Origin of the sequence: Geothrix sp. 21YS21S-2 (assembly GCF_030846775.1) — a bacterium.
Lineage (GTDB): Bacteria > Acidobacteriota > Holophagae > Holophagales > Holophagaceae > Mesoterricola.
Genome location: NZ_CP132910.1, coordinates 726,992 through 784,662, shown reverse-complemented (window position 1 = coordinate 784,662; position 57,671 = coordinate 726,992). Strand labels below are relative to the sequence as shown.

Here is a 57,671-nt window from a genome sequence, read left to right as displayed (position 1 = left end):
CCGCCCTGGATCCGTTTCCTCAGGAACCTGGAGGACATCGTCCCCGGCGAATCCACCGGCCTCACCGCCGCCTCGCTGCCCACCACGGCCCAGGAACTGGCCCGGGCCACCGCGCAGGCCCCTTCGGTCACGCTGCGGACCCAGGGTAAACGCTAGTTTCGGCCTTTGACGTAGGTCTCCAGCCACTGGTCCTGCTCCCAGAGCATGTGCAGGACGTTCTCCCGGGCGGCGTAGCTGTGCGACTCCAGGGGCAGCAGCACCAGCCGCGCCCTGCCGCCCAGGCCCTTGATGGCCTGGAAGAGGCGTTCGCTCTGCAGGGTGAACGTGCCCGGATTGTTGTCGGCGTCGCCGTGGATGAGGAGGATGGGCGCCTTGATCTGCCCGGCCGCGTCGAAGGGCGACATGGCGTGGTAGACCCCCGGAGCCTGCCAGTAGGTGCGCTCCTCGGCCTGGAAGCCGAAGGGCGTGAGCGTGCGGTTGTAGGCGCCGCTGCGGGCGATGCCGGCGGCGAAGAGATCGGAGTGGGCCAGGAGGTTGGCCACCATGAAGGCGCCGTACGAATGCCCCATGCAGGCCACGCGCCTGCGGTCGCCCACCCCCAGGCGGTCCAGCTCGTCGATGGCCGCCTTGGCGTTGGCCACCAGCTGCTCGATGTAGGTGTCGTTGGGTTCCGCGGCGCCCTGGCCGACGATGGGAAACCTGGCGTTCTCGAGCACCGCGTAGCCGCGCAGGGTCCAGTAGAGCGGCATGGACCAGCGGGGGGCGGAGAAGAGGTTGGGGGATTCCTTCACCTGGCCGGCGTTGGCGGCGTCCTTGAACTCGGTGGGGTAGGCCTCCATGAGCACGGGAAGGCGCCCGTCCCGCGCGGGATCGTAGCCGGCGGGCAGGTGCAGGACGGCGCTGAGGTCCACGCCGTCGGCGCGCTTGTAGTGGAGCGTCGTGCGGGAGACGCCCGCCAGGGCCTTGTAGGGATTCTCGGTGTGCGTGAGGGGCTGCAGGGAGGGCTTCTTCCCGAGGGTGCGCAGGTTCAGGTCGGGGAAGCGCGCGGGTCCCTGGATCTGCGTGAGGAGCCGGGAGGGGTCCAGCACGCGCACGATGTGCTCGTACGTGGTGGCGCCGTCGGCCTGCCAGAGCCGCTCCGCCTTGCCCGTGGCCGGGTCGTAGGCGTCCAGGAAGGGGCGGTTGCCCTTGGGTCCGCAGCCCTCGCCCTCGAGGAAGAGGCGCTTGCGGTCCTGGCTGAAGAGCAGCGTCATGCGGTTGAAGGCGTTGCGGGCGGTGACGAAGTCGCCGGGGTCCCCGTAGGCGTCCTCGGAGGAGCGCTCGAAGAGCAGCCGCCCCGGGCCGCCCCGGGACGGGTCCACCAGGCTCGTGCGGGCGCGGCGGGTCTTCCACCAGCTCTCCACGGCGATGGCGGTGTGATCGTCGCCCCACACGATTTCGTGGAGGCGGTACTTCGCCTGGAAGACCAGGGCGGGCGCGCCCGTGAAGGGCTCGCGGAGCTGGTACGCGTGGTCGCGGAGGGGCACGTCCCGGGAAGGCGCGCCGCCGTCCTGGGCCTCGGTCCACGCCACGGTGGCGGCCTCGTCCTCGCGCCACTGGAACCGCCGGCGCCCCGCCTCGCAGGCGTCGAAGTCCACGGGGATCCGGTCCTGGAGACCCCGTTGCGCCAGGGTGGCCACCGGCGCTCCGGAGGCCGTGACGATGCGCACGGTGGCGGGGAAGCGGCTTTCGGGGAACAGATAGGAGAAGGGCCGCAAGAGCTCGGTCACCAGGAGGAAGGCGCCGCCGGGGGCGGGCAGGATGCCGCGGTAGAGGGCCGGAGGCAGCACGCCGGAGGTCCTGCCCTCCAGGTCCACGCGCTGGATGCGGGTGGTGGCGTAGTAGGCGAAGCGGGCCTCGTCCGCGGGGGAGTGGAGCAGGTCCTGGTAGGTGCGCGAAGGCGCGCGCACGCCGGTGGCCTCCTGGACGGCGGGGCCCAGGGGCAGGGCGGAGCCTTCGGGGCAGGGGTCCAGGGTCGGCCGCACGCGGACGTAGAGCCCCGCGCCGTCCGGGCTCCACGCGAAGGGCGCACCCAGCACCGCGCTCAGCACGGGTTCCGTGAGGCGCCGGGCCCGGCCCGTCGTGGTGTCCACGGTCCAGAGCGCCAGGCCCGCGGCCTGGACCTCCACCAGGGCCAGGTGGGCGCCGGTGGGGGAGAACGCGGGATGCTCGAAGCGCAGGTCCGCCGGCAGGCCCGTGACGGGAATGGCCCTGCCCGTGGCCACCTCGCGCAGCTCCAGGCCGCGCAGGGTCCTTGTGCGCGACAGGTTGTGGGTGCGGGGATTGATGCGGAGTCCCGCCAGTCGCAGTTCGGGCTGGGCGAGGTCCTCGAGAGTCAGCAGGGCGGGGCGCTTGACCAGGGCCAGCACCCGGGCCCGGGGATCCACCAGGGCCGAGGGCGGCGTCTCCACGTCCACCAGATCCTGGATCACCTTGGGGGGCGTGCGGAAGGCGAGGGGAGCCTGGGCCGAGGCGGGAAGGAGGGCCGCCAGGGCCAGGACGAGCCGGATCGAGGTCATGGGTGCTCCGGGGGCAAGGCTCCACTGTCCCATCGGCGGCCCTGGAAAGCCAGCACCCGCTGCTCCTGCGGCGAACCCATGCCCTTGATGAGGAAACCCGGTTTCCCCCGCACCCCGGTCAGGGCAGATCCCCCTCCACCCGCCAGATGGGCAGCTCCGCACCCTGGGCCGGGACGGGAATGAGGCCGTTCTCCACCGCGCCGTCGTCGCTCCCGGGCTCGCACAGGTAGACCGCGATGGCGCCCATGGGCTGGTCCGTGCGCACCAGGACGGAGCCGGCCGGGGCGATGCGGGCGGTCCGGCGCCAGGACACGGACAGCTCGCCCACCTTGGCGGCCTCCAGGATGGCCCGGCCGGTCTGGGCGCCCAGGCCCTCCACGGTGGGCACGTCCACGTCGTAGGTGCCCGAGGGCGTCTCCACGGCGAGACCGTGGCCCTTGAGCGCCTCGCCCACGCCGGCGGGCACCAGGTAGGCCCGGGGCCGCGGCACCACGAGGCTGCCCACGAAGCGGGACAGGTGGGGCAGGACGATGGAGCTGGGCTCGCCCTCCAGGGTGCGGGGGGTGCGGGTGAGGATGGTGACGGGGGCCTTGGCGCGTTCGAGGCGGTAGCGCACGGCGATGCGGTCCCTGGGGGCGCGGCAGGAGGCCACGGTCTGCACCACGTCGTCCCGGTGGGCGGCCACGAAGCGCAGGGTCTCGAGCATGAAGGCGTAGGCGGTGCGCACCCGCTCCTCGAAGGTGATGTAGGAGTAGCACTCCAGCAGGAGGTCCATGCGGCTGGTGAGGCCCCGGTAGTTGCTGCCGAAGCGGGGGTGGTGGGGGTAGGTCATCCAGCCTTCGCGCACCGGGGAGCGCGGATCGGCGTCGCCGTCGGCGTCCAGCACCCGCTCGTCCTCCACGAAGTTGCCGTACCAGCCCGCGTCCAGGCCGTGGTTGGCCTTGAGGGCGGCGGTGACCGGGGGCAGGAGGACCTCGCGCATGTAGTCGATGGGTTCGGCGCGGCCGCTCTCGATGGTGTGGGGGATGTCGTAGGTCATGGAGAAGCGGTGCACGGACCCGTTGGTGGCGTGGTTGTCGATGGTGAGGTCCGGTTCCCATTCCTGGCACACCCGGGTCTGGAGCAGGCGCATCTCCAGGGTCTCCTGGCGCATGTAGTCGCGGTTGAGGTTGATGCCCGAGCCGTTCACCCGGGTGCCCACGCCGTTGTCGGGGCCCAGCTGCCCGGTGAGCTTGGGGAGGTGCAGCCTGCGGTTCCCCGGCTCGATGGCGTCGTTGCCGTCGGGGTTGAAGAGCGGCGCCACGACGAGCGTGACTTCCGCCAGCAGGTCTCCGCCGTGCGTTCCGTCCAGCAGGTCCCGGACCAGCATCAGGCAGCCCTCCTTGCCCTCCACCTCGCCCGCGTGGATCCCGCTGATCACAAGCACCACCGGCAGCCCCAGGGCCCGGGCCTCCATGGGCGTCGTGACGGCGTGGGACGAGAGCACCAGCAGCGGCAGCTCGCGCCCCTGGGGGCTGGCCCCGAAGGAGGTCACGTGAAGCCGCCGGTCCCCCCGGGCCGAGAGCCCCGCGATGAAGGCCATGACGTCGGCGTGGCGGGAGGTCTCCTCGTAGCGGGTTGCTTCGGCGCGGGTGAGCAGCGGCATGGGTGACTCCGGAGGGTGTGGCATTGTCCTCCGCCCGGAGGCCCCTGTCCATATGGGGAATCATGAGGAAAAAACAGCCTTCAGCCTCCCCCCCTGTCCAGCCAGGCCACGGCCCTCCACGCCAGCCAGCTCCCCATCGCCCGCCCCGAGCTCGACGCCAGCTTCTGCACCGCGACCCGGGGAAAGATGGCCCTGGGAAACGCGCAGGCATAGAACCGGATCGTGGACGCCATGTAGGACAGCGCCGAGGTCAGGCCCAGGCCCGCCAGCAGGGTCAGGCACGCGCCCGGTCCGCAGCGGGGGAAGGCCACCAGGAGTCCCAGGAGCGCGACGCTCCCCCCCAGGCCCACGGCGTACGAGCTCCGGTCCCCCAGCGGTCCAAGGCCGTTCCTGAACGCGAGGGTGCCGAAGGCGTGGGCGTAGGCCTCGACGGCCAGCAGCACCCCGATCCACTCCTTGGGCAGGGAGCACGCCTGGGAAAGGCGGTAGGGGATCAGGGCGTTGGCCAGGTTGATCACCGTGAAATTGAGGGCGATCAGGCCCATGCCGGCCAGGGCGGCCAGGGGGGGCCCCTCCTCCAGGGGCGCCGCGGGGTCGGGGGGATCCGGGTCTGCCCAGGCCAGGGCGATGGCCGCGGACAGGGCGACGATGGCCACGCCGGCCAGGGCCACCAGCACCCGCGCGGGCACCGCCGCCCGGGGGGTGCCCGCCACGGCCCCCCCCACCAGGAAGCCCGAACCCACGCCCAGGGCCTTGGTGAAGCTGAACCAGGAGATCCGGCTGCGCAGCTCGGGGGGATGGCTGGACCGCACCGCCATGCGCATGGCGGCCACCTCGGTGCCGGCCATGCCCACGCCCAGGGCCAGGGCGAAGGCCCCGTAGACCCAGGGCGGGGCCGCCAGGCGCAGGCCGAAGAGGCCGAGCAGGAGGACCCCGCACAGGGCGTCCGACACCCAGGCCAGCGTGAGGACCTTGGGCACGGCCGCGGGCCGGTAGATCACCCAGGCCACCACCAGGATCGCGCCCAGCCCCAGCAGGGGGGTGCTCTTCAGGATGGCGGCGTTGCGGTGCCAGAGGAGCGGGGCGGTGGCCACGAAGAAGATGTTCGCGAACCGCAGGAGCAGGGTTAGGACGTTGACGGAGGGCATGGCGGCACGATTCAGGCTCGAGCCTCACCGATGGCACCGGGGGCCCCAAGGTTCCCCTGGGGTAGAATCGGGGCATGTGCGGCCGCTACGCCCTCTCCTCCCCCATCGAGTCCCTGGAAGCCCAGTTCGAGGCCGAGGCCCAGGCGCTGCTCCAGCCGCGGTACAACATCGCCCCCACCACGCCGGTGCCGGTGGTGCGCAACGGCGCCGCGGGCCGGGTCATCGTCCTGCAGCAGTGGGGGCTGATCCCCGCCTGGTCGAAAGACCCCTCCATGGGCGCGCGCATGGCCAACGCCCGGGCCGAGACCGTGGCGGACAAGCCCAGCTTCCGCGCGCCCTTCAAGCGCAGCCGCTGCATCGTCCCCGCCGACGCCTTCTACGAGTGGCGCGCCGGAACCCCCAGGCAGCCCTTCGCCATCCGCGCCGCCGGGGGCGGCCTGCTGGCCTTCGCGGGCCTGTGGGACCGCTGGGAAGGGCCGTCGGGGGTCCTGGAGACCTGCACCATCATCACCACCACCGCCAACGGGGCCATGGCCCCCATCCACGACCGCATGCCGGTGATCCTGGCGCGGGAGGACTACGGCCGGTGGCTGGACGAGGGGGGGACGGCGCTGCTGCGCCCGTGCCCCGACGCCTGGCTCGAGGTGCGCCCCGTGGGGCCCCGGGTGGGCAACGTGCGCAACGACGACCCCTCCCTCCTGGAGCCCCTGGATGCCTAGCCACCCGCGCGAATGGATCTACATCGGCCTCATCGTGGCCGCCCTCTTCGGCCTCCACGGGATCCGCCGGATCTTCTGGGTGTTTTCGCTGCTGGTGCTGCCGGGGACCTTCGCCCACGAGGCCCTCCACTACGTCTTCGGCATCCTCCTCAACGGCGGGCCGGTGGGCTTCAACCTCCTGCCCCGGCGGGAGGGGACGGGATGGGCCATGGGCTCGGTGAGCTTCACCCACATAAGGTGGTACAACGCCTTCTTCATCGGCATGGCCCCGCTGCTCCTGCTGCCTGCGGCCTACGCCCTGGTGGTCTGGCGGCTGCGGGGCGTGCCGGTGTTCGGGTGGCGGGAGGCGCTGGCCGTGTACGTCATCGCAAACCTCATCTATGCGGCGCTGCCGTCCTGGCAGGACGTGCGGATCGCGGCGCGGTCCCCCATCGGCTGGCTCCTGCTGGCGGCGGGGCTCGGCTGGGGCTGGCACGCGCTGCAGGTGGGGGCGCCGCCGGTCCAGGCCCAGGCCAGATAGCGGAACCGCGAGAGCGGACGGCGCATCCATGGAATCCCGCGCCCGCGGGCCTTTCCTTGGATTCACCATGAAAGACCTTCAAATGTGGAACCTGGTGGAGTCGACCCTCGGCATGTCCTCCGTGCCGGGCTGGGAGGTGCTCCAGGAGCAGGACCTCCTGCTCCTGAAGTCCCCGGCGCGCAGGCCCCTCCTCAACCTCGCCTGGGGCCCGGTGACGGCGCGGTCCCTCGAGGTGTGCGAGGCCTTCTTCGCGGGCCGGCCCTGGAGCTGGATGCTCAAGGAGGGCCAGGAGCCGGCCCGGCTCCTGGAGGCGGGCTTCCACGCCACGGAACCCTCCAGGGAGATGGTGCTGGACCTGTCCAGCGCCGGCTTCGACGCCCCGGCCCCCTCCATCCGGGTGCAGCCCGTGGCCTCGGCCCGCGCCATGCGTGCCTGGACGGAGATCCTGGGGGAGGCCTTCGACACGCCCCCGGCCGACCTGGAGGAATTCTTCGGGCCCCTGGTGAAGACCCCCGGCCACGTCCCCTTCCTGGCCACCTGGCGGGGCCTGCCCGCGGCCACGGCCGGCGTCTTCCTGGGGGCCACGGGCGCGGGGATCTACGCCGTGGCCACCCGGCCTCCCTTCCGCCGCAAGGGCCTGGGCAGGGCCCTGGTGCATGCCTGCCTGCGCGAGGCGCGCCGGGCGGAACTGCGCAGGGCGGTGCTGTACGCCTCGGTGATGGGGCTGGGGCTCTACGAGAAGGCCGGGTTCCGGACGGAGCAGGCCTTCAGCGAATACTGCACGCCGGGGTATCCCCATTGACGGATGTCTCCCGAAAGGCATCCTTGTCCTACCGCGGTAATGGCTTACCATCCAGTGCGCCGCGGCGGACGGCTGCCAGCGGAACGGCGGCGCCTTGTGGGTTCCGCAGGTCGTCCTCGTGGAGACCGTGTGGGTCCTGTCCACGTCCTGCCGCCGCACCCGCAAGGAGATCCTGGGCGTCCTCGAGGCGCTCCTGGGCAACGCCGACCTCCACCTCCAGGACGAGGCCATCGTCAGCGCCGCGGTGGCGTCGTTCAAGGCCTCCAAGGCGGACTTCTCCGACTGCCTCGCGCTGGAGACCGCCAGGGCAAACGGCCACGTGCCATGGGCGGCCTTCGACGGGAACCTCCTGAAACTGCCGGACACGACCCAGCCGAAGGCTCCCGCGCACTGACACGTGTAGCATTTCAGTCCAGTGCCGACCCGTACCGTTCCCCTCATCCGGGAGGAGGTGCGTTCACTCCGGGCGGGAGCCTCACTTTGTTTATCATTTCTCGGCGATCCTAGGCTTCTCGGCGCCTCGGCGAAAGGCTTTTTGCTGAATCTGCCTCAAGGATTGGGCCATGAGTGAACAGTCCAGCAAGGTGTGGAAAAGGACTTATCGCCGAGGCGCCGAGGAGCCGAGGATCGCCGAGAAAAGCAAAAGCAGGATCGCCCCACATCAGGTAATCAGAACCCCGGCGAGGGACGGAATTGTGAAAGATCTTTCTGACGGCCTACGGTCAGTGATCCATCACCACAGGCTTCTTCCCCGCCATGGTCCTGCGCATCAGGAAGATCAGCGGCAGCAGCGCGAAGCACAGGATCCCCATGATCCAGAACGCGTCCGAGAACGCCATCATCGCCGCCTGCCGCTGGAGCAGGCCGTAGGCCATGCCCTGCGCCTGGTGCGCGGCGTCGGGGCCCGAGGAACCCTTGGCCACCAGCACGTGGCTGGCGCTGTTCAGGAAGCCCTGGTAGGCCAGGCTGGCGGGGTGGAGGTTGGCCACGAGGCTGGCCTGGTGCACCTGGCTGCGCCGCGAGAGGATCGTGCTCACCAGGGCGATGCCCGTGGACCCGCCGATGTTGCGCACGAGGTTCATCATGCCGGTGGCGTAGCTGGTCTTTTCCAGGGGGACGTTCTGGAAGGCGGTGACGTTCATGGGCACGAAGAGGAACGCCAGGCCGAAGCTCTGGAGGCACCGGGAATACATGGCGGTGTCGAAGGGCACCTGCAGGTTGAACCGCGACATCCACAGGAGCCCGGCGCCGCAGGTGGTGAAGCCCGCGGCGATGAGGATCCGGGTGTCGAACTTGCGCAGCAGCATGGCCACCACCGGCATCATCAGGAGGATCACCACCCCGCCGGGGCTGAGGATCCAGCCGCTGAGGCTGGCGGTGTAGCCCAAAAGGGTCTGCAGGAAGATGGGCAGGAGCGCCAGGCTGCCGTAGAGCACGAAGCCCAGCACGAAGAGCATCACGGTGGACACCGCGAAGTTGCGGTCCTTGAGCAGGCGCAGGTCCAGGATGGGGTGGTCCTTCCTGAGAAGGTAGAACACGACGCCCACCAGGCACACCACGGCCAGCACGGCGCAGACGAGGATGAGGTTCGAGGCGAACCAGTCCCGCCGCTGGCCTTCGTCCAGGACGATCTCCAGCGCCGCCAGGCCCAGGGTGAGGATGCCGATGCCCAGGTAGTCGACCTTGAAGCCTTCCTTGATCGACATGCGCTTGAGGGTCGGGGGATCGTGCACCATCCGGTAGGTGAGGAACAGCGACAGGATGCCCACCGGGATGTTGATGAGAAAGATCCAGTGCCAGCTGTAGTTGTCGGTGATCCATCCGCCCAGCACGGGTCCGACGATGGGGGCCAGCACCACGCCCATGCCGTACAGGGCCATGGCCGCGCCCCGCTTCTCGTGGGGGAAGCTCTCCACCAGGATGGCCTGGGACGTGGGCTGCAGGGCGCCGCCGCCCAGGCCCTGCATGATGCGGAAAAAGATCAGCCAGGGCAGGCTGGGCGCGAGGCCGCAGAGCATGCTGGAGACCGTGAAGATCCCCACGCAGGTCATGTAGAAGCGCTTGCGCCCGAAGAGCCCGCCCAGGTAGCCGCCCAGGGGCAGCACCACGGCGTTGGCCACCAGGTACGAGGTGAGCACCCAGGTGGCCTCGTCCACCGTGGCCGAGAGGTTGCCCGCGATGTGGGGCAGGGCCACGTTGGCCACGGAGGTGTCCAGCACTTCCATGAAGGTGGCGATCATCACCACGAGGGCGATGAGCCACGGGTTTACGGCCCGGTGCCGCGTTTCCGTCGTCATGTGCGGGGCCTCAGCGGGTGAGGATGGTGGCGTCGACGTTCATGCCGGGGCGCAGCGTGACGTTGGCGGCGTCCTTGGCGTCCAGCTTGATCTTCACGGGGATGCGCTGGACGACCTTGACGAAGTTGCCCACGGCGTTCTCGGGGGGCAGCAGGGACAGGCGGGATCCCGTGGAGGCGGCGATGGAATCCACGGTCCCGTGGAGGACGATGCCGTTCATGTCCACCGTGACCTCGGCCTCCATGCCGGCGCGGACCTTGCGCAGCTGGGTCTCCTTGAAGTTGGCGGTGATCCAGGTCTGGTGCAGCGGCACGAGGGTGAGCAGCCCCTGGCCGGGCTGGATGATCTGGCCCAGCTCCACGGACTTGCGGGTGACCACGCCGTCCACGGGGGCGGTGATGCGGGTGTAGGAGAGCTGGAGCTCCAGGGCTTCCAGGTTCGCCTTGGCGGCGAGGATGCCGGCCTTGGCCTGGACGGTCCTGGCCTCCTGGGCGCCCAGCCCGGCGCGGCGGATGTCGGACTCCTGGCGGACGCTGGCGAGGCGGCGCTCCGCGGCCTTGTACTGGCTGTCGGCCACCTCGAAGCGGTTCCTGTAGGCGTCGAAGGCCTGGGCGGAGATCTCCTGGCGCTCGGCCAGGGGACGGGTGCGCTCCAGGTCGGCCTTGGCCGTGGCCAGGGTGGAACGGCTCGCCTCCAGGTTGGCCTCGGCCACCTGCAGGTCCGAGCTGCGGGCCTGGTCGTACGAACTGCGCGCCTTGTCGGTGTCGGCGTGGGACGAGACCACCTGGGCCTCGGCCTGGGCGAGGGCGGCCCGGGCCTGGTCCACGCGGGCCTGCAGGTCCCGGGCGTCCAGCTGCACCAGGACGTCCCCGGCCTTCACGGCCTGGTTGTCCTCCACCAGGACCTTCTCCACGCTGCCGTTGACCTTGCAGGAGACGGGCACGAGGTGGCCGTCGACCTGGGCGTCGTCGGTGGAGACGCGGTCCCGGTAGTGCCACCCCATGCCGCCGGCCACCAGCACGGCGAGGACGCCGGCGGTCATGAGCGCCATGCGGGTGCGGTCCTTCTTGGGGGTCTGTTCGGTCGTCTCGCTCATTATCGGCTCCGTTTTCCGGCGAAGAGGGGTTCCAGCTGGCCCATGGCCTTGGCCAGGTCCGCGCGGGACTGGTTCAGGCGCCAAAGGGCGTTGATGCGGTTGTCTTCCGCCCGGGCCAGCTCGTCCTGGGCGTTGATGACCTCGATGTTGTTGCTCACGCCGGCTTCGAAGCGGTGGCGGGACTGGACCAGGGCCTCCTGGGCCAGGCCCACGGCCTGGGTGGCGACGTCCACCTCGCTGCGGGCCGAGTCCATCTCGGCCTGGGCCACCTGGACCTCGAGGCCGACCTGGGCCCGGATCTCCTTGCGCTCCTCGGCGACCCGGTCCAGCTCGAGCTTGGCCTTGGCGGTCTGGGCGGAGATCCTGCCGCCGGTGAACAGCGGCACCTTGACCCCCAGGCCCACGGTGTAGGTGGGCACCCAGGGCTGGCTGGGGGACAGGCCCATGGACGCGTAGGACCCCGTGACCACCAGGGAGGGCAGGCGCAGGCTGCGGGCCGAATCGCGAAGGCTCATGGCGGCCTGCTCCCGGGCGTCCAGGGCCGCCACCTCGGGCCGCTGGGCGAGGCCCTGGCCGTAGGCCTCCTGGAAGGTGAAGGCCGCGGCTTCGGGAGCCGTGAGGGGATCCGTGAGCACGATGTTCGTGGAGGGCTCCAGGTCCAGGAGCTTGACCAGCCCGAACTGGGCGGTGCGGACCTGGGTCTGGGCCTGGATGAGCCGCTGGCGCTCGTTCTGCACCTGCACCTGGGCCCGGAGGGTGTCCAGCTTCGTGCCCAGCCCGTTCTTCTGCTGGTCCTCGGCGAGCTTCTCCAGGGCGCCGGCCAGCTCCACCCGGCTCCGGGCGGCCTTCACGGATTCCGCGGCCCGCTGGGTGCGCAGGTACTGGCCCACCACCAGGGCGGCGATGCCCTCCCGCGCCACCCGGGACTGGGCCTTCGCGGAGGCCTCGCCGTGGCGGCTGGCCGTCCAGCGCTGGTAGAGGCTCAGGTCGAACAGCGGGGCCTCGGCGCGGATGCCCACCTGGCCCGCGTTGAAGGGCCCCACCACGTCGGGTCCGCCCGGGCTGGGGATGCCCAGGAAGGAGTCCAGGTTCTGCTTGGTGCGGCTGTAGGCCGCCACCCCTTCGACGGAAGGCATCAGGGCCGACGCCGCCAGGCGCCGGTCGTCCTGGCTCTGGGCGATGTTGAGGAGCGACTTGTGGATCTCGGGGTTGCGGGTGAGGGCCTGGTCCAGGGCCTGGGCCAGGCTCAGGGGCACGGCGGGCTCGGCGGCGGCCAGGGCCCCGGCGGCGGCCAGCCCCAGCAGGGGCAGCCACAGGAAGCGCACGCCCGCGGCGCCCAGTTCCCCGCCGTTCAGGATGGACTGGATGATGGGGCCCACGTAGCAGCCCGAGCCCACCAGCCCGGCGCCTTCGCCGTGGATGCGGGCCAGCAGCTCGCGGCCGGCCTCGTCGATGAAGGCCACGCCCTGCATGTCCAGCACCGCCCTGGCGGGATCGGTGCGCCCCTGCCAGCTGCTCCAGGCCTGGGCCAGTTCGGCCACCCATGGGCCGGCCAACTTGCCTTCCAGAACCAGGGTGAGTCCGGTGTCCTGGTCCCTGGGTGTGATTCGAAGCATGGAAACCTCCGTCCGTTCAGACGGTTGCCGGATTTATGCCGAAAGGTAACATTCAAATATATCAATAAAAAGATTCCACCTGCCGACGAAGTGCCGAAAATAAGTGCCGATATATCGGCACACTGCCCATATATCGGCACTCTTCAGATGCCCAGCTTGCGCATGCGGCTCTGCAGGGTGGTGCGCTTCATGCCCAGGCGCGCCGCGGCGCCGTCCGGGCCTCCCACCTTGCCGTGGCAGGCCTCGAGGATCTTGAGGATGTGGGCGCGGTCGGCCTCCTCCAGCGTCGCGGCCGGGGCCGGGGCCGGCCGGGCCGTCTCCAGCTCGGAGAAGGGGATCTCCAGCTCCCTGCCGCGGCTGAGGATGACGGAGCGCTCGATGAAGTTCTCCAGCTCCCGGATGTTGCCGGGCCAGTCCCAGGCCACCAGCTTCTCCAGGGCCCGGGTGGGGATGGACTCGATGGGGCGGTGCATGCGCTGGGCGAACTTCTGGGTGAAGTACCGCACCAGGGTGGGGATGTCCTCCTTGCGCTCGCGCAGGGGCGGGACGCGGATGGGGAAGACGTTGAGGCGGTAGAAGAGGTCCGCGCGGAATTCCCGGGACTCCACCATGGCCGTCAGGTCGCGGTTGGTGGCCGCGATGAGGCGCAGGTCCACCTTGCGGGGCCGGGTTCCCCCCACCCGCTCGAACTCGCGCTCCTGGAGGGCCCGGAGCAGCTTGGGCTGGAGCTCCAGGGGGAGGTCGCCGATCTCGTCCAGGAAGAGCGTGCCCTGGTGGGCCAGCTCCAGGCGCCCGGTCTTCTGCGCGATGGCGCCGGTGAAGGCCCCCTTCTCGTGGCCGAACAGCTCGCTCTCCACCAGGCCCGCCGGGATGGACGCGCAGTTGATCTGCACGAAGCCCCGCTCGGCCCGCGGACTCAGGGAGTGGATGGCCCGGGCCATGAGCTCCTTGCCCGTGCCCGTCTCGCCCAGCAGCAGCACCGTGGCGTCCGACGGGGCCACCGTCTCCACCTGGCGCAGCACCTTCTGGAGGGAGGGGCTGCGTCCCACGATCTCCATGCCGAAGTCCTTGTCCATCTCCTCCTGCAGGTAGAGGTTCTCCTGGGCCAGCTGGTCCCGGAGGGTCTGGATCTCCTCGTAGGCGAAGGCGTTGTCCAGGGCGACGGCCACCTGGGCCGTCACCCGGCCCAGCAGGTCCACCGTGGCCTCCGGGAAGGCGTCCCCCCTGCGGCTCAGGAAGGAGAGCACGCCCATCACCCGGCTGCGGGACACCAGCGGGATGCAGCACATGGTGGCCAGGCCCTCGCCCTTCACCAGCACCTGGGGGATGGGCCCCTCGAAGGCGTCCAGCTCGGCCCGGGTGAACACCAGCGCCCGGCGCAGGTCCATGGCCCGCTGGCTGGGCCCGTTCCTGACGGTGAAGACCTGGTTCTCCTGCATGTGGCCGCGGTTGGTGGGGTAGTCCAGGAACCGGAGGAGGGGTTCGGCCTCGTGCTGGACGAGCACCAGCGCGATGCCGTCGAAGGAGAAGCGCTCGCGCAGGCTCCTGGAGATGGCCTGGAAGAGGTCCCGGGGATCGCGGTGCTCCACCAGCTCGTTGGTGATCTGGAGCAGGATGCGCTGCTGGTCGCGCTCCAGCGTGAGGCTCGCGTTGAGCTCGTCCATCTGGCGCAGGCGCAGGATCTTCACCGTGAAGGAGGCCACGAACTTCGCGAGGTGGACCAGGTAGGCCGGCCCCGCCTCCCGGAACGCGGCCGGCGCGCGGCTGGACAGGGCCAGGCCCCCCACGAGCTGCTCCGGAGTGCGCAGCGGCAGGAGGACGAAGGACCTGAAGCCGCGGTCCCGCAGGGCCTTCCCCGATCCGCCTCCGGTCCCGTCCGGATCCCAGAGATCCGTCTGGAGGTTGCGCGTGAGTTCCACCAGGTCGGGCATCGGCTCCACCCGGGCGAGGAAGCCGTCCTGTCCCAGCTCCGCCGCCCAGGCGGTCTCGGGCCGGTCCTCCCCGGGGTCCCCCAGCCACAGCGCCATGCGGTGGACGGGCAGGGACTTCTGCAGCACCCGGAACAGGGCCGGCCCCAGCGTGCCCAGGTCCCTGCACGGACCCAGTTCCGCGGCCGCGTCCAGGAGCTGGGCGAGCCTCGGGGGATCCATGTCCCGGAAGGTCCGGGCGGGGGCGTTCACGTTCACCCGAGGATCATACCAGCCCGCCGGGAGCGGCACCGGAACCCCGCGGCGGGTCCCGGCACACCTGCTCTGTGGCCGGACCCGAGCCCGGGAGGCCGCGAACGCAACCTTTGCCGTGGAGACACCATGTCGCTCCGTCCGCGTATGCTCCTTCTCGCGCCGTTCCTGGCCGCGGCGCCCCTGGCGGCGGCCGAGGCCTCCTTCGGCGGCCAGATCCACCTCGCCAAGCCGCTGGGCGCCTTCTCCGACTCCGGGCGCCTGGACAACAGGCTGGGATTCGGTCTGGGGATCCAGGCCCCCGTCGACTTCGGCGCCGGCCACATTCTGAGGCCCAAGCTCGACTACCTGGCCTTCAGCCGTGGCGGCGGGGACCGCCGCTACAAGGCCGACTCCCTGCTGCTCATGGCCGACTACACCTACTTCGTGGCGGAGGAGGCGGAAGGCGGATACCTCATCGCGGGGCTGGGCTTCCACTCAACCCGCCTGGACGCGGCGAAGACCTTCGGTCCCGTCACGGCCAGGGGCAGGAAGACCCACAACGGGCTGGCCTACAACGTGGGGCTGGGTTACGCCTTCAACAGGAACGTCGGGATGGAGGTGAAGTACCTGGGCATGGACATGGGGGAGCTGGGCTACAACCTTCCGGGCGCCTACGACGCCGGGTTCATGGCGAACGCCATTGTCGGGACCCTGAGCTTCAGGTTCTAGGGGCAATACGGGCGGCACGGCATGGCCGAACGACGAGAAACACCCCCGGATGGACAGGGATTGGCGAACGCCATCCCCTTCATCCTGCACATCTGCGTCCATCCCTGTTCCGCAGGGCCGATGCCGGGATGGGTCGACTTTGAAAGTAAATAGGGCTCAGACCCATCCCTGCGCTGGCCCTGCGTAACGGGTTGAATTGGATTTTCGCGAAAGGGCAGGATAAAGACTGGGTGGTCAAAGCCTGAGCCGGATGAACAGACATGGCTTTGGGTTGGCCGACACGCCCTGCGCCTTAAGGGGCGCCGGGTCGGGGTGGAAGTCAAACCGGACATCGCCTTCGAGGGCCCGCGGGCCCCGAAGCATACCGGATCGACCTTCTGGCGGGGGATGCGATAATACCGCCTGACCCCCATGGCCAAACTCCTCTCGATCTTCCAGGACTTCACCCTCCTCAAGCAGAAGGCGACCCAGCTGGTCTTCGACTGCTTCGACGAGCTGGCCGAGGGCTGCCTGGTCGTGGACAAGGACGTCCGGGTCGTCATGATCAGCGAGCGGTACGCGGCCAACCTGGGCGTGGACCCCGCCGCGGTCCTGGGACAGGAGATCGAGACCTTCCTGCCCAACAGCCTCATGCGCCAGGTGGTGGAGACGGGAAAGCCCATCCTCCTTGAGATCTTCGAGGCCCAGGAGCACGCCATGGTCGTCTCCCGCATGCCCATCCGGGACGAGGACGGATCGGTCGCCGGGGCCATGGCCTTCGCGCTCTACAGCGACCTGGAGCCCCTCAAGCCCTTCAACGACCGCCTGAACCACCTCCAGACGGAACTGGCCCACGCCCACAAGAAGCTCGCGGAGGCCCGGCGCTCCCGGTTCACCTTCTCCTCCTTCATCGGCACCAGCCCCGGGACCATGGAGACCAAGCGCCTGGCCCGGCGCGCCGCGTTCCTGAAGGCCCCGGTGCTCCTGCGGGGGGAGACGGGCACGGGCAAGGAACTTCTGGCCCACGCCATCCACGCCGGAGGCCCCAGGGCCGAGGGCCCCTTCGTCACGGTGAACGTCGCCGCCATCCCGGACACCCTGCTGGAGGCCGAGTTCTTCGGCGTGGCTCCGGGCGCCTATACCGGCGCGGACCGCAAGCCCCGGGCGGGGAAGTTCGAGCTTGCCCACGGCGGCACCCTCTTCCTCGACGAGATCGGCGACATGCCCCTGGCCCTCCAGGGCAAGCTGCTGCGGGTCCTCCAGGACCAGGAATTCGAGCCCCTGGGCTCCAACCGCGTCGTCCGCGTGGACGTGCGCATCATGGCCGCCACCAACCGCGACCTCGCGGCCATGGTCAAGGCCGGGACCTTCCGCAAGGACCTCTTCTACCGCCTGGACGTGCTGAGCATCCCCGTTCCGCCCCTCCGCGAGCGCATGGGGGATCTGGAGACCCTGTGCGAGCACCTCCTCGAAAAGATCGGCCACAAGAACGGCACCCTCTGCCAGGAACTGAGCCCCGCCGCCATGGAGCTTCTGGAACGCCATGCCTGGCCCGGCAACGTGCGGGAACTGGAGAACGTCCTGGAAAGGGCCATGCTGAACACCGATGCCCACACCCTGGAGCCGTCGGATTTCCAGGAGCTCGGGGGGGAACCGGCCGCCGGAGCCTCGACCCTGGCCGGCGCCGCCTTTGAGGCCGAACGCCGCGCCCTGGAAGCGGCCCTGGAGGCCTGCCACGGCAACGTCGCCCAGGCCGCCCGGAGGCTGGGGATCGGGAGGACCACCTTCTACAGGCGGCTGAACGCGTTCAGGCGGTAGCGTCGGGCCACATGTCGCTCATGTAGCGCTGCAGGAGCCCCACGGAATCGAGCTCCTCGCCGTCGTCCATGACGGGCAGGTTCTGGCCCCAGCCCCGGAGGGCCTCCACCTCGTCCACGGCCGCGGCGTGCTCCAGGATCGCCTTGGCCTCGGTCTGGACGTTCCAGCCGTGCAGGGTCGCGCGGATCCGCAGGCAATCGATGGATTCTTCCTTCACATCCTGGATGAGCAGCTGGGTCATGGTCACCTCCGCATGGAACTCGAGCTCCTGTGAGCATCGGGTGTGCCAATTGGTTAAGCCGTTTATTAAGATCAATAGCATTCATCCAGATCGTCCCGATGTTCCGGCCGCGGAACGGTCCCGGCCCCCCTCCGGAGGCTGGATCCTCGCCGCGGCGGCCGGGTCCCGGGTCCGGATCCCCGGCGCGGCACATGTTCCATTTCCAGGACGGCCCGGATTGCTGCATCATGGTTTGAGGTAATTGGAGATTTCATGATGCGTGGATCCTGGCCGTTCCTGGGTATCTGTTTTTCTGCCATGGCGCTGGTGGCGTCGGATCCGGCCCTGCTGCCGCTGGTGAACGCCGGCTTCGAGCAGCAGAAGGACTCGCAGGTCGCTGGCTGGACGCTGGCCAAGGCCAACGGGGCGACCGTCTCCGTCGGGCTGGGACACAAGGCGGGGTTCCGCAGCCTCCGGCTCGAGAACCCTGCCGGGGGCGCCGAGTCCACCGTGGTCTCCGAGCCGGTCAAGCTGGAGGTGGGCCGTCTCTACCGGCTCAGCGCGTTCATCCGCACCAAGGGCGTGCACCCCGATCCCACGGCCCGCTACCCCACGGCCCTCGGGGCCTGCGTCTCCATGAAGAGCTTCCCCTTCACCAACGCCTCGCCGACGGTGGCGGGGGACGGCTCCCAGCGCGTCTCGGTGGCCTTTTTCGCCACGACCGCCAACGACCGGGTCCAGCTGCACCTGGGCCGCAACGGGAAGACCGCGGGCGCGGCCTGGTTCGACGACCTCAGGCTGGAGCAGGTGGACGACATCGGCGCGATCATCCCCACGGAGACGGTGCGCTGGGCCGGAAAGGGCTTCCGCTACGACGACGGCGGCTGGATCGTCCTGCACATCGAGGGCGAGCCCTACGACCGGGGCGTCCAGTACGGCCAGCTGGTGGCTTCCGAGCTGGCGCTGTTCGTGGACAAGCTGGCCATCCTGCAGGACAAGGCCGACCCCGTCCGGGGCTGGGACCGCCAGCGGACCCTGGCGGACGCCCTCATGCTGCGCAAGTACGAGCCGGAGTTCCTGGAGGAGATGAAGGGCATCGCCGACGGCGCGGCCAAGGCCGGCGCGAAGTTCCGCGGCCGGGCCCTGGACGTGCTGGACGTGGTCACCGCCAATTCCGACATCGACCTGGGCGAGATCGCCGCCGCCACGCGCGTCACCGCCTCCCCGCTGACGGGCCGCAGCTTCCTGAAGGCCGAGGACGAGGCCGCCGCGGGCGGGAAGGGGGACCGCTGCTCCTCCTTCATCGCCACGAAGTCGGCGTCCTCCGACGGCCGCGTGGTCATGGGGCAGATCTTCATGTGGCCTCCTGGATACACCGGCGTGGACTGGAACGTCATGGTGGACGTGCAGCCCGCGAAGGGACACCGCTTCGTGATGCAGACCTTCCCGGGCGGCATCAGCTCGGGCGCGGACTGGTACATCAACGACGCCGGCATCGTCATCGGCGAGACCACCGTCCAGCAGACCCCCTTCAATCCCGACGGCACCCCCGAGGCCAACCGCATCCGCCAGGCCGCCCAGTACGCCACGAGCATCGACCAGGTGGCGGAGATCCTGAAGAACAGGAACAACGGCCTCTACACCAACGACTGGACCATCGCCGACATCAAGACCGACGAGGGCGCCGTCTTCCTCCTGGGCACCAAGGAGACGAAGATGTGGCGCACCGGCAGCAAGGGCCACCCCGCCGACACCCCGGCGGGCCTCAAGGACTTCGTGTGGGCCGACAACAACAACCGGGACCTGGGCGTGCGCAAGGAGCGCGTCCCCAACGCCGAGAACGAGCCCGTGGACCTGGCCTTCAACACCTGGAACCGCGACATCGCCTTCCAGGACTTCTACAAGCGCTACGGCCAGGGCAAGTTCGACCTGCAGGTGGGCGTGGAGCTGAACGGCTCGAGCCCCATCAACCGCCCCCATGCCTGCGACGGCAAGCTCACCACCTCCGAGATGGCCGAGAAGCTCATGTTCATCGCCCACTTCGGCAAGACCACCCTGCGCGAGAAGTGGGTGGGCGGCCGCTTCATGGCCGACCTCCCCGGGGCGACGCCCCACCTGACGCTGGGCTTCACCACGTTCAGCCCCCTCTACGTCGCCGACCGCCTCAAGCAGGCCCGCGCCGCCGCCCAGGAAGCCGCGACCGCGCCCAAGCCCGACCTGGCCGCGGCCAAGGACGTCCACGCCTATCCCAAGCGCCTGCTCTGGTCCAACACCGTGCTCCCCGCCACCGACGGCGACAACTGGTTCGTGAGCGGCTCGGCGGCGTACTACGGGCTCCTCAAGCGCCTGCCCGAGGCCCAGGACAAGGCGGCCGCGTCCCTGCGGGACAGCCTGGCCGAGCTCAACGCCCGCTACGCCTACGTGGTCTCGAAGGAGGGCTCCCTGGCCCCCGCCAAGGCCCGGGTGGCCTACGACCGCTACGGCGCCTACCAGATCCCCCGGATCAAGGGCACCTTCCTGCTGCACCAGCTGCGCCTCCTGGTGGGCAACGGCCCCTTCGCCAAGGCCATGGCCGCGGTGCACGACGGGTTCAGCAACCGCCCCATGACCACCGCGGACTTCACGGAGACCTTCTCCAAGTCGCTCGGACGGGACCTGAAGCCCTTCATCCAGCAGTGGGTGGGCAGGGAGGACCTGCCCGACCCCATCATCACCGCCAGCGTGGCCACCGCCGCCGAAGGCTTCGACGTCACCGTCAAGGTGACCCAGCCCGGCAGGCCCTGGCACTTCGTCACCTTCCTGGAACTGGGCTCGGCCAAGGGCTCCCGCTTCGTGCGCCTGGAGATGGACGAGGCCATGGGCTCCACCACGTACCACGTGGCCGACAGGCCCACCCGCGTGGTCTTCAACGCGGGCCGGGACCTGCCCACCCGCCAGGAGAACCCCTACACCCTCCCCAACCTCCTGGACGACTTCGACCACACGCTCTACGTCTTCGGCACCTCCCGCGAAGTGGAGGCCAACCGTTCCCTGGCGATCAACTGCCGGGACCTCATGGCCGACGCGTTCACGGAGATCCTGCCCCCCGTCAAGCCCGACGCGGAAGTGACCGACGAGGAGCTGGCCTCCCGGGACCTGGTGGTCTTCGGCGGCCCCGAGGAGAACAGCCTCCTGGCGCGCATCACGGAGGAGCACAAGCTGCCCGTGACCTTCGGCAAGGGGTTCTTCCGGTTCCAGGGACGCACCTACGGCAGCTCCTGGGACGGCCTGGCCATCGCCCTGCCCAATCCCTACAACCCGAAGCGCACCCTCTACCTCTACACCGCCAACAGCCGGCTGGAACTGTGGCACATGACCCGCACCTTCCAGCGGGGCCTTCCGGGGTGGGCGCTCTACCGCGGCGCCGAAACGGCGGCGAAGGGCTTCCAGGCCGAAGAAAGGCACGAGGTGGTCCTGCAGCCCTGAGGAGGGAGGATCGGGGCCGGCTGACGTAATTATTCATATCCTGGATTTTGCCCGCAGAATCTAAGTAATCTACTGTATTCACCGTCCCCGGGTTCTCCTGGGAGAATCGGGCAATCCGGGAGATGCATATGGAATCGATGGTCTGGCAGAAGGGCTGGGAAATGGGGGACGCCAAGCTCGACTCCCAGCACAAGGCCATGATCCGCGCCATCAACCATCTGGCGGTGCGCCTGGAGGAGGGCCGGAGCAGGGAGGGCGTGAACCGGTCCATCACCTTCCTGATGGTCTACGTGGAGCTTCACTTCCGGGAGGAGGAGGAGGCCATGGAGCGGTCCGGGTACCCGTTCAAGCAGGCCCACGTGGAACAGCACCGGGAATGCACCCGGCGCATCGAGGCCCTCCTTGAGAAGTGGCGGAACGGCGCCCCCGAGATCCTCCGCGACCTGGTGGCCTTCTTCAACTTCTGGCTGGCGGACCACCTCGGCGACGCGGACCGGCGCTTCTCGGAATTCCTGCGCTCCGCGGCCTGACGCACTCCGGCCGGGGGACTCAACCTCGAAGGCGCCCGGCGCGTCCATTCCCCTGAAAGCCATGGACAGTCCTGGATCCTGGGAGGTGGAGCATGCGTATGTCCGGATGGCGCGTTTCCCTGGGTGCGGCCTCCCTGCTCCTGCTGGCGGGATGCTCGTCGGTGAAGGTCCTCCTCGGCTACCGGGTCCGTCTCGAGAAGACGCCCATCGCCTCCCTGGAGGCGAGCCTGCCGCATGGGCTCGCGCCGGGGGAGCGGGTCCCCCTGGTGGTGAAGCTGCAGGGAAGGGACGGGACCCCCTACCTGACCGAGGGTGCCGGAAAGGGGAAGGTCCTTTGGGAGGACCTCCAGGTCGCCGCGACGGTGGTGACCGTGGACGCGAAGGGGCGGGTGTCCCTGCCGCGCGACCCCCGGGCCAGTGACGGCCTGGCGGGGCGCCTCGTGATAACCCTTCCAAGCCAGCCGGGCCTGCGCACGGAGCTGGCGGTGCCGGTGCGGTATGACCATCCCTTCACGTGCGAATTCCGGGGCCGGCCGGGCATCTCCGGAACGGACGGTTCGGCGGGCCTGGACGGCTCGGACGGGAGCATGGGCTCCACCGACCCGGACCACCCCTCGCCCGGAGGCAACGGCGGCAGTGGCGACAACGGCGGCGACGGGCAGGACGGGAGCCGCGGCGGGGATGGTCCCGCGGTGGAGGTGCGCCTGGCCCTGCGGCCCGGGCCCCTGGTCATGGCCAGCTGCGAAGCGGGAGGCGACACCTTCTTCTACCTGGTGGATCCCGTCGGCGGGAGCCTGACCGTCGCCTCCCGGGGCGGCGCGGGGGGCTCGGGCGGAAAGGGCGGCAGGGGAGGCCGGGGAGGCAACGGCGGCATGGGCAGCCCCGGCGGCAGCAGCGGCGGCGACGGCCTGGGCGGGCGGGACGGCTGGGACGGGGCGCCGGGGGCCGACGGGCCCGTCACCGTCGTCTTCGATCCGGCGGTGAAGCCCTACCTGGGCGCGATCCATCTGCCCGAAGGTCCCGGCGTGGTCCTCCGGGAAGGGAAGGTCGGCCCGCTCTGGTGATTTTTGCCGCCCCGGGAAGATACCTCGCAATACAATAGCCTCACGATCCCCTGGAGGCCCCATGTCCTGTCCGGCTACCCGGTTCCTCACCCCGGTCCTGTCCCTCGCCCTGGCGGCCGGTCTCGGCGCCCAGACCCGGCTCCTGCGCTTCCCGGACATCTCCGGCGACCGGGTGGTCTTCACCTACGGCGGCGACCTGTGGACCGCCGGCGCCACGGGAGGCACGGCCACCCGGCTCACCGCGCACCCGGGCCTGGAGCTCTTCGCGAAGTACAGCCCCGACGGGCGGTGGATCGCCTTCACGGGCCAGTACGACGGGGACGAGCAGGTCTACGTGATCCCCGCCGAGGGCGGCGTGCCCCGGCAGCTGACGTTCTACCCCGCCCGCGGGCCCCTGAAGCCCCGGGGCGGCTACGACAACCAGGTGATGGGCTGGACCCCGGACGGGACGTCCATCCTCTTCCGGTCCATGCGGGACGCCAACGGCGTCTCCGTCCACGGCCGGCTCTACACGGTGCCCCGCGAGGGCGGCCTGCCCGCGGTGCTCCCCATGCAGGAATCCGGCGCGGGCTGCTTCTCCCCCGACGGCAAGCGGATCGTCTACACGCCCCAGTTCCGCGACTTCCGCCACTGGAAGCGCTACCAGGGCGGCTGGGCGGAGCACCTCTACGTCATCGACCCCGCGACGCTGGAGCGCAGGCCCATCGCCCACACCCGGCGCACGGAGCGCGACCCCATGTGGATCCGGGACCGGGTCTGGTTCGCCTCGGACCGGGACGGCACCCTCAACCTCTACAGCGCCGACCCCGCCACGGACCAGGTGAAGCAGCACACCTTCAGCAGGACCTGGGACGTGCGCTGGCCCTCCTCCGACCAGGCCCGCATCGTGTACGAGCTCAACGGCGAGCTCCACGTGCTCGACACCCGCGACGGCTCGGACAAGGCCATCCTGGTCCGCGTCCCCACCGACGGCGGCGCCTCGCGGCCCACCCATCTGGCCGTGGAGAAGTTCATCGAGGGCTTCGGCCTGTCCCCGAAGGGGGAGCGGGCCCTCTTCGTGGCCCGGGGCGACGTGTTCACCGCGCCGGTCGAGAAGGGACCCACGCGCAACCTGACGAACTCCTCCCGGCACCATGACAAGCGCGCCCAGTGGTCCCCGGACGGGAAGAGCATCGCCTTCATCTCGGACATGAGCGGCGAGGAGCAGGTCTACGTCATGGACCAGGACGGCAAGGGCAAACCCGTGGCCCTCACCTCGGGCCTGTCGGTCTTCCTCACCTCCCTGGAGTGGGCCCCGGACGGCAAGCGCCTGGCCTTCACCGACAAGAACGGCGTCCTCTACGTCGTGGGCGTCGCCGACCGGAAGGTGGTCGAGGCCGCGCGGGAGACCCACGGCGGCATCCCGGAGCACGCCTGGTCCCCGGACGGGAGGTTCCTGGCCCTGACCCTTCGCAACGCCAACGGCTTCGATTCCCTGTGGATCTGGGACGGCCAGCTGCACCGGGTCACCTCCGACCAGGCCCCGGTGACGTCCCCCGCCTGGGACCCCGAAGGCAGGTACCTGTATGCCCTCAGCCGCCGGGACTACGCCCCGCTGATGAGCAACCTGGAGTTCGACTACGCCGGCGCCAGTAACACGGGCGTGTTCGCCTACGCCCTGCGCCGGGACACGCCCCACCCCTTCCCGCCGGAAAGCGACGAGGTGGCCGTCGAGGAGAAGAAGGAGGAGGCCAGGGGGCCCCGGACCGTCGCCATCGACTTCGAGGGCCTGGGCCAGCGCTGCGCCCGCGTGCCCCTGCCCATGGGCAACCTCATGGGCCTCCACGCCTCGAAGGGGACGCTCTCCTACGTGAGGGGCGGCCCGCGGTTCTACGCCACGGAACCGGCTCCCGGCGGCAGCCTCACGGTCTTCGACCTGCGCAGGCGCAAGGAGTCCGAGCTGATCGCCGACGTGCGGGGCCTGGCCTTCAGCGCCTCCGGCGACAAGGCCCTGGTCAAGCTCAAGGAATCGTACGTGCTCGTGGACGTCAAGCCCGACGCCAAGGACCGCAAGCCCGTCTCCACCAAGGGCCTCCACGTCGACGCCGTCCCCGCCCAGGAGTGGGCGGAGATCTTCGACGAGGTCTGGCGCCGCTACCGGGACTTCTTCTACGTGAAGAACATGCACGGCTACGACTGGAAGGCCCTGGGCGACCGCTACCGCGCCCTGCTCCCCCACGTCACCCACCGTTCCGACCTCACCTACATCCTCACCGAGCTCGTCTCCGAGCTGAACATCGGCCACGCCTACGTGGAAGGCGGGGACTACCTGGTGCCCGAGCGCGCCAGGTACGGCCTGCCCGGCGCCCGCTTCGAGCTGGACGCCAAGGCCGGGCGGTACCGCATCGCGAAGATCTTCCGGGGCCAGAACGAGGAGGCCAAGTACCGGAGCCCCCTCACCGAGGTGGGCGTGGACGCCCGCGAAGGCGACTACGTGCTGGCCATCGACGGCGTCGAGCTGGGCGCCGGAACCGACCCCTACACCCTCCTGCGCAACCACCCGGATCCGGTGACCCTCACCCTGAACGGCAAGCCCGTGGCCGAAGGGGCCCGGCGCGTCACCTACAACCCGGTGGCCAGCGAGGACGCCCTCCTCTACCTGGACTTCGTCCTCGCCTCCAAGGAGCGCGTGGACAGGCTCTCCGGGGGCCGCGTGGGCTACATCCACATTCCCGACATGGGCGCGCCCGGCATCGCCGAGTTCATCAAGTGGTTCTATCCCCAGATCCGCAAGGAGGGCCTGGTGGTGGACGACAGGGCCAACGGCGGCGGCAACGTCAGCCAGATGGTCCTGGAACGCCTGGGGAGAAAGCTCCTGGGCACGCGCTTCGGCCGCACCTCGGAGTTCCCGTCGACCTACCCCTCCACGGTCTTCCACGGCCCCATGGCCTGCCTCGTCAGCGAGACCAGCGCCTCGGACGGGGACATCTTCCCCTACCACTTCCGCCTGGCGGGCCTCGGCCCCCTGGTGGGCAAGCGCACCTGGGGCGGCGTGGTGGGCATCAGCGACTCCGGCCCGCTCCTGGACGGAGGCACGGTCTTCGTGCCGCAGTCGGGGACGAACGCGCCCACCGGGGAGTGGATCATCGAGGGGGAGGGGGTCACGCCCGACATCGAGGTGGAGAACGACCCCGCCTCCATCCGGGACGGCCACGACCTGCAGCTGGAGCGCGGCGTGCAGGAGGTGCTGAAGGCGATGGAGGCCAGGCCCATGAAGCTTCCGGCCAAGCCTGCGGATCCTGTCAAGACACGCTAGGCCCACCTGCCTTCCGGCCGTTTCTTCCACGTCCAGATGATGTAGTCCACATTGAGGGGTTTCCCCCCCAGCCCCTTCAGCCGCGTCATCAGCTGCCCCCGGTGGTGCTGCGTATGCATCGCCACCTGGGTCAGCGCCTCGTCCACCGTGATGTGGCAGGGCGGGCCGGGGAACCAGGGGACCACCAGGTCCCTGCCCAGGCCTTCCGGCGGCATCTCCCGGAACAGGGCCCGGTAGGCCTCGTGGTTGGCCCGGGTATGGGTCCGCAGGGCTTCGAAGGAGGGCAGGGGCGTGGCCGGGTCGAAGCGGACGTGCTCGCCCCGCAGGACCATCAGGAAGGCGGACTCGGTGTCGGCCATGTGGCGCACGCGCTGGCGGAGGTCCTCGTCGTCCTGGAAGCCGGACGTTCCCCAGGCCTCGAACCACACGGCGTCCGCCCAGGCCATGTGATCGTGCATGTCCCGGAGATGGTCGAACAGGCTGCTGGGCATGGAGGCACCTCGGATAATCCAGTCGGACTCGGGCCAGCATACCTGAATTGGCCTTTGGGCAGTTGTGACAAGGGTTTGAATAAAAAGAAGGTATAAAGAAGGTGACAATCATTCGGAGCTTGCCCATGAGCGGAGACCTTCGCACGGATGCCCCTGCGCCCCCCAAGGGCCAGCCCGCGGGCCTTTGGGTCCTCATCTTCACGGAGACGTGGGAACGCTGGAGCCACTACGGCATGCGCGCCATCCTCATCCTCTACCTCACGGCGCCCGTGGCGCTGGGGGGCATGGGGCTGGAGAAGCCCCAGGCGGCGGGCATTTTCGGAGGGTATCTCCTGGCCATCTACCTGTTCGCCCTCTCCGGCGGGCAGATCGCGGACCGCTTCCTCGGCGCGAAGCGAACGATCGTGCTCGGCGGCCTCTTCATCGCCGCGGGCCAGCTGCTGCTCCAGGTGCGCAGCCTCAACGGGCTGGTGGCGAGCCTCGTGCTCATCTCCATCGGCACCTGCCTCCTGAAGCCCAACGTCAGCGCCTCGGTGGGCCGGCTCTACACCAAGGAGGACCCCCGCCGGGACGGCGCGTTCACCTACGAGTACATGGGCATCAACCTGGGCGCCATGATCGCCCCCATCTTCTGCGGCTACATGGCCGAGCAGCCCACCTTCATCGCCTTCCTCACCCGCATGGGCCTGCACTCCCCCTCGGGCTGGGCCTGGGCCTTCGGGCTCTCCGGCTTCGGCATGCTCCTGGGCTTGGCCAACTTCGTCCTGCGGCGCAACCTCATCGTCGACGTGAACCTGCCCGAAGGGCAGAAGGAGGCCCCGCCGCGCGGCATGGGCTTCCTGGCCATCCTCCTCCTGGTGCTTCTGGCCTCGGCCTGGATGGTCATCGGCGGGAAGAACTGGCCCATCCAGCTGCTGGGCGGCGCCGCGGCCTCCGTGGGCACCATGGCGGCGGTGTCCTGGCTGCTGAAGAAGGGCATCGTGCAGGGCCGCGCCGCGGCCACCACGGCCACCGGCGAGACCGTGGCCGCGCCCACGCTGACCCCCGAGGACCTCAAGCGCCTGGGCGTGGTGGGCATGATGCTCTGCTTCAGCATGACCTTCTGGGCGGTCTTCCAGCAGGCCGGCTCCAGCCTCAACCTCTTCGCCAAGGAGTTCACCGAGCGGGTGATCTTCGGGTTCGAGATCCCCGCCTCCTGGTTCCAGTCGGTGAACGCCACGGGCATCGTGCTCCTGGGCTCGGTCTTCGCCTGGCTGTGGACCCGCAGGGCCGGGAAGTGGCCCAGCAGCCCGGTGAAGTTCGCCCTGGCGCTGCTCTTCGCGGCCCTGGGCTTCTACCTGCTGGTGCCCGCCTCCCTCATCGCCCAGGCCGTGCCCGGCCAGGTGACCAAGGTGGGCATGGGCTGGCTCGGGGGCGTCTACCTCATGCACACCATCGGCGAGCTGTGCCTGTCCCCGGTGGGCCTCAGCTACGTGTCGAAGCTGGCCCCGAAGCACATGAGCAGCCAGCTCATGGGGGCCTGGTTCTTCGCCACGGGCCTGGGGTCGTACCTGGCCGGCAAGGCCGCGGGCCTCATGGGCACCGTCCCCCTGGCGGTGCTCTTCGGCTTCTGCGCCACCGTGGCCCTGGCGGCCTCCCTGATCCTGTGGGTCCTGGTCAGCCCCATCATCCGGCGCCAGATGGGCGGCTACAGCTGATTTTCTCCCGCCACTGGGGAAAATCCTGCACTATGATCGGATAACCGCCCCCGGAGCCCATGGAGAACAAGCTCGATTCCACCATCCGCAACCCTGACGTGATACGTGAGGCGATGCGTAACGTTTGCGAAAAGGGCGAACTCCTCCTGCTCGTGACGCCCTACCTCCGCCTGGAATCCAACTTCCTCCGCCTGGACCAGGACGCCGTCCACGTCACGGCGCTCATGAGCCGGGAGGACGCCATCTTCGGCCTGCGCTCGCCCGAGCTGCGCATGCGGTTCCCCTACGGCCACCAGTTCTACGAGGCCCCCACCCGCACCCTGGGCGTGGGCATGACCCGGGGCCGCCAGTCCCTGTCCCTGGCCCTCCCCACCGTCATGAACATGGACGACTACCGCGCCTCGCACCGGGTGGACCGGGTGGGCCGGCTCATGGCGACCTTCAGCTCCCGCAAGTACGACCTGCTGGTGGCCAACGTGGTGAACCTCAGCACCAGCGGGGTGCGGATCTTCGCCCAGCGGGACTTCGAGGAAGGCGAAGTGGACGTGGACGACATCATCCACATCGCCCTCACCGTCACGCCCGAGATCGTCATCAACTCCAAGGCCAAGGTCCGCTACGTGAAGGACCGGATCCTGGGCCTGGAGTTCCGGCCCCGGCCCGAGGGCGCCCTCCTGGACACCTTCGCCCGGTGGGTCTTCCAGAAGCAGGAGGAGGAGCTCATCATCCAGAGCGGACGGGGCGGAGCCGACGAGGAGCGCAGCGGCGCCGCGCACCGCGCGGAGACCGCCCCCGGCCTGGCGCTGGTGTCGAGCGACGCGGATCTGGAAGCCCGCCTCCGGGAGATCCTCAAGGACCTTCCGCCCCTGGCGCGGGTGGCCCCCGGCACCCAGAACATGAAGGACCTGGCCGCCTCCACCCGCAGCCTCGTCCTCTTCCACGTTGCGTCCCTGGGCATGGACGACCGCAAGCGCATCCGGATCCTCCTGGAGGCCCTGGGCGGCAAGGTGCCCTTCCTGCTTCTGGGCACCGGCGTGGACAACGGCGCCCTGTTCGAACTGGGCAGCGAGCTCAAGGCCGTCAGCGTCTACGTGCTGGGGGCGACGTCCTCCGGCCTGCTGCCCAGGCTGCTGCAGGGGATCCTGCGAAAGCACTTCCCTACGGCGTGACCTTCACCCGCCTGCGCACGCTGCGGATGCCGGCGCTCATGTTCAGGTCCAGCTCCCGCGCGTCCGTGGCCAGGTCGGCGGAGCCCCCCTCCACCATGCCGATGACGGCCCCGGTGGCGGGATCGGTCACCATGACCATGGGGTGCGTTGCGGCGTCCCAGCCCAGATGCACCGTGCCCGGACCCCACGCGGTGGCCACGGGGTCCCGGGGCAGGGCCGCGCCGGTGGGCGACGCGAAGTACCGGGAAGCCCGGCGCACGGTGCCCTCGGCCCTCGCGGAAGCGTCGACGACCTCCATGCTGGCCAGCGCGGCTTCCACCTGCGGGCTCAGGGGGATGGAGAAGGCGAAGGTCCGCACGGATTCGCCCTGGGGCAGGTCGGCTTCCTCCTGGGCCTCGAAGGGGATCTCCTGGAGGATGGAGCCGGTGGCGTCCCGTAGCACGAGGGTGCAGTCCCCCGGGGCGGGCTGGTCCGAGCAGTCCGCCGCCTGGAAGGCCGGCTCCAGCACCGCGCCCCCTTTCGAGAGCGTGCCCCAGACCACGAGGCCCGGCCGGGCCTCGGTTGTCGACCGCGGCGTGCCGAGTTCCCAGGCCCGGTTGGCCAGCACGTCCTTGTAGACGTAGTCGCTGATCCAACGCGGGTAGCAGTAGCTCATGATGTCCGACTGGGCCCGGGGGGCGATCACCTTGCCCGTGGCCATGTTGAAGCCGGTGGCGCCGAGTTCGGCGTCCGGGTACGGATACCTCGGGTCAGGCACTGCCGCTCCGCCGCAGGGGCTGTGGTACCTCCGCAGGTTGTGCCCCAGTTCATGGGCGAAGGTTCCGTAATAGGACCGGTCGAAGGGACTGCCCTCGGCGTCGAAGCCCACCGCGGACCTGGCGAGGTTGTCGGGACGCCCGCTGATGTCGGCCAGTCCGGAGATCATGGGGGAGGGGCCGCGGTTGATCACGCCGTAATGGTACCGGCGGCTTCGGGGATCGGCGGTCAACCGGTTGGCCTCGATGGCGGTGCGAAGCCGGACCCAGGTCATGATGTCCTCCGTGATGGGCTCGCTCCAGGTCATGACCGGCGCCTTCACCAGATCGATGTCCTTGAGGGGCCAGATCTGCCGGGCCAGGGTCAGCCAGGATTCCAGGGGCCGGGCCGCGTCGCTCACCCGGCCCACGGTTCCGCCCTGCTGGACCGGAATGAGGGTGATCCCGATGGGGGGCACCGCCACCACGTTCAGGGGCAGCGGCGCGCCGCCCGGGGGGTAGACGTCGTCGGCGGCGGACAGGTCGGTCCCCGCGCCGAGGATGCGGGCCTGGATCGCGTTGCCGGGCTGGACGAACGCCCCGTCCAGGGTGAAATCCCAGGACCGCCCTTCGCGGGTGTCGTCGGTATAAAGGGGCACCGTCGCCAGGGGGGCGGGAATGTCCCGGGTGACCAGGGTGCCGCCGGCCGCGTCGGTCACGGTCACCCGCACCGCGGGAGCCTGGGGGAGGGAGGCGTCGCCTTCCAGGAAGACCCGCACCCGGCCGCTGCGGCCGGCCACGAGCGGTACGGACCGGTCCATGCGCTGGGTGGCCTGGGTGACGTACAGCCCCGAGATCCTCCTGTTGGCGGTGGAGGTTCCGGCCTTGACGGTGAAGGTCTGGTCGGACTGGGCCCTGCCGCCCGGGCCCGTGACCGTCACCGGGCCCGTGGTGGCCCCCTTGGGCACGAGGACCCGGATGACGGAGCCCAGGTTGTAGGTCACCGACACGGCCCGGGTGGATCCGAAGAGGATTTCCGTGGCCGGATCCAGGTTGCTCCCCCAGATCCCCACGGACGTTCCCTCCGGGCCCGTGACCGGATCGATGCGGGTGATGACGGGAGCGGGGTGGACGACCGTGAAGGGCGTGGGGTGGGTGATGGTGCCGTCCCCGTGGGTCAGGACGATGGGGCCGGAGGCGGCGTTGGCGCCGGGGACCCAGACGGTGAGGGAGGTGTCCCCCCAGGAAAAGGTGGGGGCGCGCTGGCCGGCGATCGTCGCGGAGGTGATCGCCGAGAGCCCGGTGCCGGTGATCTCCACCCGCTGGCCCGGGGGGCCCGTCAGGGGGGTGAAGCCCGTGAAGGTGGGGGCCGGGCGGCTTTCGGAGGTGACGGTGAAGGGATGGGGGGTGAGGGCGGCGCCGGTGGCGGCGGTGATCGACACCGGACCGGTGGAGGCCCCCGCAGGGACCGTGAACGTGAGCTCCGTGTCGTTCACGGGCGTGAAGACGACGGCGTTGCCGGCCAATTCGACCCGGGTGACCGGGAGCAGACCGTTGCCGAAAAGGCGCACCACCGTGTTCACGGGCCCCTTCAGGGGCTCGATGCTGGTGATCGACGGCGGGCCCGGCAGTCCGGGATCCAGGGTGAAATCCGCCGTCGAGGTCGCGCTGCCCGCCGGCGTGGTCACGGCCACCTTCCCGGAGCCGGCGCCTGCCGGGACGGAGGTGAGGATCTTCGTGTCGGTGGCGCTGAACCAGCCCACGGCGGCGCCGCCGACGGTCACGGCGGTGGCCTTGGCGAGGCCCGACCCCAGGATCGTCATCGGGGTGTAGGCCTGGGCCCTGGCCGGGTCGAAACGGTCCAGGACCGGGGCATCCGGCGTCGCGGGGACGGTGAAGGCCGCGCTGGCCGATTCCCCCGCGAGGGTCGTGACCGTGACGGGGCCCGTCTGGGCCCCCCGGGGCACCGTGGTGGTGACCTCCAGGTCCGAGGCGTCGAAGGACGCGGCGACGCCCGGGCTGAACGTCACGCCGGAGACGGTCCCCAGGCCCACGCCGGTGATCCTCACGGGCGTGTCCACAGCCCCGCCTGAAGGCAGGACGGAAAGGATGCGGGGCCCGGGGGTGAAGGGATTGTCCGGCGTCGCCGACGGGGTGCCACCCTTGCTCCCGCCGCCGCAGGCGGAAAGGAAGGCCAGGGTGAGGGCTGCCGGGATTACCGCGGTAATGTTCCCTGGATGCTGATCGCGCTGGGAGAGCCGGGGCATACTTCCTCCTGATGGTTCTCTAGGGCGTGACCTTCACCCGCATCCGCACGCTGCGCACCCCGGCGGAGAGGTTCAGGTCCAGTTCCGTGGCGTCGGTGAGCAGGTCGGCGGAGCCGCCCTCGACCATGCCGATGACGGCGCCGCTTGCGGGATCGGTCACCATGACCATGGGATGGGTGGCGGCGTCCCAGCTCAGGTGCACCGTGCCCGGACCCCATGCGGTGGCCACGGGGTCCCGGGGCAGGGCGAGGCCGGTGGGCGAAGCATAGCGGCGGGAGGCCCGGGCCACCGCGCCCAGGGCGGCCTGGGAGCCGTCGACGACCTCCATGCCGGCCAGCGCGGCCTGGACCTCAGGGCTCAGGGCCAGGGTGAAGGCGAAGGACCGCACCTGCTGGCCCTGGGGCAGATCGGCCTCCTCCCGGGTCTCGAACGGGACCTCCTGGAGGATGGCGCCCGAGGCGTCCCGCAGCAGGAGGGTGCAGTCGCCGGGGACGGGCGGGCCCGAGACGTCCGCCGTCTGGAAGGCGGGCTCCACGGCGATTTCGCCGTTGTGGATGGTGCCCCAGACCACCATGCCCTGCGTGGCCACGTGCGGCGACGGGGTGGCGAGCTCCCAGGCCCGGTTGGCGAGCACATCCTTGTAGACATGGTCGCTGACCCATTGGGGACTGCAGTAGCTCATGATGTCCTTGAACATTGCGGGATGGAGGATCCTGCCCGAGGCGGGATCGAAGCCGGTGGCGCCCAGTTCCGCGTCCGGGTAGGGATACGACGGGTCGGGGCCGGAGGCCCCGCCGCAGGGGCTGTGGGCCCTCCGGAGGTTGTGCCCCAGTTCATGGGCGAAGACGCTGGAGTAGGTTTCCCTGTTCGGGGTGCCCTCGCCATCCCAACCCACGGCGGACCTCGCGAGGTTGGTGGGGCCCTGCGGCACCTGGCTCAGGCCGGCGATCCCCGGGGCCGAGCCGCGGTCGATCACGCCATAGTGGTACCGCAGGCTCCTCGGGTTCGCGGCCAGCCGCTGCACCTCGATGGCATTCCGGAGCCGGGCCCAGGTCATGCCGTCCTCGGTGACGGTCTCGGACCAGTTCATGACCGGCGCCTGCACCAGATCGATATCCTTGAGCGGCCAGATCCGGCGCACCTCGGTCAGCCAGGAATCCAGGGTCCGGGTGGCGTCGGTGACGCGCCCGGTGGTGCCGCCCTGCCGGACCGGAATGAGGGTGATCCCGATGGGAGGCACCTCCACCACATTCAAGGGCAGGGGCGCGCCTCCGGCGGGATAAACGTCGTTGCCGGAGGCGAGGTCCGAGGCTCCGAGGATCCGGGCCTGGATGGTCGTGCCGGGCTGAATGAAGGCGCCGTCAAGATCGAAATCCCAGGATTGGCCCTCGAGGGTGTCGTCCAGGCGGGTGGGCACGCCCGCCCTGGGGGCGGCGATATCCCGGGTCACCAGGGTGGCGCCGCCGGCGTCCGCCAGGGTCACCCGCACCGAGGGGCTCTGCCGGTTGGGGGAACCGGCCTCCAGGAAGACCCGCACCCGGCCCTTGCGGCCCGCCACCAGGGGCACGGACCGGTCCAGGCGCTGGGTGGCCTGGGTGACGTACAGCCCCGCGATCCGGGTGTCCGCGGTGCTGGTCCCGGCCGTCACCGTGAAGCTCTGGATGGACTGGACCCGCCCGGCGGCGGTGGTCACCGTGACCGGGCCCCGGGTCGCCCCTTTGGGCACCAGGACCTTGATGGTGGAAGGACTTGAATAGATGAGGGAGGTCGCCCGGGTGGAACCGAATCGAATGTCCGTGGGTGCGGCAAGCCCGGTTCCCTGGATCCACACGGGCGTGCCTTCCGGTCCCGAGGGCGGATCGAAGGCGGTGATGGAGGGCGGGGGCGTATCGACCGCCAAGGGAACGGGGTGGGTGACGGTGCCGCCCGCCCAGGCAAGGACGATCGGACCGGAAACCGGGACGCTTTCCGGAAGAAAGAGGATCAGGCTGTTGTCGTTCAGGGGACCGGAGGTGACCATCTGGCCCCCGACGGTCGCCTTCAGGATCGAGGCGAGGCCGGTGCCGGTGATCGTGATCGTCTGGCCGGGCCGGGCCGAACGGGGGGTGAAGTCCAGGAAGGAGGGGCCGGCGGCGGGCCCGGGCGTGACGGTGAAGGGGAGGGACGTGGCGGCGGCGCCCGCGGCGCCGGTGAGGGTGACGGGGCCGGTGGCGGCCCCGAAGGAAATCGCGAACATCAGTTCCGTATCGCCGAGGAGAGTGAAGGGGAGGCTGATGCCGGTGAGTTCGGCCTTCGTCACGCCGAGCAGGTTGTTGCCGAAAAGCCGCACCACCGTGTTCACGGGGCCGGACAGGGGCGCGAGGCTCGTGATCGCGGGGGGGTCGGGCGTCGCAGGGTCGAAGGTGAAATCCGTGGCGGACGTCGCGGTTCCCCACCGCGTCGCGACCGCGATCCTGCCGCTGGCGGCCCCTTCCGGGACGGCCACGAGGAGCTGCGTATCCGAGGCGACGGAGAACCAGGTGGCCGCAACCCCTCCCAGGGTGACGCCGGTGGCGCCCGTGAAGCCGGAGCCCGCGAGCGTCACCTGGCTCCGGGCCCGGCCGCGGTCCGGGGCGAAGGCATCCAGGACGGGCTCAGGCAGGGGCTGGGCGACGGTGAAGGGGATCGTGGCCGCCAGGCCCCCACGGGTGGTGACGGTGATCGGGCCCGTCTGGGCCCCCGGGGGCACCGTGGTGGTGACCTGGGTGTCCGAGTCCACCGTGAAGGGGGCGGCGATGGAGGGGGTGAACGTCACCCCGGCGACGGTCGCGAGGTTCACCCCCGTGAGGGTGATGGCGACCCCGGGGGTGGCTGCGGCCGGCAGGCTCCCGGTGATCTCCGGAATCGGGGAGGCGCTCCCCCCTCCGCCCCGGGTGCCGCCTCCCCCGCCGCCGCAAGCCAGGAGGACGACGGCCAGGACGGCCAGAAGGGCCGGAGTGAGCCGTTGCGGAAGGTTCCAGGAACGGGGGCGGCAAAGGGTGAGCCGGGACATGGGCACTCCGAAAAGATATAAATAAAATATTGTTTTTTAATGGGCATGCAAGTGCTGCTTCAAATTTGAATCGTATTATGATGTTTAATTAATTCAACTTCAGGGCCCGAACCAGGACCGCCCCCGCCGCCTCCGCCGAGAACCGGCCCCGGCAGGCGTCGTCCGTCCGCTGCCTCCTCCGGTCAACCTCCCCGTCGCCCAGGGCCGCCACCGCCCCCAGCGCCTCCGCCAGCGCCCCGGGCGAGAAGGGGTCGCACACCCAGCCCAGGTCCCCCCCCTCGAGGATCTCGCAGGGTCCCCCGTGGTCGGAACCGATGAGCAGCAGGCCCCGGGCGGCGGCTTCGGGGTAGACCATGCCGAAGGGTTCGTCCAGGGAAAGCAGGGCGAAGACGTCGCAGGCCTCGTACACCCGGCGCAGGTCATCGGCCGGCAGGTATCCGTGGAACAGGAAGGCGTCCGCGGGCAGCAGTTCGGCGGCCAACTGCTCCAGACGGGCCCGCACGGGGCCCTCGCCCACCACGTGGAGGCGGCTGCCCGGGGATCCGGCATGGTAGGCGGCGAAGCCCCGGATCACGGTGTCGATGTTCTTGGCGGCCTCCAGGCGGGAGTGGGTGAGCACGTTCAGGCCCGAGCGGGAAAGGCCCGCGCGGCGGGAGCCGCCCTCCGGGAACCGCACGATGGGGAAGACCGGCTCCTCCTGGCAGCGCCCGTAGATGCGCCGCGCGCCGTCCCGGCTGAAGGCGCTGATGGCGTAGATGTGGTCCAGGCCCGCCACGCCCTCCAGGTCGAGGCCGCGGCGGAGGAAGAAGGTGGCCTTGCGCGCCAGGGCCTCGTCGTGGCGGCGCAGGGCGTCCCGGAAGTCCTCCGTGGCCCACTCGGGGGCCTTCGGGACGGCATCGGCCCGGGCGGCCAGGTTCGGGTTGGCCTCCCGCAGGTGCAGGCTCCGGGGCGGCTCGTTGCACTGCCAGATCTTCCGGCCCCGGATCGGCGCGCCGCCCAGGATGGAGCTGGCGGGGGCGTTGTGGGCCACCACCACGTCGGCCTCCGCCAGCATCGGCACGGCGGACCGGCCCTGGATGCGCAGGCGGGAAGCCCGGGTCCAGGCCCTGAACACGTCGGTCCAGGGCCGCCAGGGCGCGACCCGCACGGGCATTCGCTCCAGGCGCTCCCCCCAGAGGGCCGGATCGTGGGCGTAGGTGACGATGTCCACCCGCACGCCGCGGCGGGTCAGGTACTCGCCCTCGTCCAGGGCCAGAAGCTCGGCTCCACCGCGGGCCGCGAAGGTCGGATGGAAAAGCGTCAGTCTCGGAGGATTCATGAGGGAGGGTATCACACCATCCGGATCACGATCTTCCCCGTGTGGGCCCCGCTCTTCATGCGGGCCAGGGCCCCGGGCACCTCCGCGAAGGCGAAGGTGCGGTCGATGACCGGCTTCAGGCGCGCGAGGGCGATGGCCCGGGACATGTCCTCGAACATGCGCCTGGAGCCCACGAAGACCCCCTGGAGCCGCAGCCCTTTCATGAGGATCTTCACCGGGTCCAGGCCGCCGCCCTGGGCCAGCACGCCGATCACCGTGACCAGGCCGCCCATGCGGGTGGCGTTGAGGGACCGGGCCAGGGTGCCCGCGCCGCCCACCTCCACCACGTGATCCACGCCGCGCTTGCCGGTGAGGCGCAGGACCTCCTTGTCCCAGTCCGGCGTGGCCACGTAGTTGATGGTCGCGTCGGCCCCCAGGGCCCGGGCCGTCTCGAGCTTGGCGTCGCTGCCGGAGGTTGCGATCACCCGCGCGCCGTGCAGCTTGGCAAGCTGGAGCGCGAAGAGCGAGACGCCGCCGGTGCCCAGGGTGAGGATGGTGTCGCCGGCCTTGATGCCGCCGATCTCCACAAGCGCGTTCCAGGCCGTCAGCGCCGCGCAGGGCAGGGTGGCCGCCTCCTCGAAGGAGAGGTGCTCCGGGATGGGCGAGAGCCCCTGCTCGGGGAAGACGCCGAATTCCCGAAGCACCCCGTCCCGGTCCCCGGCGCCCAGGGCGGAGCGCTGCAGGGCCGGCGTCAGGGGACCGTCCACCCAGTCCTGCATGAAGGCCGGGCACACCCGGTCGCCCACCTTCCAGCGGGTGACGCCCTCGCCCACGGCCGTGACCTCCCCGGCCCCGTCGGAGCCGGGAATGGCCGGCAGGCGCGGGTTGGGGTTGTAGGAACCCTGGCCGAAGAGCAGGTCCCGGAAGTTGAGCGACGCGGCATGGAACCGCACCTGCGCCTCCCCCGGACCCGGCAGGGGCTCGGGCCGCTCCACCAGGGCCAGGTTCTCCAGTCCGAGTCTGGCGTATTCGTAGGACTTCATGGCCGTCCTCCTCTCACCCGGAGTAGTACGTGCGCTCCGCGAGATCCCGGTTCATTCGCCCCACCAGGAGGGGTCCTTCGAAGATCAGCGACGAGTAGATCTGCACCAGGGCCGCGCCGTCCTGCAGGGCCACGGCCGCGTCCTCGCCGCTGCCGATGCCGCCGCAGGCCATGAGCTTGATCCGGGACGGGATGCGGCTCAGCACCTGGCGGTGCACTTCCCGGGCCTTGATCTTGAGGCCGCGTCCGGAAAGTCCGCCCATGCCCAGCGCCTCGACCTTGGCGCGGTTCATCTCCGAGACGATGTTGCGGTCCAGGGTGGTGTTGGTGGCGATGAGCCCGGTGACGCCGCTGGCCACGATGACGTCCACCGTGGCGTCCAGTTCCTGCGCGTCCAGGTCGGGCGCCAGCTTGACCAGCAGCGGCTGGTTCTCCAGCCCCAGCTCCCTGCGCAGGGCCAGCACGCCCTCCAGGAGGGGCTTGAGCTGCTCGGGGGCCTGCAGCCGCCGCAGGCCCGGAGTGTTGGGGGAGGAGATGTTCAGGGCCACGTAGTCCACCAGGGGCGCGATGGCGCGGAAGGCGGCGGCATAGTCCAGCAGCGCCTCCTCCTCGGGGGTCTCCTTGTTCTTGCCGATGTTGCCGCCCACCACGAGGCCCGGGGGCCGGTGCCGGAGCCTGCGGGCCACCACCTCCACGCCCTCGGAGTTGAAGCCCATGCGGTTGAGGATGAGGTTCTCCTCGGGAAACCGGAAGACCCGCGGCTTGGGGTTGCCCGCCTGGGCCCGGGGGGTCACGGTGCCGATCTCCACGAAGCCGAAGCCCAGGGCCTTCCACAGGGGCAGCAGCTCGGCCCCCTTGTCCAGGCCGGCGGCCAGGCCCACGGGTGAGGGGAACCGCAGTCCGAACACCTCCCGGGCCAGGCCCGGGTCCGGCTGTCCGCACAGGGAGCGGGTGAGCCCCAGGACCCCGGGGATCCGCTGGGCGAGTCCGCCCAGGGTGAAGGCCGCATGGTGGGCCAGTTCCGGGTTCATCCTGAAGATCAGGGGCCGGAGCAGGGCATAGGGATCGAAGGATCGGGTCATGGGCCTCGCCGTCAACGGGTTGAACTTCATTATGACGCCGGGGCCCCGGATCGTATAATCCTCGTTCCGGCCTTGATTCCGAAGAATCCCCTACGCCGAGGAGCGCCATGCGATACCTCATCTCGAACCTCCCCCTGGCGCTCGGCGAGGAGAAGAACCCCCTCCAGGAGACCCTGGCCGCCCTCCTCGGGGGCCGGCCCGCGGACTACCTGGAGCCCGTGCTGGAGCGCCTGAGCCTCGACGCCCGCCACAAGGGCTCCATCCGGTTCCTGGCGGCCCTGGCCTTCGATACCGGGCGCGACCTCGCGGACCTGTCCCTGCCCAGGGGCGCCCAGCTCGACGCCGCGCCCCGGCCCGTGGCCTGGGCCGTGCCCCCCGTGGAGCGAAGGCCGAGGGTGGTGGTGGTGGGCAGTGGCCCCGCCGGGACCTTCTGCGCGCTGCGGCTCCTGGACTACGGCATCGAGCCCGTCGTGCTGGAGCGGGGCGCGCCCATGAGCGAGCGCGTGCGGGCCGTGGCCGGCCTCTGGAACGAGGCCGTGCTGGACCCCAACGCCAACGCCCAGTTCGGGGAGGGCGGCGCGGGCACCTTCTCGGACGGCAAGCTCACCACCCGCATCGGGCACCCCGCGATCCGTTTCGTAATCGAGACATTCGTGAAGTTCGGAGCCAACCCTAAAGTGCTCTACCTGGCCCGCCCCCACGTGGGCACCGACGTCATCCGCAAGTGCTCGGTGCTCATCCGCAAGGAGGCCGAGGCCCGGGGCGCGCGGTACCGGTTCCGCGCCCGGCTCGCGGACATCCGCTTCCGGGACGGGGCCGTGGCCGCGGCGGTGCTGGACAGCGGGGAGGAGATCGCCTGCGAGGCCATCGTCCTGGCCCCCGGCCACAGCGCCCGGGACACCTTCGAGATGCTCCACCGCCACGGCGTGGCCATGCGCCAGAAGGCCTTCGCCATGGGGGTGCGGGTCGAGCATCCCCAGGTGCTCATCGACCAGTCCCAGTACGGCCCCTCCAAGGGCCACCCCAGCCTGGCGCCGGCCGACTACAAGGTGGTGTGCAACTTCGGCCCCGCCCGGGCGGCCTATTCCTTCTGCATGTGCCCCGGCGGCGAGGTGATCCAGTGCGCCTCGGAGCCCGGCGGCGTGGTGGTCAACGGCATGAGCAACGCCCGGCGCGACTCGGGCTTCGCCAACTCGGGCCTGGTGGCCAAGGTGAACACCGCCGACTTCGGCTCGGACCACCTGCTGGCCGGCATGTACTTCCAGCGCAAGTGGGAGCAGGCCGCCTTCCGCGCCGCGGGCGAGACCTACGGCGCGCCCGCCACGAGCGTCCAGGACTTCCTCAAGGGCCGGGCCTCGGGAAACCTGCCCCCCACCAGCTTCCGCCCCTTCGCCGTGCCCGCCGACGTCGGCACCTGCCTGCCGGACTTCGTCCAGGAGCAGCTGCGGGGCGCCATCCCCGACTTCGACAAGAAGATCCACGGCTTCGCCAGCCGCCAGGCCCTGCTGCTGGCCATCGAGAGCCGCACCAGCAGCCCGGTGCAGATGATCCGGGGCGAGGACGGCCAGAGCGTGAGCCACCCGGGTCTCTACCCCTGCGGCGAAGGCGCCGGCTTCGCCGGGGGCATCACCTCGGCCGCCGTGGACGGCATCCGGGTGGCCGAATGGATCGCCCAGACCTGCGGCGCCGCGCCGTTCCTGCCGTTCCAGAGAAACGTCAAGGCCGGGGACTACGCGACGGAGTACTAGGAGCCTGTCTACGCAATAGGAGGCCCCGCGATGATGGCACCGGGGCTAGCAAATCAAGGAAGGCGAGGAAAGCCGCAGCGGGACTGCGGTTGACGAGCCTGACGCAGAGTTGCTGGCCCCGCTGCCATCACCCGAAGGGCGGCGCCCAGAAGCGCGCTTATCGTGTGCAAGTCCCTTGAAGGATTGACCTAATCCTCCTGCGGGCCTTGCGCTCGATAATCACGCTTCTGGGCGCCGTCGCGGGGCCTCCCATTACGTAGACAGGCTCCTAGTGTAGGCCGCCAGAAGAACAGGTAACACCTTGTCCCCCCCCTTCGCCTCGGGTCCAGTTCAGGGCTTGGTGTTGACGAGTCGCTTGATGCCCCCGTCCTTGAGGGGCCAGTTATGAAAATTGATCAGCAGGCCCACTTCGAAATTTGCAAAGTGGAGGCAGCTATTCAGTTGGGCGAAGTCGGCATCCGAAAACTTCGCAATGGCCTTCGCCTCGACGACCACCTTGTGGTCCACCACGATATCCATGATGTAGGCATTCTCGACGCACAATTCCTTGTAGGTGATGTCGAGGTGAACCTCGCGTAGGGCCTCGTGTCCGGCCAACCTGAGTTCATGGGCGAGGCAAGCCTTGTAGGCATTTTCCAGGAGTCCAGGCCCCAGAACTATCTGCACCCTGATGGCAGCGAGGATGATGGCTTCGGTGATATCTCGATGGGGATAGTTGTCGCCCCAATCTTCGCCCCAATGCCGACCCATGACTTCCTCCTTCGGGTCAGGAGTGCGCTCAATCACGCCGGGACGTTCAGGCCAGAATTCTTTCCTCGGTATCCTCGGCCTCCTCGGCGCCTCGGCGATGGGCTTTTCGACGGGTGCTTCGGCGCATGTAATCTTTGCTCCGACTGATACTTGAGAAAGCCATCGCCGAGGCGCCGAGGAGGCCGAGGATACCGAGGAAAAGAAAAAGGCAGGTTCGCCGTCAACCCTTGGCAGAGGCCGTCCGAATGGCCGCGAGGGCCTGCCGTGCTCGTGTCACCTTGGCGAGGATATCGTTCGCGGACGCGGTCCAAACAAATGGTTTCGGAGCGGCATTGTGTCTCGCGATATAGGTGTGGATCGCTGCTTCGAGTTCCGGGACGGATCTGAAAATACCCCTTCGGATGCGGTTCTCCGTGATGTCCCGGAAAAATCGCTCCACCATGTTCAACCACGATGAACTGCTGGGGGTGAAGTGAACGTGGACCCTCGAATGGCCTTTCAACCAGCTTTTGACCGCCGGATGTTTGTGGGTGGCGTAGTTGTCGCAAATGATGTGCAGAGCGAGTCGCTTCGACGTACCCCGCTCAAGCCGCTTGAGGAACTTCAGCCACTCCTCATGGCGATGACGTGGCATCGTGGCCGAGATCACCGTACCATCCAGCGTGTTCATGGCCGCAAAGAGGGTGGTCGTTCCATTGCGCTTGTAGTCGTGCGTCATGGTGCCGCAGCGACCCTTCTTCATCGGTAGGCCAGGCTGAGTCCGGTCCAGGGCCTGAATCTGGCTCTTCTCATCTACGCTCAGCACGATGGCATGCTCCGGAGGGTCCAGATACAGGGCCACGATGTCCACCAACTTCTCTTCGAAATGAGGATCGTTGCTTAACTTGAAACCAACGGTGCGGTGCGGCTTGAGGCCATTCTGGCGCCAAATGCGTCCCACCGTGCTCTCGCTCACCCCGGTGGCCTGCGCCATGGAGGCCCGGCTCCAGTGCGTGGCATTGACGGGCTGTTCCTGCGTCGTCTTATGGAGCACCTCTTGCCCCTTCAAAGCAATCACCCAAGACTTCCGGCCTCGACCTGGGCGTTCCCTCTCGAGGCCATCGAAGCCCGCTTCCTCCCATCGCTTGAGGCATTGCCAAGCAGTCCGATGATCACAGCCCAAAGCCTGGCCGATGTCACGAAAGGACTCGCCAGAAGCTCGATGAAGAACAATCTTGGCCCGCAGGACGCTGCGCGCAGGCAAGGTCCGGCTCCGCGCCATTTCCTCAAGGCGTCTGAATTGCTCCACAGTTAGATCAACTCGCCCCACTTGCGCCAAAGTTCTCACCTGCCGCCTGGATGCGACGAGCTGTATTGGCGTTACAGGTATTTCTGGCGGCCTACACTAGGGGCCCGGCAATGGAATCGCACGTGTCCCGGATCTTCGCCCCGGGTACTCGGCCGGACAAGCCGGCCTCGTTGGATTCCGAAGGAGACGGGGGGCCGGGTTCCGCTTGCCGGCTTCGCTGTCGGTCCAGGGCATGGGGTCAGGGGGCCCTGCCGACGTGCCTATTGCCTCCGGGGCGCGCTGCGAGTGGGTCATGGCAGGAAGAGGGGGGAGCGCCGACGCTGATCGGCTCAACCAGGCCTCCCATGGAACCGTGGTTCCCGAGGCAAAGGCCCGGGCCCATTGCGGGAGGTCATGGGCGGTGCGGACCGGGATCCACTCGGCCTGGACCCTGGCCGGACCGCGGAATGGGAACTGGCGAAAGCCCTTTGCTTGCCAGCGTCGGCGCGACCCGTCTTCCACCCCGCAACCCTTGAAGCGTATCGAAGGGCCCTAGGCCCACCCGGGGAGCCGCCCTTCCATGTTGGTCCAAAACGTTCGTCGAAGCCGGAGTGTGCCAACACTTTCGCGGAATCCCAAGGCGAGAGCTTGCCGTTGACGCAGCTTGCCTGCGTCAACGAACCGGGCTGGAGATCCGGGACACGTGCGATGACGAAGCCGGGCTTCTAGAAATTCAACCGGTAGAAGACCTGCCTGCCGTTCCAGCGCTTCGAGAAGGCGTTGAACCCGAGTTTCGCGTAGATGGCCGTGGAGGCGGCGTTGTTCTCGTTCGTGTCCAGGCACACCGAGGCGCAGGACCGCTCGCGGGCCATGCCCAGGGCGGCTTCCACCAGGGCCCTGCCGGCCCCGGCCCTGCGGGCACCGGGGTCCACGAACAGGTCCTCGAGGGTGGCTTCGGTGCCTCCGGCCCACATGGAATGGCGGTACCGAAGCAGGACGTAGCCGACCGGGACCTGCCCTTCCTGGGCGAGGCAGAACTCCGCGTCCTCCGAATCCAGGAGCCGGGCGATGCTCTCGGCGAACTGGGCGTCGCTGGGTCCGGACCGGCCGAGGTGGTCCCTGAAACCGGCCGCCAGGGCCGTGATGGAGGGAAGGTCCGCCTTGGCGGCGCGCCGGATTTCCATGGATTCCTCAAGAATCGGGGTGAAGATAAATGTTGGCAAATTCCGGTCGGCCCCGCAAGCTTGCGATAACCGTTACTACAGGAGTCGGCATGGGTTGGGTGAAGGAATGCGAACGCAGGATGCGCCACTTCCTGAAGGCGCGCGGCTACCGTTCCGCCCGGAGCGTCCGGAACATGGTGGAAGCCATGTGGATCACGTCGGAGCAGCAGCTCGCCCTCCAGGGGAACACGGCGGCCCGGATGGTCGTGGCGCTTCCCGTGGACGCCAACATCCAGGACGCCGAGTTCAGGTGCTTCTCCCAGTGGGGGGAGGACGGCATCCTCCAGTTCCTGGTGGCCAAGACGGGCGTGCGCGAGCGGACCTTCGTGGAATTCGGGGTGGAGGACTACCAGCAGAGCAACACCCGCTTCCTCATGCAGAACGACGGCTGGTCGGGCCTGGTCATCGACGGCTCGCCCCGGAATGTGGAACGCATCAGGGCCAGTCCCCTGTTCCCCCGGCACACCCTGAACCCCGTCGCCGCCTGGATCTCCAGGGAGAACATCAACGACCTCATCCGCGGAGGGGGGCTGGAAGGGCCGATCGGCCTGCTCAGCGTGGACATCGACGGGAACGACTACTGGGTCTGGGAGGCCATCGACGTGGTGGCCCCGGTCATCGTGGTGTGCGAATACAACAACCTCTTCGGCGCCCACCGCGCCGTGACCGTGCCCTACGACGCCGGCCGCGTCTGGGACGGCAGCCACGCCTACTGGGGGGCCTCGCTTCGGGCCCTGTGCCTGCTGGCGGAAAGCAAGGGCTACGCCTTCGTGGGGTCCAACAAGGCGGGCCTGAACGCCTTCTTCGTGCGGAAGGACCACCTGGGCGGCTTGCGGGTGGGCGACCCCGTGGCCGACTTCCGGCCCAGCACCTACCGCGAAGGACGGGATCCCCGGAACCCGTCCCGCTTCCTGGACCGGCGGGAGCGCCTGGAGGCCATCGCGGACCTGGAGCTGGTGGATGTGGAACGGGGCGAGCGGGGGAAGGTTCGCGACCTGCTCACAGCGGAATTCGGCTGAGCGCCTTCCGTTCCCGCAGCCAGCGCGCCAACCTGCGCACCGGGCCGAACCGCAGCTTGAGCAGGGCGGTGAGCAGCCGGCCCCGCCAGCCTCCGGTGCCCACGTACGCCAGTTGCAGCGTCACCTGCTCCGTGCGCCACCCGCGCAGCCACGGCGCATCGCTCACCAGGTCGAGGCGCTGGATCCCAGGGTCCGCGCAGCAGAGCTCGATGACGCGCGCGAGGAGCACCTGCCCGGAGGAAACCCGGGCGAAGGCGGGATCGTAGGCGGTCTTGAGGGCCGAGAAGACCGCCCCCGTCCGGGTGCCCAGGATCGAGGCCAGGCAGCGTCCTTCGGCGTACAGCGCGTGGATTTCGAACCGGTCGGTCTCCCCCCGCAGCGTTCCGGCCAGGGCCGCGAAGAAGGCGGGCTGCCTGCGGCGGAACTTCACGGCGGTTCCGGCGGCGCCTTTCCAACTGGAGGCCTCCACCTCCAGGAAGGTGCTGAATTCCCGCTCCAGCTCCCGCGGTTCGCGGGCGATGACGAAGTGGACGTCGGCAAGGCCTGCCAGCCGCTTCCGGGCGGTGTTCAGGTTGTGGCGGAAATTTCCGGACAGGCCCGCCAGCAGATCTCCGTAGGGGCTGCCGCAGTCCATGAATCGCACGCTCTCCTTGGGATCCAGGCAGGGGGGACCCAGGCTGCGCAGGCCCTCCCAGAAGGGGGATCCGGACGGCAGCGGACCCATGACCAGCAGGGGCCGGCCCTCCGGCTCCCGCCGGACATGGGCCGCCAGGGCCGGGAGGAAGCGCCGGCGCGCCTCGTCGTCGGTGCAGAGCACATCGGCCTGGTGGCTGTGCTTGAGCCAGAGCACGCCCCACGTCGGCACCGGCATGCCCAGGCGCATGTCCATCCGCGGTTCCAGCAGGCAGATGCCCCGCACCTCCCGGCCGTCGCCCAGTGCGAGGCACCGGAGCTGGTCCGGGTCCCCCATGATGTGGTCCACGTGGGCCGCGCAGGCCTCGAAGGACATGAAACTGGTGCGCAGCGGCAGGCCTGCCCAGATGCGGCGCCAGTCCCCCTCCAGCCGCTCCAGGCCCGCCCGGCCGCGGAATTCCTGGATCTCCCAGACCGCCGCGCGGGTTCCGGGCCGATAATCACGGATTTCCATGTCGGTAATTACCATGCGCAATCCTTGTGGCCCAAGACTGTTTGACAGTATGGAAGTATGGCATGAATTTCAAAAAAGCAAGGCGCACCTGCCGATTCCAGGCAGGTCATCGCGGGTAGAATGAAGGTGAGCGGCCGCCGCCAACCCGGCGCCGCTCCCTTTTTGTGACGGAACCCATGCATCTGAACGAAGAAATCAAGCGCCGACGCACCTTCGCCATCATCAGCCACCCCGACGCGGGCAAGACCACCCTCACGGAAAAACTCCTGCTCTACAGCGGCGCCATCGACCGAGCCGGCAGCGTCAAGGGCCGCGAAGGGGCGGGCCACGCCCAGAGCGACTGGATGGAGATCGAGCAGGAGCGCGGCATCTCCGTCACCTCCGCCGCCATGCAGTTCGAGTACCAGGACCACGTCATCAACCTCCTGGACACCCCCGGCCACCAGGACTTCAGCGAGGACACCTACCGCGCCCTGACCGCAGCCGACAGCGTCGTGATGCTCCTGGACTGCGCCAAGGGCGTGGAAGAGCAGACCAAGAAGCTCTTCCGCGTGGCCCGTGAGCGGGCCCTGCCGATTTTCACCTTCGTGAACAAGCTGGACCGCCCCGGGCGGGAGCCGGTGGAACTCATCGACGAGGTGGAGGAGCTCTTCGGCCTGCACGCCGTGCCCATGACCTGGCCCATCGGTTCGGGCACGGACTTCAAGGGCGTCTATGTGCGCGCCACCGGCCAGATCCAGGTGTTCGAGCGGACCAAGGCCGGCCGCAAGGCCCGCGTGGCCGGGGAAGGGGGCCTGGACGACCCCGAGATCAAGGCCCTGCTCACCCCCGCCGAGCTCCAGCAGCTGCGCGACGACGTGGACCTCATGGACCACGTGCTGCCCCCCTTCGACATGGAGGAATTCCTCGCCGGGCGGCAGTCGCCGCTCTTCTTCGGCAGCGCCCTGAACAACTTCGGCGTGGCCGAATTCCTGGAGGAGTTCCTCGCCATGGCCCCGGCGCCCCACGCCCGCCCCCTCATGGACGGCGGCGAAGTGCCGGTGGACGCCCCCTTCACGGCCTTCGTCTTCAAGGTGCAGGCCAACATGAACAAGGCCCACCGGGACCGGGTGGCCTTCGCCCGCATCGTCTCGGGCCGCTTCGAGCGGGGCATGGACGCCCTCCACGTGCGCGGCGCCAAGAGCATCAAGCTCAACTACCCCCACATGTTCTTCGGCCGCGAGCGGGTCATCGTGGACGAGGCCTTCCCCGGGGACATCCTGGGTCTGATCAACCCCGGCATGTTCCGCATCGGGGACGTGCTGAGCGCCGCGGGCCCCGTGGAGTTCCACGCCGTGCCGCGCTTTTCCCCCGAGCAGTTCGTCTCCGTTCGCCTGGCGGATCCCGGGGCCCGCAAGGGCTTCCTGAAGGGCGTGCAGCAGATTGCCGAGGAGGGCGTGGTGCAGGTGTTCTGGCCCCGGGGCGGCGCGCCCCTGCCCATCCTGGGCGCCGTGGGCCGCCTGCAGTTCGACGTGCTCCAGCACCGCCTCAAGACCGAGTACGCCTGCCCGGTGATCATGGAGCCCCGCAGCTTCCAGATGGCCCGGTGGCTCCAGGGCGGCTGGCCCGAGCCCAGCCGGTTCTGGGGGGAGCTGGTCGAGGATGCCGACGGCAACCCCGCCATCCTCTTCGAGAACGACTGGCAGCGCCGCACCACCAAGGAGAAGAACCCCGACCTCACCTTCCTGGATCATCCGCAGTAGGTATTAATTCTTATTGAAGCCTGGGCGAATTACGCTTAGGTTGAACGCAAGCCCAGCCGATACCAGGGTAGGAGATTCAGGAATGCGACAGGAGATCAAGCCGGAAGACCTGATCGTCACGGAGAACGACGGCACGCGCCGCATCAACCACGATGTCCTGGAATCCTACGGCCTCTTCAACCTCCCGAAGTCCATCATGCGCAGCGCCCTGATGGTCTACTACGACAACGCCGCCCGCCAAGGCCGCGTGGCCGCCCAGACCGTCCGCACCTTCATCAGCCTCGCCAGTTCGATCACCCGCTTTCCCAAGCCCGTCGCCATCAACTTCACCCGGGGCGCGGCCTACCGGCGGAACATGCGGATGCTCCGGCGCTACAGCCGCTGAGGGCCGGGATTGTGAATGCCCGGACGGTCCTGCCCCTGGTCTGCGCGGTTCTTCTCCTGGGCTGCGTCCGGGACAAGCCCTACGCCTTCGACCAGCCGAACCTGCGGGTCCACGCCACCTTCCCCGGCGAACCCCGGATGGCCATCTACCCGGAGGACACGCCCTTCGGCATCATCCAGTGGCACAGCTTCGCCTACACGCCCCCCGGCCGCATGGACCTGAACTTCCGGGTGGACGTGGGCAACCTCCCCCCCGGCACCCAGGGCGGGGACACCATCCCCGCCGCGCTCGCCACCTACCAGGGCTTCCTGGCCAAGCGCCTGGGCGGCGCCATCGAGCGCACGGATCTGCCGCCGGACCGCGGCCCGGGTTTCCAGTACCGGGCCCAGGCCAACCCCACGGCCCGGGTTGAGGGCATCGTGATCCTCAAGCGGGGCCGCCTGCACCACGCCCAGGCCACCGTGGAGCGTGCGGACGATCCCAGGCTCCGGGTGTTCATGGACTCCTTTACCGTCGACTAGGGTCAATTATTAAATGATTAATTGAAAACGGCCTGCACTGGCGAGTGGTATCTGCAATATCACTTGGCAACTATTGATATGCCGCTTGACATTAAATTATTAATTTATTATCTTCAGGGTGCCATCCCGGCCAATCCCGGCCGCCCTGGAGCCAACGTCATGAAGTCGCTCGTCCTTTCGACCCTCATCCTCGGTGCCACCTCCCTTTCCGCCGCGGACTTCACCGGCGGCGTGCAACTCGGGCCCGCCTTCCCCCAAGGGGACATGAAGCTCCTCACGGACGGCAACACCGGAGCCCAGCTGGTCCTCTTCGGCCGCTGGGACCTGGGCGGCGGCCACGCCCTCCGCGCACGGCTGGACGGCACCTCCGCCAAGGGCACCCCCAGCTCGTTCAACACTCCGGTCGGGAAGGTGGTCAACGGGCCGCGGGCCGAGGTGACCTCCACGCTTGGAACGTTGGGGGCGGACTACCTCTACTACGTCGACGGGACGACCGGCAAAGGCTTCTATGCGGGCGGCGGCCTGGCCTTCGGTTCCAGCCACGTGGAGCTGGAACTGCCCCTGCTCGGGGGAGGCTACTACAAGCATGGCCGTTCTTCGGATGCCCTGGCCTACGGCCTCTACGCCGGCTACCAGTTCAATTCGCACTGGAGCGTGGAACTGACCTACCGCGCCTCGACCTTCAAGGCGGACATCACGGTCGGCAACAGCGTCGGCTCCTTCAAATACAGCATGCCGATGGTGGCCCTGGTGGCCGGGTACACCTTCTAGGAACCGCACTCCGGCCGGATCCCGCTCCGTCCGGGGCGGGATTCTTTGGCCCGTTCGCGGCAGGTCGGAAGGTACCAGGACCTGGTGGCCGGATGCAACGGCGACGCCAAGGCCGCCGCCACCCTCCCCATGACCGGGAAGATCGAGCAGATCGTCCAGCTCCCGGAGTATCCCGGGAGCCTGGCCCGGGCGGACGGAAAATCCAAGGTAGACTGAAGGCATCGTTGGGATGCCTGAATGGGAAGTGCGGACAAGCCGAAGAGCTCCTCGCCTGGATGGCTGGAACCGACGTTGGCGTGGACCGGTGCCGGACTTCCTCCGCAGTCCTCCCATGACGAACCCACCCTCGCGGATACCGTGGCGGAACGCCCCCTGACCCTGCCCGAGTGGCTTGGACAGGCCGAAGATCAACCGGGGCGCCAGGTGGGGCGCTTCGTCCTGGGCCCGCTGCTGGGGGAGGGCGGCATGGGGCGGGTCTACCAGGCCTACGACGCCTCCCTCCACCGGATCGTGGCCCTCAAACTGGTCAGGAACCAGGATCCCCAGATCCTGGCCCGCTTCGAGCAGGAAGCCCGGGCCCAGGCGCGGGTGGACCACCCGAACATCTGCAAGGTCTACGAAGTGGGCCACTTCGAGGGGGTCCCCTTCATCGCCATGCAGTACGTCGAAGGCGGCAACCTGGCCCAGCGGGGGCCGGGCCTGGACCTCCGCGACAAGGTCCGGATCATCACCCTGGCCGCAGGCGCACTGGAGGCCGCCCACCAGGCCGGGCTCATCCACCGGGATATCAAGCCTTCCAATATCATGCTGGAGGACCGCCCCGAAGGCGTGACGCCCTTCCTGATGGACTTCGGGCTGGCCCGGGAACAGGAGGGCGGGTCCCTCACCATCGATGAGCAGGTGCTGGGCACCCCGGCGTACATGGCTCCGGAGCAGGCCATGGGCGTCTCCGGGCGCATCGACGCCCGGGCCGACGTCTACGCCTTGGGCGCCACCTTCTTCTTCCTGCTTGCCAACCGTCCCCCCTTCCGGGGACCCAGCGCCGCCCAGACCCTGGTCGCCCTGTCCGGGGACGAGGCGCCCGGCCTGCGGACGCTGGTGCCGGACCTGCCGCAGGACCTGGCCGTCATCGTGCACAAGTGCCTGGAGAAGGAACCGGACCGGCGGTACGCCAGCGCCCGCCTCCTGGCCGAGGACCTGGGCCGGTTCAGCCAGGGCGAGCCCATCCTGGCCCGGGCGCCCTCGCTGTTCTACCTGGTGGGCAAGAAGGCCCGCAAGCACAAGGTGGCCACCCTCGTCCTCGCCCTGGCCGCGTTGCTGGGTGCGACCGCCTCCGCCTGGAACGTGCGCACCACCCTCAGGGCCCGGGCCCAGACGGAGCTGGCCCGCCGGTTCGGGGAGCAGGTGAAGGACCTGGAGTGGTCCCTGCGCCTGGCCCATCTCCTCCCCTGCCATGACCTCGGCCGGGACCTGGCCCGGGTGAGGCGGGCCATGGGGGCCATCCGGGCCGAAATGGCCGCCCAGCCGGGTCTGGCGGAGGCGCCGGGCGCCTATGCCCTGGGGCGGGGTCACCTGGTGCTGGGCGAATACCCGGAGGCCCGGCGCGAACTGCTGCGCGCCTGGCAGCTGGGTGCCCGCGGGCCGCAGGTGGCGCAGGCGCTGGGGTCCGCCTTGGGGGAGCTCTACCGCCGGGGCCTGGAAGAGGCCGAGCGCGAGCCCATCGGGGACGCCCGCACGGCCTTGAGGCTGGAGCTGGAGCGGAAATTCCGGGATCCGGCCCTGGAGTACATCCGCCTGGCCGGGGACGAACCCTACCTGAAGGGCCTGCTCGCCTATTATGAAGGGCGCAACGGGGATGCGGCGCGCCTGGCCCGGGAGGCCCTGGACGCGGACCCGGCCTTGTTCGAAGCGCACAAGCTCATGGGCGACGCCGCCCTGGACGAGGCCGAGACGGCCTTCCAGCGCGGACTCGCGCAGGAGGCGGCCGCGGCCGCGGCGCATGCGGCGGACGCCTTCGGAACCGCCCTGACCATCGCCCGGAGCCATCGGGAACTCTACCTGGCGGAGGCGCGCCGCTGCGTGCTGGCACTGAAGCTTGCCCACCAGCGCACCGGAACCCTGGACCGGTCCCGTCTGGACGAGGCCCTGGCCCGGGTGGACCAGGCCCTGGTCTGCGACCCCACCGCCTCCGGCACCCAGCTCGTGCTGGCGCAGATCTGGAGCACCTGGGCCGAGGCCCTCCGGCACCGGGGGCAGTCGCCCATGGAGGCCAACGGCAAGGCCCTGGAGGCCGCCCGCAGGGCGGCGCTGACCGATCCCGGCACGGGCCCCCTGATCGTGATGGCGGCCCTCCAGCGCTCCAACGCCGAGTACATCCGGTACCACGGGGGCGATCCGGACCCCTGGATCCAGGGCGCCTCGGCCCACTTCCAGCGGGCCGCCGACCTGGAGCCGGGCAACACCACGGTCCTGCGCGGCCACATCCTGCTCTGCTTCGTGGCCGCCGACGACGCCCGGCGCAAGGGCAGGGACCCCCGGGCCACGGTGGAGGCGGGCCTCGCCCTGGGTGCGAAGCTGGTGGAACTGCAGCCGGGCCTGGCCAGCAACCACGACTGGGTGGGCGGCCTGGCGGGAGCCGAGGCCGAGTATCTCCTGGATCACGGGCGTGACCCCGGCCCCTGGTTCAGCCGGTCCCTGGAAGCCTTCGGGAAGGCCATGGCCATCAACCCCCGGGACCAGCCACTCCTGAACAACGCAGCCTATTACACGGCACGGCTCGGCCAGTGGGAGCTGGAGACCGGGCGGCCTTCGGGCCCGACCCTGGCCCGTGCCCTGGACTTCGCCCGCCGCACGGTGCTCCTGGACCCCAAGGCCAGCCTCGGGTACGGCACCTGCGCCCTGGCGGCGCGGGTGATGGCCGAGCAGGAGCTGAAGGCGGGCCGGAACCCCATGCCCTTCGTGCGGGAGGGGGAGGCCGCCTGTGTGAAGGGCGAGGCCCAGGATCCGACGTTCTACGACAACCCCCTCCAGGCGGGCCTCCTCGCCCTGGTGGAAGCCCGTTGGCTCGCATCCCAGCACACCTCGCCGGAACCGGCCCTCTCCTCGGCCCTGGCGCGGCTGGAGCGGGCCCGGACCCTGAACCGGTTCCCCGGGTGGGAAACGGACCTGGCCCTGGCCCGGGGCCAGCTGCTGGGGGCGGACCTGCTTCCGGCCCGGGCCGCGGCGCTGCGGGCGGCCGCGAAAAAGCTGATGGCGGGGGTGGCGCGCAGGGATCCCGGGCTGCAGCCGCTGCGGGACCTGGAAGCCGCCGCGGGCGGCAGGACCCCGCCCAGCCGGACGACCTGATCTGGGCCACGTCGCTCGCCGTTGAACATTCTCATAGGAGCCTGTCCATCCCCCGCACCTGCGGCAGGGCAGTCGCTTGAATCGGTCCCGGTCAGTTCCCGGCGACAGCCTCGGGCTCGGCCGGAACACCCCGGTGCGCCGCCATGGAGCGCTTTTCGAGGTCGGGCAGGAACCAGGCCAGGAGACCGATGAGTGGCAGGAAGGAACAGACCTTGTACACGAAGAAGATATCCGTGAGATCCGCCAGGCGCCCCAGCAGGGCCGCGCCGATGCCGCCCATGCCGAAGGCGAATCCGAAAAAGAGTCCCGAGATGGTCCCCACCCGCCCCGGCACCAGTTCCTGGGCGTAGACGAGGATGGCCGAGAAGGCCGAGGCCAGCACCAGCCCGATGACCACCGAAAGCACCCCGGTCCAGAAGAGGTTCGCCCGCGGCAGCAGGAGAGTGAAGGGCAGGATGCCCAGGATGGACACCCAGATCACGTATTTGCGGCCGATGCGGTCCCCCACGGGCCCCCCCGCCACGGTGCCCGCGGCCACGGCGCCCAGGAACACGAAGAGATGGATCTGCGCGTTCTGCACCGAAACATGGAAGCGGCTCATGAGATAGAAGGTGTAGTAGCTGGTGAGGCTGGCCAGATAGAAGTACTTGGAGAAGATGAGGGCCATGAGGATGGCCAGGGAGGCCGCCACCTTGCGCCGGCCCAGCGGGGAAGGGGGATGGGACCCGGCCGATGCCAGGTGCCCCTGGGCCCTGCGGCGGTACCAGCCTCCCACCTTGAGGAGCACCCCCATGGCCAGGAGGGCCGCCAGGGCGAACCAGGCGATGCTGGTCCGGCCCCGTGGAAGGATGAAGAAGGCTGCCAGCAGGGGCCCCAGGGCGCCGCCGGCGTTGCCGCCGACCTGGAAGAGGCTCTGGGCCAGGCCGTGCCGCCCGCCCGAAGCCATGCGCGCCACCCGGCTGGACTCCGGGTGCAGGACCGCGGAACCCATCCCCATGAGGGCCACCGCCACCAGGATCAGGCCGAAGGAGGGGGCCCGCGCGAGCAGCAGGAGCCCCCCCAGGGTGAACCCCATCCCCACCGGCAGGGAGAAGGGCTGGGGCCGGCGGTCCGTCACCAGCCCCACCACCGGTTGCAGCAGGGAGGCCGTGAGCTGGCCCGTAAGGGCGATGAGCCCCACCTGGGAAAAACTCAGTTGGAAGGAACTCTTCAGGATGGGATACATGGCCGGGATGAGCGACTGCATCATATCGTTGAGGAAGTGGCAGAAGCTGATGGCCATGACGACCCTCACAACGAGTGTGGCTGGCTTGGGGTCGTCAGGCTGCATGGGCGGGTTCTCCTTCTCCCATGCTATATGGGCCGCGCCCAGGTTCTTTGCCTTCCTGGTCAATGACCGGGTGGACGTGCACGCTCGATCAACCGGTTCAACTCGGCAAGCACCAGGGGATCCAGAAAGAAGTCGTGCCCTCGATTCGCCAGACGGACCAGCCGCACCTTCTGGCCGAGTTTCACGGCAGCCGCCTGGAACGATTCACTGAGCCTTGGGGGAGTCGTCCGGTCCTGGCTGCCCACCACCAGGGTCACCTCAACCGCGGGCGACAGGCCCTCGACCAGGTCCAGGGGGGAAAGGGCAACAATCCCCGTTCAGGTGGCGGCGGATGGAATCCACGAACCCGTCCTCGCTGGCAAAGGCGGCGGGCTCCAGGACCTCCCCCGGCAGCACCGTGATCCGCGTGCGCCTGGCCCGGGCCAGGCCCTGCAGGTGCGGCAGCAGCGTCGCGTCGCCCACCCAGGGGTAGTGCGGATCGGCGCCCGCCAGGCGGAACGGCAGCACCGGGATGCCCAGGCGGTAGGCCATGCGCAGGCCGCCTTCGCGCAGGGGTGCGAGGTCCCCGGCGGTGGTGGTGCCTTCGGGGAAGAGGAGGAAGGGCAGGCCGCCCCGCAGGTCCCGGCGCAACGTCTTGAGGGCGGCGGCGCGGCTGAAGAGGCTGTCGCGGTCCACGAAGCGCAGGCCCGCCTTGCGGGCCCCGGAACCGATGAGGGGATAGGCTGCAACCTCGGCCTTGGCCAGGGCTCCGCTGGGGCGCAGGCTGAGGAAGACGACGGGGTCCAGCCAGCTGAGGTGGTTCGAGACCCACAGCTGGCCGCCCTCGGGCACGGGCGCGGCGAGGGTGGCCTCCACCCCCAGGCGGCGCAGGAGCCGGCGGGCCCAGCAGTGCAGGGCCCACTGGGGACGGCTGCGCCAGCCCATGGCGCCGCTGGCCAGGGCCGCCCCGCCCAGGGCGCCCAGGAGCCGAAGGGCGGGCGCGGGGTGGCCGGCGGGGTAGTTCACGGGGCGATGCCGACGCCGTTGCGGTCCTGGATGAACCGCAGGATGGCGGAGCGGTCCGCCACGGGAGGCTTCTTCTCCCAGGGGCAGCCGCGCTTCCAGAGGCCCAGCATGTCCTCGGGGCAGCCCACCTTCTCGTAGATGGTCTCCACCGCCACCGCCAGCGCCTCGGCGGTGAGGGGGGCCTCCATGACGTCGCGCAGCAGGGCCACGCGCCAGCGGTCCTGGGCCGCGGCCCAGCGGCGGCCGCCGGGCCTGGGCACCTTGCCCGTGGCCTCGCGGCTGGCCTCCCACAGCGCGGCCTCGAAGAGCTCCCGGGCCTCCAGGGCGGCCAGGGCCATGGGGCCCAGGGGGCCGTGGGCCAGGAGCCAGTCCTGGATCTCCAGCGGGCTGAGCAGGCCGAAATCGTAGCCCGTCACGAGCTCGTCCCAACCTACGGTGGTGCCTTGACGTTCGAGCAGCGAGAGCCACATGGGGAGCCTCCTAGCTGAGCAGTTGAAGGGCGATGTGGGCCGCCACCCGGGCGCTGTCGTCCGCGCCGGGGAGGGTGGGGGCCAGTTCCATGATGTCGGCGCCGACCCACGCCACGTTCCGGAGGCAGGCCAGCAGGGTGAAGACGTCCAGCACCGAGAGGCCGCCGGGGACGGGCTCGGCCACGGCGGGGCAGAAGGCGGGGTCCAGCACGTCCAGGTCCACGCTCACGTAGGCCGGCACCTGGCCCACCCGGGCGATGTCGCCCTGGAGCTGCGACAGGAGCCGCGGGTCCTTGAGGTCCATGGGCGTCCACATGCGCACGCCGGCGTTGAGGAGGAAGACGATCTCCTCGCTGTCGAAGCGGGGGGCGCGGACCCCCAGCTGCACCGTGTGCCGGGGGTCCACCAGGCCTTCCTGGATCGCGCTCCGGAGCCAGGTGCCGTGGTGGTGCCCGGTCCCCCAGACCTCGCCCGTGCCGGCGTCGGGGTGGGCGTCCAGGTGCAGGAGGCCCAGGGGCCCGCGCCTGCGGGCATGGGCGCGCAGGGCGCCCAGGGTCATGAGGTGGTCGCCGCCCAGGAGGAGGGTCCGGGCCCCCTCGACGACCCACCCGTTGACCGCCTCCTCCACCGCGCCCAGCGCCTCGGCGATGCTGAAGGGCCGGGTGGGGATGTTGCCGCCGTCCACCCAGTCCAGGGCCGCCAGGGTCCGGCCCCCCAGGTCGTGGCCCTGGAGCCGGAACGGCATGGCCGCGCGCCCCAGGCCCAGGGTGGCCGCCCGCAGGGCCCAGGGCCCCATGCGCGCCCCGGGGCGGTTGAGGACGCCGCCGTCGAAGGGGGCTCCCAGCACGACGCCGGGCACGGGAGAGGGCTCCAACTGGAGGGGCAGGCCCAGGAAGGGGGTGAGGCCCGTGCGCAGGGCCGTGAGCAGAGCTTCCGGATGCATTCGCGCTCCGCTCAGGAAACCAGCTTCAGGCGGGAATACCGCGCCCGGAGGCGGTCGATGTCCTGCTTCTCGATGACCGACCACAGCCGCACGTCGCCGGGGTGGTAGTAGTCCCGCGCCTCCGCCACCACGCGAGCGCCCAGGGATGCGTGGATGGACCGGGCGTCGTGGTTCCCGGGCTCCACCAGGAAGCGGCAGGACTCCATGTCCTCGGCAAGGAGCTTCTTCACCATGGCGCGGATCAGGAGGTAGTTGACGCGCGTCTTCTGGTAGTCGGGATGCACGGCCAGGGTGGCGCAGTAGACCGCCTTGCCGTTGGGGAAGTTGAGCACGTAGCCCGCGGGCCGGTCGCCGTCCATGGCGATGAAGCACCAGTCCGAGTAGAAGTCCGTGCAGAGCCTCTGGTAGTAGGGGCAGAGCTCGCCCACCTCGTCCTGCTCCCAGATCTCGCGCTCGAGGCGCTGCAGATGGGCGAAGTCGGCGGGCGTGAGGGGGCGGATGTCGTAGCGGGGCTGCTGTTGTTCCGTGAGCGGGATTGCCATCGGATCACCTCCTGCTTCAAGGATGGGGTCCGGGCGTTACAGGCGAACGCCCTGGCGGCAACGGCCCGGATCATTCCTGGGACATTCCTGTTAAACGCCGCGGCTGGCGGCGTTCCACGAAGAGGACGGAGCCCTCCAGGCCCTTGGCCTCCTTCTTGGCGACGGCCGCGCTGGCGGAGATCTCGTGGTGGTTCGCGAACTGGCCCGGCCACGCCTTAACCGCGCCCACGCTGAGGCTCAGCAGGGGGTGCACCACCTGGCGGCGGGAGCGGTCCTCGCCCACGTAGCCCCGCGACTCGAGCTCCCCTTCGCTGAAGAACCTGGCCAGCCCCGCGTCGAAGGCCTCCAGCAGGCTCGTGCAGCGCCGCTCCCAGTCGGCGCTCCGGAACACCATCATGAAGTCGTCCCCGCCGATGTGTCCGACGAAGTCCAGGTCGGGCTCGCACACGGAGCGGAGCAGGTCCCCGGTCCACTGGATGACGTCGTCGCCGCGCCGGTAGCCGTGCACGTCGTTGTAGGGCTTGAAGTGGTCCAGGTCGCAGTAGCACGCCACGAAGGGGACGCCCTGGTGGAGCAGGTCGTCCAGGTGCTCGTTGATGGGGACGTTGCCGGGGAGGCCCGTGAGCGGGTTGGCGTAGCGGGCCGCCTTGATCTGCATCTGCGTGATCTCGCGCATGAGGTCGTGGCCGCTGCCCATTCCTGCGTAGAAGCCGTTCCGGGTGAGGATGTAGCCGTGGAGGATGTGGCGGGGATCGGACTCCACGATGAGCCGGCTCACCTCGTGGAGGCTGGTGCCGTGGTCGAGCACCAGGATGTCCCGGTTCATGATGGCCTCCACCGGCTTCTTCCCGTACACCTCCCGGGAGAAGGGCTTGAACATCATGTCCATGAACACGTGGCGGTTGATCAGGCCCACGGGGATGCCGTCGCGGACGACGGGAATGGACTGCAGGTCGGAATCGGCCTGGAAGAGCTTCTCCACCTTCCCGT

General features: G+C 69.6%; 45 protein-coding genes (2 of these 45 running past the window's edge). 21 read left to right on the top strand and 24 right to left on the bottom strand.

Annotated features, from left to right (window positions below):
* A protein-coding gene (locus RAH40_RS03490) for a methylated-DNA--[protein]-cysteine S-methyltransferase (RefSeq protein ID WP_306600690.1) crosses the window boundary here: on the top strand, positions 1-156 show its 3' portion. 438 nt of this gene lie to the left of the window's left edge; only the last 156 of its 594 coding nucleotides appear in the window; its start codon lies beyond the left edge, outside the window; its stop codon occupies positions 154-156.
* On the opposite strand, the gene RAH40_RS03485 is transcribed toward RAH40_RS03490, so the two are convergent.
* From RAH40_RS03485 to RAH40_RS03475, 3 genes are all read right to left on the bottom strand, one after another.
* Entirely contained in the window at positions 153-2,558 is a 2,406-nt protein-coding gene (locus tag RAH40_RS03485; RefSeq protein WP_306600689.1) for a prolyl oligopeptidase family serine peptidase, read from the bottom strand. The two genes, RAH40_RS03490 and RAH40_RS03485, sit on opposite strands and share 4 nt — an antisense overlap.
* A 118-nt stretch (positions 2,559-2,676) precedes the next feature.
* The gene (locus RAH40_RS03480; protein ID WP_306600688.1) at positions 2,677-4,203 is read right to left on the bottom strand and encodes a M14 family metallopeptidase; all 1,527 of its coding nucleotides are present in this window, start codon (positions 4,201-4,203) and stop codon (positions 2,677-2,679) included.
* A gap of 80 nt (positions 4,204-4,283) precedes the next feature.
* Positions 4,284-5,351 (bottom strand): hypothetical protein, encoded by a 1,068-nt coding sequence (locus RAH40_RS03475; protein ID WP_306600687.1) that lies wholly within the window; start codon positions 5,349-5,351, stop codon positions 4,284-4,286.
* A gap of 74 nt (positions 5,352-5,425) precedes the next feature.
* On the opposite strand from RAH40_RS03475, the gene RAH40_RS03470 reads away from it, so the two are divergent.
* From RAH40_RS03470 to RAH40_RS03455, 4 genes are all read left to right on the top strand, one after another.
* Complete coding sequence (locus RAH40_RS03470; RefSeq protein WP_306600686.1) at positions 5,426-6,070, top strand: SOS response-associated peptidase; 645 nt, start codon at positions 5,426-5,428, stop codon at positions 6,068-6,070.
* Complete coding sequence (locus tag RAH40_RS03465) at positions 6,063-6,590, top strand: hypothetical protein (RefSeq protein ID WP_306600685.1); 528 nt, start codon at positions 6,063-6,065, stop codon at positions 6,588-6,590. The genes RAH40_RS03470 and RAH40_RS03465 overlap by 8 nt, the downstream gene beginning before the upstream one ends.
* 67 nt (positions 6,591-6,657) lie before the next feature.
* Positions 6,658-7,392, top strand: a complete 735-nt coding sequence (locus RAH40_RS03460) for a GNAT family N-acetyltransferase (protein WP_306600683.1) — start codon at positions 6,658-6,660, stop codon at positions 7,390-7,392.
* 94 nt (positions 7,393-7,486) lie between these two features.
* Positions 7,487-7,786 carry a PIN domain-containing protein gene (locus RAH40_RS03455; RefSeq protein WP_306600682.1) on the top strand — a complete coding sequence of 100 codons (300 nt, stop codon included), beginning with the start codon at positions 7,487-7,489 and terminating at the stop codon, positions 7,784-7,786.
* Positions 7,787-8,114: 328 nt separating this feature from the next.
* Here the strand turns inward: RAH40_RS03455 and RAH40_RS03450 are convergent, their stop codons facing one another.
* The 4 genes from RAH40_RS03450 to RAH40_RS03435 form a co-directional block, all read right to left on the bottom strand.
* Entirely contained in the window at positions 8,115-9,689 is a 1,575-nt protein-coding gene (locus RAH40_RS03450; protein WP_306600681.1) for a DHA2 family efflux MFS transporter permease subunit, read from the bottom strand.
* 10 nt (positions 9,690-9,699) lie between these two features.
* Positions 9,700-10,785, bottom strand: a complete 1,086-nt coding sequence (locus RAH40_RS03445) for an HlyD family secretion protein (RefSeq protein WP_306600680.1) — start codon at positions 10,783-10,785, stop codon at positions 9,700-9,702.
* A complete protein-coding gene (locus RAH40_RS03440; RefSeq protein ID WP_306600679.1) occupies positions 10,785-12,401 on the bottom strand; it encodes a TolC family protein in 1,617 nt (538 codons plus the stop codon). Before RAH40_RS03440 ends, RAH40_RS03445 begins: the two co-directional genes overlap by 1 nt.
* Before the next feature lie 143 nt (positions 12,402-12,544).
* A complete protein-coding gene (locus RAH40_RS03435) occupies positions 12,545-14,587 on the bottom strand; it encodes a sigma 54-interacting transcriptional regulator (RefSeq protein ID WP_306600678.1) in 2,043 nt (680 codons plus the stop codon).
* 123 nt (positions 14,588-14,710) lie between these two features.
* Here RAH40_RS03435 and RAH40_RS03430 point away from each other — a divergent pair, with 123 nt between their 5' ends.
* Positions 14,711-15,292, top strand: coding sequence for an outer membrane beta-barrel protein (locus tag RAH40_RS03430; protein WP_306600677.1), 582 nt, complete (start codon positions 14,711-14,713; stop codon positions 15,290-15,292).
* A 411-nt stretch (positions 15,293-15,703) separates the two neighbouring features.
* Entirely contained in the window at positions 15,704-17,089 is a 1,386-nt protein-coding gene (locus tag RAH40_RS03425) for a sigma-54-dependent Fis family transcriptional regulator (protein WP_306600676.1), read from the top strand.
* Here the strand turns inward: RAH40_RS03425 and RAH40_RS03420 are convergent.
* Entirely contained in the window at positions 17,079-17,330 is a 252-nt protein-coding gene (locus tag RAH40_RS03420; RefSeq protein WP_306600675.1) for a hypothetical protein, read from the bottom strand. The genes RAH40_RS03425 and RAH40_RS03420 overlap by 11 nt on opposite strands.
* 252 nt (positions 17,331-17,582) lie before the next feature.
* Between RAH40_RS03420 and RAH40_RS03415 the strand changes: the two genes are divergently transcribed.
* From RAH40_RS03415 to RAH40_RS03400, 4 genes are all read left to right on the top strand, one after another.
* On the top strand, positions 17,583-20,774 hold the full coding sequence (locus RAH40_RS03415) for a C45 family autoproteolytic acyltransferase/hydolase (RefSeq protein ID WP_306600674.1): 3,192 nt from the start codon (positions 17,583-17,585) through the stop codon (positions 20,772-20,774).
* A gap of 128 nt (positions 20,775-20,902) precedes the next feature.
* Positions 20,903-21,304, top strand: a complete 402-nt coding sequence (locus RAH40_RS03410; RefSeq protein ID WP_306600673.1) for a bacteriohemerythrin — start codon at positions 20,903-20,905, stop codon at positions 21,302-21,304.
* A 98-nt stretch (positions 21,305-21,402) separates the two neighbouring features.
* A complete protein-coding gene (locus RAH40_RS03405) occupies positions 21,403-22,368 on the top strand; it encodes a hypothetical protein (protein WP_306600672.1) in 966 nt (321 codons plus the stop codon).
* A gap of 61 nt (positions 22,369-22,429) precedes the next feature.
* The gene (locus RAH40_RS03400; RefSeq protein WP_306600671.1) at positions 22,430-25,663 is read left to right on the top strand and encodes a S41 family peptidase; all 3,234 of its coding nucleotides are present in this window, start codon (positions 22,430-22,432) and stop codon (positions 25,661-25,663) included.
* On the opposite strand, the gene RAH40_RS03395 is transcribed toward RAH40_RS03400, so the two are convergent.
* Positions 25,660-26,154, bottom strand: coding sequence for a DinB family protein (locus RAH40_RS03395; RefSeq protein WP_306600670.1), 495 nt, complete (start codon positions 26,152-26,154; stop codon positions 25,660-25,662). The two genes, RAH40_RS03400 and RAH40_RS03395, sit on opposite strands and share 4 nt — an antisense overlap.
* A 125-nt stretch (positions 26,155-26,279) precedes the next feature.
* Between RAH40_RS03395 and RAH40_RS03390 the strand changes: the two genes are divergently transcribed.
* Both RAH40_RS03390 and RAH40_RS03385 read left to right on the top strand, forming a co-directional pair.
* The gene (locus RAH40_RS03390) at positions 26,280-27,851 is read left to right on the top strand and encodes a peptide MFS transporter (protein WP_306600669.1); all 1,572 of its coding nucleotides are present in this window, start codon (positions 26,280-26,282) and stop codon (positions 27,849-27,851) included.
* Between the two features lie 113 nt (positions 27,852-27,964).
* Positions 27,965-29,020, top strand: a complete 1,056-nt coding sequence (locus RAH40_RS03385) for a PilZ domain-containing protein (RefSeq protein WP_306600668.1) — start codon at positions 27,965-27,967, stop codon at positions 29,018-29,020.
* Here the strand turns inward: RAH40_RS03385 and RAH40_RS03380 are convergent.
* The 5 genes from RAH40_RS03380 to RAH40_RS03360 all read right to left on the bottom strand — a co-directional run bounded on the left by RAH40_RS03380 (position 29,010) and on the right by RAH40_RS03360 (position 38,473).
* On the bottom strand, positions 29,010-32,021 hold the full coding sequence (locus tag RAH40_RS03380) for an IPT/TIG domain-containing protein (protein WP_306600667.1): 3,012 nt from the start codon (positions 32,019-32,021) through the stop codon (positions 29,010-29,012). The genes RAH40_RS03385 and RAH40_RS03380 overlap by 11 nt on opposite strands.
* A gap of 19 nt (positions 32,022-32,040) precedes the next feature.
* A complete protein-coding gene (locus RAH40_RS03375) occupies positions 32,041-35,052 on the bottom strand; it encodes an IPT/TIG domain-containing protein (protein ID WP_306600666.1) in 3,012 nt (1,003 codons plus the stop codon).
* 88 nt (positions 35,053-35,140) lie between these two features.
* Positions 35,141-36,370, bottom strand: coding sequence for a glycosyltransferase family 4 protein (locus RAH40_RS03370; RefSeq protein WP_306600665.1), 1,230 nt, complete (start codon positions 36,368-36,370; stop codon positions 35,141-35,143).
* An 11-nt stretch (positions 36,371-36,381) separates the two neighbouring features.
* Positions 36,382-37,392: an NAD(P)-dependent alcohol dehydrogenase gene (locus tag RAH40_RS03365; RefSeq protein ID WP_306600664.1), complete on the bottom strand. Its 1,011-nt coding sequence runs from the start codon at positions 37,390-37,392 to the stop codon at positions 36,382-36,384.
* A gap of 13 nt (positions 37,393-37,405) precedes the next feature.
* The gene (locus RAH40_RS03360; protein WP_306600663.1) at positions 37,406-38,473 is read right to left on the bottom strand and encodes a quinone-dependent dihydroorotate dehydrogenase; all 1,068 of its coding nucleotides are present in this window, start codon (positions 38,471-38,473) and stop codon (positions 37,406-37,408) included.
* Between the two features lie 107 nt (positions 38,474-38,580).
* Here RAH40_RS03360 and RAH40_RS03355 point away from each other — a divergent pair, with 107 nt between their 5' ends.
* Positions 38,581-40,221, top strand: coding sequence for an NAD(P)/FAD-dependent oxidoreductase (locus RAH40_RS03355; protein WP_306600662.1), 1,641 nt, complete (start codon positions 38,581-38,583; stop codon positions 40,219-40,221).
* 330 nt (positions 40,222-40,551) lie between these two features.
* On the opposite strand, the gene RAH40_RS03350 is transcribed toward RAH40_RS03355, so the two are convergent.
* The 3 genes from RAH40_RS03350 to RAH40_RS03340 all read right to left on the bottom strand — a co-directional run bounded on the left by RAH40_RS03350 (position 40,552) and on the right by RAH40_RS03340 (position 43,422).
* Positions 40,552-40,971: a GxxExxY protein gene (locus RAH40_RS03350; RefSeq protein ID WP_306598196.1), complete on the bottom strand. Its 420-nt coding sequence runs from the start codon at positions 40,969-40,971 to the stop codon at positions 40,552-40,554.
* 220 nt (positions 40,972-41,191) lie between these two features.
* Positions 41,192-42,232, bottom strand: coding sequence for an IS630 family transposase (locus tag RAH40_RS03345; protein ID WP_306602277.1), 1,041 nt, complete (start codon positions 42,230-42,232; stop codon positions 41,192-41,194).
* 731 nt (positions 42,233-42,963) lie between these two features.
* A complete protein-coding gene (locus RAH40_RS03340; protein WP_306600661.1) occupies positions 42,964-43,422 on the bottom strand; it encodes a GNAT family N-acetyltransferase in 459 nt (152 codons plus the stop codon).
* A gap of 89 nt (positions 43,423-43,511) precedes the next feature.
* Between RAH40_RS03340 and RAH40_RS03335 the strand changes: the two genes are divergently transcribed.
* Positions 43,512-44,480, top strand: coding sequence for a hypothetical protein (locus tag RAH40_RS03335; RefSeq protein WP_306600660.1), 969 nt, complete (start codon positions 43,512-43,514; stop codon positions 44,478-44,480).
* On the opposite strand, the gene RAH40_RS03330 is transcribed toward RAH40_RS03335, so the two are convergent.
* On the bottom strand, positions 44,461-45,642 hold the full coding sequence (locus tag RAH40_RS03330; RefSeq protein WP_306600659.1) for a GNAT family N-acetyltransferase: 1,182 nt from the start codon (positions 45,640-45,642) through the stop codon (positions 44,461-44,463). The two genes, RAH40_RS03335 and RAH40_RS03330, sit on opposite strands and share 20 nt — an antisense overlap.
* 161 nt (positions 45,643-45,803) lie before the next feature.
* Between RAH40_RS03330 and RAH40_RS03325 the strand changes: the two genes are divergently transcribed.
* The 6 genes from RAH40_RS03325 (at position 45,804) to RAH40_RS03300 (ending at position 52,391) form a co-directional block, all read left to right on the top strand.
* Positions 45,804-47,369, top strand: coding sequence for a peptide chain release factor 3 (locus tag RAH40_RS03325; protein ID WP_306600658.1), 1,566 nt, complete (start codon positions 45,804-45,806; stop codon positions 47,367-47,369).
* A gap of 82 nt (positions 47,370-47,451) precedes the next feature.
* Positions 47,452-47,754, top strand: coding sequence for a hypothetical protein (locus RAH40_RS03320; RefSeq protein ID WP_306600657.1), 303 nt, complete (start codon positions 47,452-47,454; stop codon positions 47,752-47,754).
* Positions 47,755-47,765: 11 nt separating this feature from the next.
* Positions 47,766-48,275 carry a hypothetical protein gene (locus RAH40_RS03315; protein WP_306600656.1) on the top strand — a complete coding sequence of 170 codons (510 nt, stop codon included), beginning with the start codon at positions 47,766-47,768 and terminating at the stop codon, positions 48,273-48,275.
* 159 nt (positions 48,276-48,434) lie between these two features.
* On the top strand, positions 48,435-49,046 hold the full coding sequence (locus tag RAH40_RS03310) for an outer membrane protein (protein ID WP_306600655.1): 612 nt from the start codon (positions 48,435-48,437) through the stop codon (positions 49,044-49,046).
* Positions 49,047-49,091: 45 nt separating this feature from the next.
* A complete protein-coding gene (locus RAH40_RS03305) occupies positions 49,092-49,262 on the top strand; it encodes a hypothetical protein (protein WP_306600654.1) in 171 nt (56 codons plus the stop codon).
* 75 nt (positions 49,263-49,337) lie between these two features.
* Complete coding sequence (locus RAH40_RS03300; RefSeq protein ID WP_306600653.1) at positions 49,338-52,391, top strand: serine/threonine-protein kinase; 3,054 nt, start codon at positions 49,338-49,340, stop codon at positions 52,389-52,391.
* Positions 52,392-52,482: 91 nt separating this feature from the next.
* On the opposite strand, the gene RAH40_RS03295 is transcribed toward RAH40_RS03300, so the two are convergent.
* From RAH40_RS03295 to RAH40_RS03270, 6 genes are all read right to left on the bottom strand, one after another.
* Entirely contained in the window at positions 52,483-53,721 is a 1,239-nt protein-coding gene (locus RAH40_RS03295; protein WP_306600652.1) for an MFS transporter, read from the bottom strand.
* 258 nt (positions 53,722-53,979) lie between these two features.
* Entirely contained in the window at positions 53,980-54,726 is a 747-nt protein-coding gene (locus RAH40_RS03290; RefSeq protein ID WP_306600651.1) for a lysophospholipid acyltransferase family protein, read from the bottom strand.
* Positions 54,723-55,196, bottom strand: coding sequence for a hypothetical protein (locus RAH40_RS03285; RefSeq protein ID WP_306600650.1), 474 nt, complete (start codon positions 55,194-55,196; stop codon positions 54,723-54,725). Before RAH40_RS03285 ends, RAH40_RS03290 begins: the two co-directional genes overlap by 4 nt.
* Before the next feature lie 10 nt (positions 55,197-55,206).
* Positions 55,207-56,139: an arginase family protein gene (locus tag RAH40_RS03280; RefSeq protein WP_306600649.1), complete on the bottom strand. Its 933-nt coding sequence runs from the start codon at positions 56,137-56,139 to the stop codon at positions 55,207-55,209.
* Positions 56,140-56,150: 11 nt separating this feature from the next.
* Complete coding sequence (locus tag RAH40_RS03275) at positions 56,151-56,681, bottom strand: GNAT family N-acetyltransferase (RefSeq protein WP_306600648.1); 531 nt, start codon at positions 56,679-56,681, stop codon at positions 56,151-56,153.
* A gap of 70 nt (positions 56,682-56,751) precedes the next feature.
* Positions 56,752-57,671, bottom strand: the end of a protein-coding gene (locus RAH40_RS03270) for a GGDEF domain-containing protein (protein ID WP_306600647.1). The gene runs 946 nt beyond the window's last position; 920 of the gene's 1,866 nt are visible here — the last part of the coding sequence; the start codon falls outside the window, past its right edge; the stop codon is at positions 56,752-56,754.

Coding starts and splice junctions, on each gene's coding strand:
- RAH40_RS03450 (WP_306600681.1), bottom strand. CDS start 9,689: ATGACGACGGAAACGCGGCACCGGGCCGTAAACCCGTGGCTCATCGCC.
- RAH40_RS03485 (WP_306600689.1), bottom strand. CDS start 2,558: ATGACCTCGATCCGGCTCGTCCTGGCCCTGGCGGCCCTCCTTCCCGCC.
- RAH40_RS03360 (WP_306600663.1), bottom strand. CDS start 38,473: ATGACCCGATCCTTCGATCCCTATGCCCTGCTCCGGCCCCTGATCTTC.
- RAH40_RS03355 (WP_306600662.1), top strand. CDS start 38,581: ATGCGATACCTCATCTCGAACCTCCCCCTGGCGCTCGGCGAGGAGAAG.
- RAH40_RS03475 (WP_306600687.1), bottom strand. CDS start 5,351: ATGCCCTCCGTCAACGTCCTAACCCTGCTCCTGCGGTTCGCGAACATC.
- RAH40_RS03480 (WP_306600688.1), bottom strand. CDS start 4,203: ATGCCGCTGCTCACCCGCGCCGAAGCAACCCGCTACGAGGAGACCTCC.
- RAH40_RS03440 (WP_306600679.1), bottom strand. CDS start 12,401: ATGCTTCGAATCACACCCAGGGACCAGGACACCGGACTCACCCTGGTT.
- RAH40_RS03425 (WP_306600676.1), top strand. CDS start 15,704: ATGGCCAAACTCCTCTCGATCTTCCAGGACTTCACCCTCCTCAAGCAG.
- RAH40_RS03405 (WP_306600672.1), top strand. CDS start 21,403: ATGTCCGGATGGCGCGTTTCCCTGGGTGCGGCCTCCCTGCTCCTGCTG.
- RAH40_RS03285 (WP_306600650.1), bottom strand. CDS start 55,196: ATGTGGCTCTCGCTGCTCGAACGTCAAGGCACCACCGTAGGTTGGGAC.
- RAH40_RS03420 (WP_306600675.1), bottom strand. CDS start 17,330: ATGACCCAGCTGCTCATCCAGGATGTGAAGGAAGAATCCATCGATTGC.
- RAH40_RS03330 (WP_306600659.1), bottom strand. CDS start 45,642: ATGGTAATTACCGACATGGAAATCCGTGATTATCGGCCCGGAACCCGC.
- RAH40_RS03295 (WP_306600652.1), bottom strand. CDS start 53,721: ATGCAGCCTGACGACCCCAAGCCAGCCACACTCGTTGTGAGGGTCGTC.
- RAH40_RS03415 (WP_306600674.1), top strand. CDS start 17,583: ATGATGCGTGGATCCTGGCCGTTCCTGGGTATCTGTTTTTCTGCCATG.
- RAH40_RS03320 (WP_306600657.1), top strand. CDS start 47,452: ATGCGACAGGAGATCAAGCCGGAAGACCTGATCGTCACGGAGAACGAC.
- RAH40_RS03465 (WP_306600685.1), top strand. CDS start 6,063: ATGCCTAGCCACCCGCGCGAATGGATCTACATCGGCCTCATCGTGGCC.
- RAH40_RS03375 (WP_306600666.1), bottom strand. CDS start 35,052: ATGTCCCGGCTCACCCTTTGCCGCCCCCGTTCCTGGAACCTTCCGCAA.
- RAH40_RS03275 (WP_306600648.1), bottom strand. CDS start 56,681: ATGGCAATCCCGCTCACGGAACAACAGCAGCCCCGCTACGACATCCGC.
- RAH40_RS03445 (WP_306600680.1), bottom strand. CDS start 10,785: ATGAGCGAGACGACCGAACAGACCCCCAAGAAGGACCGCACCCGCATG.
- RAH40_RS03430 (WP_306600677.1), top strand. CDS start 14,711: ATGTCGCTCCGTCCGCGTATGCTCCTTCTCGCGCCGTTCCTGGCCGCG.
- RAH40_RS03350 (WP_306598196.1), bottom strand. CDS start 40,971: ATGGGTCGGCATTGGGGCGAAGATTGGGGCGACAACTATCCCCATCGA.
- RAH40_RS03470 (WP_306600686.1), top strand. CDS start 5,426: ATGTGCGGCCGCTACGCCCTCTCCTCCCCCATCGAGTCCCTGGAAGCC.
- RAH40_RS03310 (WP_306600655.1), top strand. CDS start 48,435: ATGAAGTCGCTCGTCCTTTCGACCCTCATCCTCGGTGCCACCTCCCTT.
- RAH40_RS03365 (WP_306600664.1), bottom strand. CDS start 37,392: ATGAAGTCCTACGAATACGCCAGACTCGGACTGGAGAACCTGGCCCTG.
- RAH40_RS03380 (WP_306600667.1), bottom strand. CDS start 32,021: ATGCCCCGGCTCTCCCAGCGCGATCAGCATCCAGGGAACATTACCGCG.
- RAH40_RS03345 (WP_306602277.1), bottom strand. CDS start 42,232: ATGGCGCGGAGCCGGACCTTGCCTGCGCGCAGCGTCCTGCGGGCCAAG.
- RAH40_RS03340 (WP_306600661.1), bottom strand. CDS start 43,422: ATGGAAATCCGGCGCGCCGCCAAGGCGGACCTTCCCTCCATCACGGCC.
- RAH40_RS03385 (WP_306600668.1), top strand. CDS start 27,965: ATGCGTAACGTTTGCGAAAAGGGCGAACTCCTCCTGCTCGTGACGCCC.
- RAH40_RS03410 (WP_306600673.1), top strand. CDS start 20,903: ATGGAATCGATGGTCTGGCAGAAGGGCTGGGAAATGGGGGACGCCAAG.
- RAH40_RS03395 (WP_306600670.1), bottom strand. CDS start 26,154: ATGCCCAGCAGCCTGTTCGACCATCTCCGGGACATGCACGATCACATG.
- RAH40_RS03280 (WP_306600649.1), bottom strand. CDS start 56,139: ATGCATCCGGAAGCTCTGCTCACGGCCCTGCGCACGGGCCTCACCCCC.
- RAH40_RS03400 (WP_306600671.1), top strand. CDS start 22,430: ATGTCCTGTCCGGCTACCCGGTTCCTCACCCCGGTCCTGTCCCTCGCC.
- RAH40_RS03390 (WP_306600669.1), top strand. CDS start 26,280: ATGAGCGGAGACCTTCGCACGGATGCCCCTGCGCCCCCCAAGGGCCAG.
- RAH40_RS03370 (WP_306600665.1), bottom strand. CDS start 36,370: ATGAATCCTCCGAGACTGACGCTTTTCCATCCGACCTTCGCGGCCCGC.
- RAH40_RS03460 (WP_306600683.1), top strand. CDS start 6,658: ATGAAAGACCTTCAAATGTGGAACCTGGTGGAGTCGACCCTCGGCATG.
- RAH40_RS03325 (WP_306600658.1), top strand. CDS start 45,804: ATGCATCTGAACGAAGAAATCAAGCGCCGACGCACCTTCGCCATCATC.
- RAH40_RS03335 (WP_306600660.1), top strand. CDS start 43,512: ATGGGTTGGGTGAAGGAATGCGAACGCAGGATGCGCCACTTCCTGAAG.